Below are 48828 nucleotides of genomic sequence, written 5' to 3'. Positions count from 1 at the left end.
TTTCTGTCGCAAGGAGACATGATCAACCAAGGGCTTCACCCATGATCACCCGGGGTATTGAAAACCCAGCCCAGAGGTTAAAACTCAAGCTAGGGAGTGTTTCGAAGTGGTGAGGGCGGGCTGTTCGGTCCGTCCTCACCCGTGTCGCAGCCACTGATTGATCGCAGCGATATGGACCGTCGCCAGATAGCGGACAGCGAGTTTGTCGTAGCGAGTGGCCACCGCCCGATGCTGTTTGAGCTGGTTGATTCCACGTTCGACAGTGTTACGGTCGCGGTAGACGACCGGATCGAACACCGGCGGCCTGCCACCGCCCGAGCCGCGGTTGCGGCGATGGCCGGCCTGGTCGGCTGGAACCGGGATCGTCACCCGGATCCCGTGCCGACGCAGCCATTCCCGATTTCCTCGACTGGAATACGCCTTGTCGGCCAGCACCCGAACCGGTCGTGATCGTGGCCGGCCACCACCAGTCTTGGGTACCTCGATGCCGTCGAGGACCGCCGTGAACTGGGGACTGTCACCGGCCTGGCCCGGGGTGACCAGCAGCGACAGCACCCGGCAGCCCTGTTCGCAAGCCAGATGCAACTTCGTCGACCATCCGCCCCGCGACCGGCCCAGCCCGTGATCGTCGGGTTCGCGGACCACCCCTCCGGGCGGCTCGGCCTGCCCGTCACCGTCGCGGCGAGCCCCGGCGGCATGCTGATGGGCCCGCAGAATCGTCGAGTCCACGCTCACCTGCCACACGATCCGGTTCGCCGCGTCGGCGAACGCCTGCAGCAACTTCAGGATCAACACCCACACTCCGGCGCGCTGCCAGCGCCGGAACAGCCCATACACCGCCAGCCACGACCCATACACCGCCGGGACGTCACGCCACGGTGATCCGACTCGGGTCCGCCACCGGATCCCATCGATGAGCTGCCGTTTCGTCCACTGAGGCGGTCGTCCCGCCTTCTTGTTGCGGGGCAGCAACGGTTCCAACCGGGCCCACTGGGCATCGGTCAGGTCCGCGCGCCCCGCCACCACCGTTACGCTGGCCACGAGGTCTCCGGTATTCAAGGTTCTTCTTCGACAGCTGAACCAACTACCGGAGACCTCACCTACATGCCAACGCGGACAACAGATCCCGCTGAACACGTTGATGGGGTGGCACCGCATAGCGGTGCTACCCCATCAACTACTTCGAAACACTCCCTAGGCGCGAAAGACGCACAGCGGAACATCGATCTCCGCGGGGGTGAGCGAACCGTGGTGACCGACCAGCCGGGACTGCAGCGGTTCCGCGCCGGTCCGGATGACGCCGCGCCGCCCGTGGGCGACCACGACCAGATCGCCGATGCGCTGAGCGATCGCGGGGTCCACGGTGGGCCCGAACCAGCCTCGGCTCACGGTGTCCTGTTTGCCGAGTACCTCGAAGTCCGCGCCGAGAGTGGCCTGCCAGGCTGCCGCGACATCGGATTCGGCGCCCGGCTCGGTGTAGACGTGCCGGGCGCGGGCTTCACCGCCGAGTGCCCGGACACCCTCTTGCAACACGGGAGTGGTGTCGAAATCGATACGGTCGTCCAGTGGCACCATGCCGTGATCGGCGGTCACCAGCAGCGCCGCTCCGGCGGGCAACTCCTCGGCGAGCGCGGCGGCGAGCCGGTCGGCATGGGCGAGTTCCAACTGCCAGGATCGCGAGGCGGGTCCGCGCACGTGCCCGGTGAGGTCGAGATCGCCGTGGTAGGTGTAGACCAGCGAGCGTGGACCGGCGCGCAGCGCCTCGCTCACATTGGCGACGAGATCGCCGAACGACAGCTGGGGGCGGAACTCGCAGCCGCGCAGAACCGCCTCGGTCAGTCCCGATCCCGCCTGATCGCGCGGCGACACCTGGGCCACGGCGATGCCGTCGGCGGCGGCGCGCTGGAAAACCGTTGTGCGTGGCTGGAACTCCGTCGGGGCGAGTTCCTTCCGCAGATCGGACTTCGGTACGCCGTGCAGCCGCCAGGACAGCGGAGTGAACAGCGAGTCGTAGCCGGGGACGTGGAACAGATAGCCGACGATGCCGTGCTCGCCGGGAGGAACGCCCACCCCGAGCGAGGCCAGGCTGGTGGCCGTCGTCGTCGGGAAACCGGCCGTGAGCGAGGTCGGCGCGAGACCGGACAGGAAGGGCGCCGCAGCGGGATTCGCGACCAGATCGTGGTAGCCGAGCCCGTCCACCAGCAGGACGCAGACTTGGTCGGCGTCGAGCCCCAGCCCGAGGCGGTCCGCCTCGCCGGGCACGCCGAGACCGGCGAGGACGGAGGGGAACAGGTCGGCCAGGGAACCCGTACCGTAACGCGGCGCGACGAACACGAAGGTCAGGATGTCAACGCGGACGGCAGGCTGGCAAGGGCATTCACGCCTGCCCGGTCTCGAAACGGCTCACCTTGCCTTCGCGCAGGACGAATCGCCAGGTGGTTCGCATCGAGCCCCAGCGTGTATTGGTGTAGTCGGCGACCAGTTCGGTGCCGTCGTCGCCGACCGACTCGACTTGCATCCGGGCATTGCTGTCGAAGATCTCCGCTTCGGTCCACTGGGCGAGGTTGCGCTCCACACCGTCGTCGGACATGGTGGCGTCGTCGGTGAGCACCGCGTAGAACCGGTCTTGATCATTGGCGTTGAGCGCGTCGACGAACTCCTGCACCGTCGGATCCAGCTGCGCGGTCATCCGTGTCGTCCTCTCGGATCGGTGTGGGGAGCATCGGAGGAGCAAACGTCTGGCGTTCACTCTAGGGCAGCGGCGGCGCGCCGGGTTCGATCAATGTCGCGAAGGTCCGCATCACGTCGTCCACCAACGCCGAGCCGGTGGTCCCGAACTGTCCGGCGCGCTTCTCCAGCTGTCCGTCCAGCCACAGCGAGGCCAAGCCGTGGCCGAGTCCCCAGAACATGACGGCGAGTGTGTCGGCTTTGTCGGCGGGCAGCGCGCCCGCGCGGACACACTCCGTGATCGCGTCGGCCAGCACTCCGAAAGCCGCGTCGCCGGCTGCCATGGTGTCGGGATGCTTGTCGGGCTGGGAGAGTTCGGGCCGGAACATCAGGCGGAAGTAGGCCGGTTGCTCGCGGGAGAACCGCACGTAGGTGTTCGCCAGCGCGGTCAGGGCGGCCATGGGCGTTTCCGCCTCGGCGCGGGCGGCCGCCAGTTGCGCTGCGAGCATCTGGAAACCCTGGGTGGACAGTGTTGCCAGCAGCGCGGCTCGGTCGGGGAAGTGGTGGTACGGCGCCGCGGTGCTCACGCCTGCCTCGCGGGCCACCCGGCGCAGGCTGACCGCGGCGAGCCCTTCGGTTTCGATCAAACGCAGGCAGGCGGCCAGCAGCGCGTCGCGCAGGGCGCCGTGGTGGTAACTGGTCCGCGTCACCGTCCGAGCGTATGCGACGTGTCCTGGACAACCTAACTATGCGGTGCTTAGATTATCTGAGCGGCGCTCAGATGAGTGCGGCGCAGCCACTTCACGAGACGGATGAAGAAATGAGCACACGGGTATCGGTCACCGGCGCAACGGGTTTCGTCGCCGGTCACGTCATCGCCGAATTGCTGGAGCACGGCTACGCCGTGCGCGCGACGGTTCGCGACCTCGCCGACACCGGCAAACGGGCACACCTGGTCGAACTGGCCCGGCGAACCGGGGGCGAACTGGAGTTCGCGCAAGCCGACCTGAACGGCGACGACGGCTGGGCAGCCGCCGTCGCGGGTAGCGCCGCGGTACTGCACGTCGCCTCCCCGTTCCCCACCACCCCGCCCGACGACGAGCGAGAACTCATCGACACGGCGGTCGAAGGAACGCTGCGCGTGCTGCGCGCCTGCGCCGCCGCGGGCACTGTTCGCCGGGTGGTGCTCACCTCCTCGATCGCGGCGATCGTCGCCGGGCACACCGAGGACGTTCTGCGCACCGAGGCCGACTGGACGGTGGTCGAGCGCAGCCCGGCCTACCAGAAGAGCAAGACGCTGGCCGAGCGAGCGGCCTGGGATTTCGTCGCACGGCTTCCGGCGGGCGAGCGATTCGAACTGGTCGTCGTCAACCCGGGCATGGTGCTGGGGCCGGTGCTGTCCACCACGACGAGCACCTCGCACGAGCCCGTACGGAGACTGCTCGCCGGGGACGTGCCCGGCACGCCCCGCGTCGGCTGGGCGCCGGTGGATGTGCGCGATCTCGCCGTGGCGCATCGGCTCGCGCTGGAAACGCCGGAGGCCGCCGGCAACCGCTATATCTGCGCGGGCGAGCACCTGTGGATGGGAGAGATGGCGCGCATCCTCAGCGAGGAATTCGGGCCGCGCGGATTCCGGGTGCCGACCAGACAGCTGCCGAATTGGCTGGTGCGCGGCGTCGCGATCTTCGACAAGGGCGTCCGGCTGACCCTGCCGACCCTGGGGCGCACCGAGGCGCTCAGCGCCGAGAAAGCCCGGCGCGAACTGGGCTGGACCATGCGCCCGGTCCGGGAAACCGTGCTGGACACCGCCGAAAGCTTGCTGCAGCACGGGATCGTCGAACCACCGCGAGGCAAGTCCACCTCCCGGGCGGTCGCGCCGCGCGCCGTACGCGTCTGAGGGGGCGGGCATACTGATCGCGACATTGATCATCACCACGGTCGCCATGACGCGGCGCTGGTTCGCCCGACGATCCTCGCGCGCGAACGCCGCAGGGCGCAACGCTCCCGGCCCGGTCCGGCGGGCGCTGCGCAGGCCGGTACCGGTGGCCGCCGCTGTCGTCGCGCTGCTCGGCATCGTGGTTGCCGCGGGTGCGCTCGCCCAGTGCTGAACCGGCCCCGAAGTGCGGCGGTCCGGCCCGGTTCGCTAGACAGGACACGTGACTGCGCAGCGCCCCTTCCGGTTCGGTGTCAACATGGTGGTCCCCGAGTCCCGGTCGAATTGGATCGAAAAGTGCCGTCGAGCAGAGGAACTCGGCTTCGACGTGGTGGGTGTCGCCGACCATCTCGGCCTGCCCGCACCGTTCCCCGCGATGATCCTGGCCGCCGAGGCGACCGAGCGGGTGCGGTTGAACACCTTCGTGCTCAACACCGCCTTCTACAACCCCGTCCTGCTGGCCCGCGACGTGGCCGGTGCCGACCAGTTCACCGACGGGCGGGTCGAACTCGGGCTCGGAGCGGGCTACGTGCAGGCGGAATTCGAGGCGGCGGGCATCCCGTTCGAAAGCGGGAGTAAGCGCGTCGAGCACCTGGAACAGACAGTGATCACATTGCGCGGCCTGTTCGCCGATCCGGAGTATCAGCCGCAACCCGCGCAGCCGTCGGGACCGCCCGTGCTCATCGGCGGATGGGGTGATCGCTTGCTCGGCGTGGCCGCGCGGCACGCCGACATCATCGCCTTCACAGGCGCGGCGGCCGCGCGCAACGGCGGGCCACTGCAGATGGCCGGGCTCGACGAGATCGAGGAGCGCGTCGCCTACGTGCGGGATCTGCTCGGTCCACGGCTGGACAAGGTCGAGTTCAACATCCTCGTGCAGCGGGTGGTGCCGCCCGAGGAGCGCGCGAGCGTGTTGGAGGTCTTCGGTCCGGCGCTGCCGCCGGACGTCGCCGACTCCCCGGAGGAACATCCGATCCTGCTCATGGGCACTCCCGAGGAGATGGCCGACCGCCTGCGCGATCGGCGCGATCGCTACGGCATCACCTACATCACCGTTCTCGAGGACAGCATGGAGAAATTCGCCCCGGTCATCGCGTTGCTGCGCTGAACCGCCGGACGCGAGTCACGGCAGCGGATCGATGATGACGCGCGGATCGATCTGCCTGAGCCGTCTCGGACGGCTGGTCAAGCAGGGCCAGGTACGGGCGACCGCCTCGCGGGTGACATGGCCCGCGGCGACGAGAGTGTCGTCGGCGGAGGCCGCGCCGCCGAGTGGTGCGAGCGGCGGGCTCACGGTGCGGTCGAACGACGGGACGACGGTGTGCGGCAGGCCGACCAGCACGGCCAGGATGTCGAGCCGATCGGCCGGAATGTGCGTGCGCGCCGCCGCGAGAACGGTGCTCGGAACGACGATGGTGTTTCCCGCGTCGACCGTCGCCCAGACGACCGCTTGGGCGTAGTTGGCGCGGTTGGCGAACGCGACGACGGCGGCGGCGTCGAAGACGATTCCGCCGAGTGCGCGGGTGGTCACGCCGCGCCTGCGTGCCGTACGTCCACCTCCTCGCCGGGTAGTAGCGGTGGCGTCGGCACGGCGTGGTCGGGCAGCGTGCGGATGGCCTTTCGCGGTCTGTGCTCCCGAAGCGGCGGCATGGCCACGACTCTAGCCGGGTGCGTCCTCGCGATGAACGATCATGCGGGTTTGTGCCACAGCAGTGTGTAACGCCACATGAGCCGCCGCCGCACGCGCGCTCCGGGTAGGAGTTCCGCTGCGGCGGAGCGGATCTCGGCGTATCCGTCTACTGGGTCGCGCGTTCGCGCACTCGGCCAGGAGACGCGGTGGGCGAGGTCCATCGCCCGGATGAGCGGCACCAGCGGGAAGTAGTGGAAGTCCGTGCGCGGCGTCATCTTCCACAACCCGACCACGGCGAGCACGCCGCCGGGCGCGACCAGGTCGCGCAGTGCCATGAGCCCCGCCCGCAGCGAAACATGATGCAGCGTGGCCACGGTGGTGACGACATCGAAAGACCCCGCGTAGTCGAGGAAGTCGGCCTGTTCGAGCGACACGCCCGTCGTCGCGGGGGCTGCGGCGATGACGTCCGGGTCGACGTCGATCCCGGTGACCGCCAGCCCGCGTCCGGCCAGTTTGCCCGCCAGCAGCCCGTCCCCGCAGCCGATGTCGAGGGCGGTGCGCGCGGAGAGTGGCACCTGCTTCAACAGCCAGGGGTGGTAGCGGGTGTTGTGATTCCAGTAGGGATCGTCGCGCACGCTGTCATCGTAAGGCGGTGGCTAGCCGTTGGGCTCCGTCACCGTGAACCGCTGGACACCGGTCACCCGCAGCAACTCCAGGGCCGACGCTTCCCGGCTTCCGGGCGCCGCCGAATAGACGACGACGGCTTGGTCGGTGTCCGGGACGAGCAGGGTGTCGCAGTCCAGCCGCAACGAGCCCAGGTCCGGGTGATCGATCGTCTTCGTCGCGCTGCGCCACTGCCCTGACCGCCGTGCGTTCCACAGTTGCTCGAATCGTGGACTGCGGGAGCGCAGTTCGGAGACCAGGCGTAGGAGGCCGGGATCATCGGGGTAGCGCGCGCGGGCGCTGCGCAGGCTGGCGACCGAGAACGCCGCGGCATTGTCGGCCTCGGCGGGTGTCATCATCACCCGTCCGGGTTCGGTGCCCAGGAAACGCTGCCAGATGATGTTGCGCTGGGTGGGCGGCCACACGGAGAAATCGCCGAGCAGCGCGGTCGCCATCGGATTCCAAGCCAGCAGATCAGCTTTCGCCGACAGCACCAGCGCGGGCAGATCCGCCATCCGGTCCAGCAGACGCAAGACGCTGGGCCGCACCACCATGTCGATGCGGCCCTCCTGCGGAGGCGCCGCGCCCGCGAACTGGAACAGCAGCGTGCGGTCCTCGTCGTTGAGCCGCAACGCGCGGGCCAGCGCGGCCAGCACCGAGCTGGACGGACGGGGACCGCGCCCCTGTTCCAGCCGCACCACGTAGTCCACGCTGACGCCGGCGAGCTGGGCGACCTCCTCGCGCCGCAGTCCCGGCACCTGCCTGCGCGAGCCCGCGGGCAGCCCGACGTCCACCGGACGCACTCGCTCGCGCGCCTGCCGGAGCAACGCGGCCAGCTCGGTTCGATCCACATCCCGATCATGCCGCAGCCGGTCGGCGCCGGGGTGGGATCGCTGCTCCCAGGAGTTGGCAGCCCTGGTGCCGAGGCGCCGGACACGTGACGCTGGCACCGTGAACGACACGACTACGGCCCTGGTGACCGGGGCGAACAAGGGTTTGGGACGCGAAACCGTCCGCAGATTGGCGGGTTTGGGCTGGCGGGTATTCCTGGCCGCGCGGGACGAGAAGCTGGGGGAGGCGGCTGCGGCGGAGCTGACCGCGACGGGGGCGCCGGTCGAGTTCATCCCGCTCGACGTCACCTCTGCGGCATCGATCGCGGCTGCGGTCGAGCAGCTCCGGCAGCGCACCGCGCGGCTGGACGTGCTGATCAACAACGCGGGTATCGGAGGGACCCGGAAGCTGCCGGATCAAGTCGAGGCCGCGGACATGCGCGCGGTGTTCGAAACCAATGTCTTCGGTCCGGTGCAGGTGACGAACGCGTTCCTGCCGCTGCTGCGTGCCGCCGAGCAACCGCGGATCGTGATGGTGTCCAGCGGTATCGGTTCACTGGCGCGGACCTCCGACCCGGCCCGCATCGAATCCACGTTGCTCGGCCTGCCGTATCCGACGTCGAAGACGGCGCTGAACATGATCACCTCGCAGTACGCCCGCGCGCTTCCCGGCATCCAGGTCAACGCGGCCGACCCCGGCTACACCGCGACGGATCTGAACGGTCACTCCGGCTTCCAGACCGTCACCGAAGGGACCGACGCGATCGTGCGGCTGGCGACGCTCCCGCCGGACGGACCGACCGGCGGTTTCTTCGACCGTACCGGGCCGGTCCCGTGGTGAGCCGACGACGGGACGGGCTACCGACGCGAAGTCCAGAAGGTGCGGGCCGATGGGTGCCTCGGTCAGGGCTCGCGCAGGTCAGCGGGCGCCTCCGTTGACATACAGCGTCTGGCCGCTGACGTAGCTCGCCTCGTCGCTGGCGAGGAACGCGATGACCGCCGCGACTTCTTCGGGCTGTCCCACCCGTCCCAACGGCGTACGGTCCGCGGCGGCCTTCTGGTGGTCTTCGGCCGTCACACCGACCCGGTCGGCGGTGGCGGCGGTCATGGCGGTGGCGATGTAGCCGGGCGCCACCGCGTTCACCGTGATGTTGTAGGGCCCCAGTTCGAGCGCGAGCGTCGCGGTGAGCCCCTGGATGCCTGCCTTGGCGGCGGCGTAGTTGGCCTGGCCGCGATTGCCGAGCGCCGACCGGCTCGACAGCGACACGATCCTGCCGTACCGCTGGGCCACCATGAACGTCTGCGCGATCTGGGCGCAGTGGTACGCGCCGGTCAGATTGACCGCGAGTACCGCGTTCCAGTCTTCCTCGGCCAAGCGGAAGAACAGGTCGTCGCGCGTGATGCCCGCGTTGTTCACCAGGATCTGCGGGCTGCCCAGATCGGTTGCGACACGGTCGAATACGGTTTGCACCGACGTGCGGTCGGTGACATCGCAAACGTAACCGCGCGCCACGCCGCCCGCCGCGGTGATCCGTGCGGCGGTCTCCTCGGGATCGTTGCGGTCGAGTACGGCAACGGCGGCGCCCTCGGCGGCGAGGCGCAGCGCGGTCGCGGCGCCGATGCCTCGAGCCGCGCCGGTGACGACGGCGATCCGGTCGGTGAAGCGGTGCATCGGAGGTACTCCTGTCAGAACGCGGGGACGCCGGTCAGCGCGCGGCCGATGAGCAGTTTCTGGATCTGGCTCGTGCCCTCGTAGAGGGTCATCACCTTGGCGTCGCGCAGATACTTGCCGACGGGGAACTCATCGATGTAGCCGTAGCCGCCGAACACCTGCACCGCGCGATCGGCCGCGCGGACCGCGGCCTCGGAAGCGAACAGCTTCGCCTGCGACGACGCCAGCGCGAATTCCTCGCCGCGGTCGACGAGATCGGCGACCCGCCACACCAGCAGCCGCGCCGCCTCGACGTCCAGCGCGATGTCGGCGAGCAGTTCCTGCACGAGCTGATGGGCCGCTATCGGCTTGCCGAACTGTTCCCGTTGAGTGGCGTAGCCGACGGCGGCGTCCAAGCACGCCTTGGCCAGCCCGACGCAACCCGCCGCAACCGACATGCGGCCCTTGGCCAGCGCCGCCATCGCCACGGTGAAGCCTTTGCCCTCGGCGTGCAGGCGGGCGCTGTCGGGCACGCGCACGCCGTCCAGCGCGAGTTCGGCGGTGGCCTGTCCACGCAGCCCGAGCTTGCCGTGGATCTCCCGGGCACTGAAGCCGGGGGAGTCGGTCGGCACCAGGAACGCGCTGATCCCCCGATGTCCTTCGCCGCCGGTACGGGCGAACACGAGCGCCACATCGGCCCAGGTGCCGTTGGTGATGAACATTTTCGTGCCCGACAGCACCCAGTCCGAGCCGTCACGCACCGCGCGGGTACGCAATTGCGCGGCGTCGGATCCGGTACCTGGCTCGGTGAGCGCGAAACAGCCCAGCGCCTCGCCGGCGACCAGCCGCGTGAGCCAGGTCTGCTTCTGCTCTTCGGTGCCGAAGTGGTGAATCGACTTGGCGACCAGGCCGAGCGAGACCGAGACGATGCCGCGCACGGACGAGTCGCCGCGCCCCAGTTCCTCCAGGACCAGGCAATACGTGAGGTGGTCACCCCCGCTGCCGCCGTACTGCTCGGGGATGGTGAGCCCGAGAAAACCCAGTTCGCCGAGCCGGGCGACGATCGACCGGTCCACCTGTTCGTCGCGATCCCACCGTGCGGCGTGCGGTGTGATCTCCCGGTCGACGAAATCGGCCGCGAGCTGCCGCGCCGCCTTCTGCTCGCCGGACAGTTCGAGGTTCATGGTCGGTAGGCTAGGAGAGTTAAACTAGCGACGCAAGTTTTCTGCGTCACATGTCTCCGAGCCCTGAACCGAGCGCTGCTCCGTGATGCGCGCACGGTCGGCTTCGGCGGATGTGGGCGGGGTGCCGGTCGCGGTCAGGCGGTGGCCGCCCGCGCTCGCTCGCGAGCCGGGCGGGGAACCCGGTGAGGTCGGGATCTGTCATGGTTTCGCCCTGCAAGAACGCTGTGCCAGCCGACAGCGCACCGAAAGTAGGAGAAGCTGATCAACTTGAACAGCCCGGTGCTTCCTGACAGTTCGGGCACAGCGACGGGGAATCTTGATGGGCAGGTCGGTCGACGGTGTGATCATCGGCCACGGTCAGGCGGTGACCGCTCCGAATTCCGTCGCGAGCCAGGCGGGGAACTCGGTGAGGTCGGTCAGCACCACGTCCGCGCCCGCCGCGCGCAGTTCCTCGGCCGTGCACGGCCCGGTGCTGACGCCGACCGCGAAGACGTCCGCGGCGCGCGCGCCGTTCATGTCGCCGACGTGGTCGCCGACGAACAGGTTCGCGCCCTGCTCGCGCAGCGTCGCCGCCTTGCCCGCCGACCAGAGGTCGCCGGCGAGATGATCGACGCGCCAACCGAGTTCGGCGATGTGCAACTGTGCCAGCGGAGCGTGCTTGCCGGTGACCACGACGACTCGTCCGTCGCGGGCCTCGACGGCCGCGAGCGCGGCCTGCGCACCCGGCATCGGGGGAATGCTCGAGACGATCGTCGGATAGAGCGCACGGTAGCGAGTCACCAGGGCCGGAACGAGATCCTCCGGCGCGCCCGCTTCGACGAGCAGGGTGGCCAGCGGCGGGCCGAGCCGATCGGCGAAGGTCGTCCCGCACAGCGGCAGATCGAACTCGACGCCGAGCAGGTCGATGGCCCTGGCGACGCCAGGCCGCGAGTCGATCAGCGTCATGTCCAGGTCGAAGCCCACGGTCCAGGTCACCTGATCGACCCTAATCGCCCGCGCGGCGGCGTGCCGGTCCGGCTGTTGTGATTCACAACTCGGCGGGGCGAGTGGTGGGATCGTCCGACCTGGGTCGGATGACGGCGGCAGCCGCCATGATCCACGTGGAACCGCCGATGCACTCGATGCCACGTAACAAGCTGTGCTGCTTGGCATTACGGCAGCGAATGCAAATCCGCGTCAGGTGTAGTGCGGCGGCGCCGCGCGCTTGCGTAGCCGCTGATCGGGCTGATCTCCATCCGATCTATTCCGCTCAGTGCCCCGTTCCGCTCCGTGGTGCAGCGGAACAGATCGCCGGACTGTTCTTCGTGGCGGGGTGAGTCAGGAGCCGGTCGGCGGAGTGGCGTCGAGGCGCGGTTCGGCGAGGGTGGAGCGCTTGCGTCCGTATCCGAGGTAGACCGCGATGCCGACCAGTACCCACACGCCGAACCGCACCCAGGTCAGCGCGTTGAGCGTGGTCGCGAGCAGCACGCAGCCGATCAGCGCGAGCACGGGAACCACGGGCACCAGCGGTGTGCGGAACGGACGCTCGCGCTCGGGCTCCGCCCGGCGCAGCACCAGCACGCCAACGCACACCACCGCGAACGCCGACAGCGCGCCGATGTTCACCAGTTCGACCACGATGTCGATCGGCAGCAGGCCCGCGATCATCGCGCTCAGCGCTCCCAACAGCAAAGTCAGCCGCACCGGAGTGGCGCGTTTGCCGGTCGCCGCGAGGGAGTACGGCAGCAGCCGGTCGCGGCACATCGCGAACATCAACCGCACCTGCGCGTACACGATCAGCAGCAAGCCCTTGGTCAGCGCGATGATGGAGGCGATCACGATGACGTCGCCGATCCAGCCGATGCGCACCGCGCCGAACGCGGTGGCGATGGGCGCGCTGTTGTTCAGCGTCGCGAACGGCACCATGCCGGTGAGCACGGCGCTGACCAGGGCGTAGAGCACGGTGGCGATGAGCACCGTGCCGATGATGGCGAACGGTACGTCGCGGCGCGGGTTGCGCGCCTCCTCCGCCGACGCGGCGACCACGTCGAAACCGAGGAAGGCGAAGAACGCGATCGCGGCGCCGCCGATGATCCCGCCGACCCCGAACGGCGCGAACGGCGTCCAGTTGTCCACGCTCACGTGCGGGGCGCCGACGGCGATTACCAGCACCAGCACGCCGATGGTCACCGCGACCAGCGCCTTGGTGATGCGCGCGGTGAACGTCACCTCACCCACCAGCACCGCGACGACGGCGGCGACGATCAGTACGGCGGGCAAATTCACCACGCCGCCTTCTCCGGGCCCCGCGACGAGTGCGTGCGGGACGGTGATGCCGAACAGTGAGTCGAGCGCGGACACCGTGGTCGCGGACCAGCCGATCGCCACCGCGGCGCCCGCGATGACGAATTCCAACAGGAGGTTCCAACCGACCAGGAACGCCGGAGCCTCGCCAAGGGTCGCGTAGGTATAGGTGTAGGCGCTGCCGGAGACCGGCACCATGGCCGCGAGTTCGCTGTAGCACAGCGCCACCAGCACGCACACCGTTCCGGCCAAGGCGAACGACAGCATGATGGCGGGCCCGGCCTTCTCCGCGGCCGCCACGCCGGTGATGACGAAGATCCCGGCGCCGACGATGGTGCCGACTCCCATGGCGGTGAGATCGAGCCGACCGAGCCTGCGCGCCAGCGTGGGCGCGCCCGCCTCGGTCGCGGTGTCGGGCAGGCGGCGGCGCCATCGCCGGGCAGATGCGGTGGTCATGACTCCCTCGAGAAACGGTCGATCGATCGCGGCCGGTGTGCCGGACAGATAGACCATTCTCGCCGCGTAGCAGCGCGTGGGAATAACTGGGGTGTTGCCCTCAGCTGCCGGATGACGTCGCGAAGGGCGTCGCGGCGGCGATGTGCTCGGTGCGGTTGGGATGCCGCCACAGGCCTTTGCGCTCCAGGATCGGCAGCACGCCTTCGCCGAACCAGTACGCCTCTTCCAAGTGCGGATAGCCGGAGAGGATGAAGTGGGTGATGCCCAGGCGTGCGTATTCGGCCAGCCGTTCGGCGACTTCGGCATGCGAGCCGACCAGTGCGGTGCCCGCGCCGCCGCGGACCAGGCCGACGCCCGCCCAGAGGTTGGGCGCGATCTCCAGCCGTTCGGTGCTGCCGCCGTGCAGTTCCAGCATGCGCCGCTGGCCTTCGGATTCACTGCGCGCCAGGTTCGCCTGCACCCGCTCGATGTCGGCGGGGTCGATGCCGGCCAGCAGCCGGTCGGCCTCGGCCCAGGCCTGCTCGGAGGTGTCACGGCTGATCACGTGGATGCGCAGGCCGTAGTCGAGGACGCGTCCGTGGTCCACCGCCAGACGGCGGATCCATTCCAGCTTCCTGCTCACCGCGAGCAGCGGCTCGCCCCAGGTCAGGTAGGTGTCGCTGTAGCGGGCCGCGATCGGGCCCGCGGGTTCGGAGGAACCGCCGAAGAACACCGGCGGCACCGGGTCCGGTCGATTGCTCAGCAGTGCCTGCTCGACTCGGATGTGTTCGCCTTCGAACGTCACCGGCTCGGTGGAGGTCCACAGTTCCCGTACTACGTGCAGGAATTCGCCGGTGCGCGCGTAGCGCTGGGACTTGTCCAAGAAGTCGCCGTAGGCCTGTTGCTCGTGCGGCTCGCCACCGGTCACCACGTTGAGCAGCAGCCTGCCCCTGGAATGCCGCTGGAAGGTGGCCGCCATCTGTGCCGCGAGCGTCGGGCTGACCAGCCCGGGGCGGAATGCCACCAGGAACTTCAGCGTCTCGGTGGTCTCCACCATCATCGCGGTGGTCAGCCAGGCGTCCTCGCACCACGCGCCGGTGGGGGTGAGCACGGCCTCGAACCCGTTGTCCTCGGCGGCGGCGCCGATCTGGTTCAGATACCGCAGGCCGGCCGGGCGGTCACCGGACATGAAGGTGCCGTGCCCGCCCGCGACCAGTCCGCGGGAATCGCCGTAAGTGGGGAGGAACCAGTGGAACGACAGACTCATGCTGAGCCAACTCCCTTCCGGAGACCGCGGCCGAGCCACCGCGGTGACCAGCGCGCACGCGAAGCGACCCGAACCGGTGTCGCGGTCATGACGGCCCCGCGGCACCTCGGGTGGGACAGATCAGGCGGTGCGCCTTGTGGGCGCGCCGCAGTGATCCATGCTGGGCGCTCCGCCGGCTCAGGTCACGATTTGAAACCAAGCCGGTTTTTATTCCGGTCTCGGTACGTGTCACTATTCGTGACTAGACGTAACCACGAATAACACGTAATCTGGCCTCAGCACGCACCCTCAGGTGTGCGAGGCGGACCGGACGAAACGAGTACCTCAATGACGCGGCATGTCGACGTATTGATCATCGGCGCTGGCCTGTCCGGAATCGGCATGGCCTGCCATCTCACCAAAGAGCAGACAGGACGCAGTTACGCGATCCTGGAACGCAGGCACGCCGTCGGCGGCACCTGGGATCTGTTCCGTTACCCCGGCATCCGCTCCGATTCCGACATGTACACCTTCGGCTACGGCTTCCGCCCGTGGAACGGCACCAAGGTCCTCGCCGACGGCCCGCACATCCGCCATTACATCGAGGAGACGGCGGCCGAGTACGGCGTCACCGAGCACATCCGGTTCGGTCGCAAGGTCACCACGGCCCGCTGGTCGAGCGAGACAGCCACCTGGACGGTCGAGGCGCTCGACGAGCAGACCGGCGAGACCGAGGTCTACACCAGCGACTTCCTGGTCGGCTGCACCGGCTACTACGACTACGACAACGGCTACCGTCCGCAGTTCCCCGGTGAGGAGAACTTCGGCGGGCGCATCGTGCATCCCCAGCACTGGCCGGAAGACCTCGACTACGCAGGTAAGAGGGTGGTGGTGATCGGCTCCGGCGCCACCGCGATCACTCTGATCCCGGCCATGAGCGACGCGGCGGCGCACGTCACCATGCTGCAGCGCTCGCCCACGTATATCACCGCGCTGCCCGCCGACGACCCGGTCGCGGTGGGGATGAAGGCCGCCAAGGTACCCGAGAAGCTCGCCTACCGGATCGGCCGGGCCCGCAATATCGCCGTGCAGCGCGCGAGCTTCCAACTCTCCCGCACCAACCCGGAGGCGGCGAAGAAGCTGCTGCTGGCCGCCGTGCGGATGCAGGTCGGCCCCGGTATCGACATGCGGCATTTCACGCCGAGCTACAACCCGTGGGACCAGCGGCTGTGTGTGGTGCCCAACGGCGACCTGTTCAAGGTGCTGCGCAGCGGCAAGGCTTCCATCGTCACCGACCGCATCGCGACCTTCACCGAGACCGGCATCCGCTTGGCCTCCGGTGCGGAACTGCCCGCCGATCTGGTCATCAGCGCCACCGGCCTGAGCGTGCAGATGCTCGGCGGCATGACTCTGGAGATCGACGGCGAGCCGGTGGTCACCCGCGACCGGGTGGTCTACAAGGGGGCCATGCTCGACAGCGTGCCGAACGCGATGATGGTGCTCGGCTACACCAACGCGTCCTGGACGTTGAAAGCGGACTTGGCGGCCGAGTACTTCTGCCGGGTGCTCAACCACATGAAGAAGAACGGTTTCACCCGGGTCGAGGCCGTCGCCACCGAGCGCGACCGAGGCGCCGACTCGGTGATGGGCGGGGCGCTGACCTCCGGCTACATCCGGCGCGGCGACGCGGTGATGCCGCGGCAGGGCACCAATGGCCCGTGGCAGGTGATCAACAACTACTTCCGCGATCGCAAGCTGCTGCGCAAGGGCGCGCTCGAAGACGGGGTGCTGACCTTCAGCCGGACCGAGAAGTCGACCGCCACACGGCCGCTGGAAGGTACGCGCAGCGCCTGACCGCCTGCGTGCGCCGCACCGCGGCGGGCCACGACGAGGTGCCCGTCGCGGACGAATCCGCCGTGGCCTTTTCGAATCTCGCCGAAGACAACCATGGACGCGAAACAGCGAATGCTCAACGATCGCTGCACTGCGACGCGACGGTGCGTCGGCCGGTGTGATGAGGGAGAGCATGAGCGTGATCACGCGCAGCAAGTTTCTGGTAGGCGCGGTAGTCGCCACAACTTTGGCACTGCTTTCGACCGCATGCGGTGGCGGGGAGGTGCGTACCTCCGGCGGTGTGCCGGTCCTGCGGTATCAAGGCTGGGCCTCGCAAGTCGTCCTTCCCGAGCTCGCGGAGGATCTCGGCTTCTTCGAAGGCAAAGTGAAACTCGAATGGCAGGGCAACACCATCAGCGGTCCGCAGGACATCCAATCGGCGGCGACCGGTCAGGTCGACTTCGGGGGTGCGTTCGGCGGCGCGGTCGCGAAACTGGCGCAGGGCGGTGCGCCGATCACCGCGGTGGTGAACTACTACGGATCCGATGAGAAGACGTTCACCGGATTCTATGTTCCCGAGAACAGTCCGATCAGAACTCCGAAGGATCTGCTGGACAAAAAGATCGGGGTGAACACCCTGGGTGGTCAGTCCGAGGCGGACATCCACACGGCGCTGAAGAAGGCCGGTTTCAACGAGCAGCAGATCAAATCGGTTCAGCTGGTGGTGTTGCCCCCGCCGAATACCGAGGACGCCGTGCGGCGCGGCCAGGTCGACGTGGCCGCTCTGAGCGGACAATTCCAGCAGCGCGCGGTCGCCAATGGAGGTCTTCGTCCGGTCTTCACCGACTACGAGGAGTTCGGCCCCTTCAACGGCGGCCAGTACGTGTTCCGCAACGACTTCATCGCCAAGAAACCCGACAGTGTCCGGGCATTCGTCGACGGGGTCGCCAAGGCGATCGAATGGCAGAAGACGACTCCTCGTGACCAGGTGGTCGCGAAGTTCACCGAAATCATCGAGAAGCGAAAGCGTTCGGGGGAGGACGCCTCGTCGGTGAAGTACTGGCTTTCGGTCGGAGTGCCTGCCGTCAACGGCGCGATCGTCGACGCCGACTTCGTGCGCTGGGAGGATTGGTTGCGGGATACCGGCGCCATCACCGGCTCGTTCGAGCCGTCGAAGTTCTACACCAACAAGTACAACTCGCAGGCTCCGAAGTAACGCATGCGACGGATCGGGCTTCGTTGCGCGCGAGCCCGATCCGTCGTCCTCATTCGGTCGGCGGGGAACGGTAACTACGGCTGAACTGCGCGATAGCTCGGTTTGGGCCAAGGGATATACATCGGAATGCATCGAGCCATCACCCCGGCGCCGAGCGCCGACACACCTCCGATGGCGAGGACCGCCACGGCCAGTGGACCTATCGCCGCCAGTCCGCTGATCACCAAGGGCCCCACGAAGAATCCGCCGTCATGGGTGAGCCGCCAGGCGGCGAGGAACTCGGGACGGCCTGCGGCGGGCGCGATATCGGCGCCGATGGTCATGATGACACCGTTCCCGATGCCGTTGCCGATTCCCATGACGATCGCCGCGATGCCGAGTGTGAGCGCCGAATCGGTCAGCGGCACCGACAAATACGCGACGGCCAGGATGACCAACGACGGCACGGCGATGAATCTCCTGCCGTACCGGTCCATCAAATGGCCTGCGGGATAGGCGCACAGTACATCGAGAGCCGCCCCGATGCCGAAGATCAGGCTCGCGGTAGCAGCGTCGACGCCGAGATGATCGGCCCAGAGCGGCAGTACGGCTTCCCGTGACGAACGCGCCGCACCCATCAACAGCGACCCGGCTCCCAGCGTCAGCAACAGCGCGCGATGTGCTCGCGTGATCTCGACCGGGGACAGCGGCGGTTTCGGTATCGCTCCGGCGGCCGAGGTCTGTGGGTCCGGCAGCCGGGCCATCAGCCATCCGGCGATCGCGATGGCGATCAACTGGACGACGAATCCACCGCGCGTGCCGAGGCCGGTGACCGCCGGGTCCCGCTCTCGCGTGCGCGTCAGGAATCCGTGCGAACCGGTGTCCGTACGGCTATTTCGCCGCTCAATGCGTAGTCGCCGGATAGTTGCAGTCGGTCTCCGCTCCAGAATCGGCCCGGGTCGTACCAGTCGGGACTACGGCGCTCGGGCAGCAGGCCCATCGCTTGGTATGTGGCGGCGACGATTTCGGCACAGTACGCGTTCTCCAGCTCGCGAGCGGTCGATCCACTCGTCTTCCTGCGGGGCAGACGCGCACGACCGCGGAGCCAGCGCCCCGCCAAGCCCGCGGTGGAGGGGAACGGAGTGCCGTCGAGCCGGGCGATGGCGCGCAGCGCGCCGTCCTCCATGGCGCGGGTGGCGGGAGGGTTCAACTGGCGCAACCATGCCTGCTGACCGTAGCGGTGTGCCCAGACCAGCACGGCGTCGCGCAGATTGTGCAATTGGGCGCCACGGTGCGCGGTTCCCGACCACATGTCGGTGAGTGATCGTCCGAGCTCCGCGTGCCAGATCAGCGCGGGCAGGTCATCGATCACGACGGACATCCCGACATGGTTCACCGGACTGTTCGTCGTCATGCGAATCACCCGGTCGGCTGTGGAATTGCCACGGAAAAGCCAGATGTCACCCGTCCTGGTGACCTCGACCGCTCGGTCGAGATCGATGCCCGTCCCCGTCATGGTCGTAGCCTATGCGGTATGAGGTGGTGGAAGGCAGTGGGATTGGCGGGTGTGGCCGGTGTGGTCGCCACCGGTGTCGTGGTGGTGCGCGCCGAGCGCCGCCGCCGTGCCTACACCCCGGACCAGGTGCGCGAACAACTGCACGCGCGATTGGCCCAGGCGGCGTCGGCCGCGGCGAACGTCGAAACCGTCCGTGCGCAGCCACAGCCCGCGCTGGGGCTCAGCGAGCGTGTCCGGCGGTTGTTCCGTCGCTGGTCGAGACGGGAGTAGTAGGCGCGAGCCAGCGCAGACGGCGGTTCACAAAGCGATAGGCGCCATCGGGGCGAGGCCGAGTTCGGCGAGCGCGGCCGCGCCGCGTGCGGCATGCTCGCCACCGGCCAGCACCCTGGTGCGCGCCGACTGGTAACGGCAACCGGCGGCGTCGAACGCGGCCGCCGTGGCAAGCAGCCGTTCCAGGTCACCGGCATGCAGTGCCGCGGCGCGCTCCACGATGGCCCCGGCGAGGGGATTTCCGGCGACGACGGTCCTTGCCTCGGCGAGGCGATCGGCGGCATCGGGCGCCTCGGCGAGCACGGCGGCTTCGGCGCGCAGCGCCACATACCAATGCAGCCAGATCCACGTGACCCATCGCCACACCTCGCCAGGCTCGGATGCCGTCCGTTCCAGCGCCTCGTTCACCTGACCACGGTGGAGCAGGGCGAGTGCATCGAAGACCGCGCCGTAGCCGTGGGTGTGCGCTGGTGACGTGCCGAGTTGGCTTGTGACAGCGTCCCATTCGGCCCGAGCGTCATCGTCGCCGCGTAGGTCGTGGATCATCGCCACGCCCGCTACCGCCGGACCGAGGACCGACTTGACGGGATCGCCGACCCGATGCCACGACTCCAGGAACCGGATGCTGTTGGTGCGAACCCCCTCGACGTTGCCCGCCAGCGTGTCGGTCACCAGCAGCCAGCTCGTCGCGCGATGTCCGACCTCGGCGAGCAACGGATGATCCGCGAGCTGCTGCGCCCATCGGCGCGCGCCCAGCAGATCACCCGCGCCGAGTCCGGCCTCGGCGGCCTCGCCGAGCGCGTCGATCAGCTCATGGGTACCGGCCGGGGTATGCGGAGCGGACTTCAGCAACACCATTCGGCTGCGCGCGACGGCTGCTGCGGCGAAGGTGTCACCGGCCATGCTGTGCGCACCGGCGAGTGTGTCGAGCGCGGCGGACTCCGCGAGCGGATCACCTGTGCGCCTGGCGAGTTCGACGGCACGTTCGGCGCGCGCGATGGTCTCGGGCACGAGGTCGTCGGATGACTGTGGGCCGGTGAGGGCATCGGTGAGCGCTCGTCCGGCTTCGGCCAGCGCCACGGCGGCCTTGGCGGCCGGGTCAGCACCGGCGAGCTGCCGCGCCTCGGTGATGAGCGCGACGGCTTCCTCCGGTGCCAGGGGCCGGACGAACTTACTCGCGAACCGGTAGCCGTTGGCAGCGGCGGTCGCTAGGTCGCGGGCGGCGCCGGCGGAGTCGCCGGACCTGAGGGCCGCCTCCGCGGCCGCGCGGTGCAGGCGGTGCATATCGTCGCCCCGCATCTGACATCCGGCCGCGGCAGCGGCATGGCGCAGCATCGAGGCGGCGGCGGACGGGTCGTCGGCGAGCGCGGCCGCCTGCTCGTAGCGCATCTGGGACTCACCGATCAGATTGCGGGTGAAGCACAGTCGCCCCAGATGCTGGGCGAAGCGGAAGGCATCCGCGCGGTGCTCCGGCTGATCGCCCGCCCACGCCATCGCGGCGCGGAAGTCGTCGGCCACCGCATCGAATCGTGCCCGCCAGTCCGCTTTCACCACCGTCAGCTCGGCGGCCTCGGCCAGGCACCAGCGGAGGTGCCCCGCACGGGTGCCTGCCAGTTCACCGGCCTGCGTGAGCTGCTCCGTCCCGTACTGGCGGATGGTTTCCAGCGCCCGGTATCCGGTCCCACTCGGGAATGCCGTCACCGCGAGCAGGCTCTGCTCGGCGAGTCGGGCCAATCCGTCTGCGACAACGGCTTTCTCGGACGCCGCTACCTGCGCCGCCGCCTCGACGGTGAACGCACCCATGAAGACCGACACCCGACGCAGCAGCACTCGATCGTCCGGCTCCAGCAAGGCGTGGCTCCAGTCCAGCGCTGCCCGCACCGACCGGTGCCGGTCCTCGGCGCGCGGTCCCCCGGCGAGCATCCGGAGCTGGTCCGACAGTCCGGCTTCGAGACCATCCAGCCCGAGCGTCGTCCAGCGTGCGGCAGCCAACTCGATCGCCAGCGCCACACCATCGAGTCGCTCGCAGAAGGCGGCGACCTGGTCGCGAAGGGCGTGATTCGGCGGCCAGCCGCCGGCCGCCGCGCGGTCCATGAAGAGTTGGACCGCATCCGAGTCGCCATCGCCGGCCAAGGACATCGGCGCGACTGTGTACACCCGCTCGAACGGCACCATCAGCCGGGCCCGGCTGGTCGCCAGCACCGTCAATCGCGGACATGTCGCGAGCAGTCGTTCGATGAACGGCGCCACCCCGTCGCGCACGTGCTCGCAGTTGTCGAGCACCAGCAAGGCGTGCCGGTCGGCCAGCGCGGTGAGCACCGACTCGTCCATGCCGCGGCCGGGCTGCTCGCCGAGGCCGAGCGCGAGGGCGACCGTACCGGCGATCACGCCGGTGTCCGCGCTGGTGACCGGCACCAGGTCGACGAACCACACCCCGTCGGTGTACGCGGCGGCCATCTCCGCCGCGACGGCCAGCGCAAGCCGGGTCTTGCCCACTCCGCCGGGACCGACCGCGGTCACCTGCCGGTATTCGCCGATCATCTCGGTCAGTTCCGCGCGCTCCCGGCCGCGGCCGATGAAGGAAGTCAGCGGCCTCGGCAGGACCGGCGCCGGGTGCGGCCGGTCGTTGCCTACCGAAGCGGACGCGCGCTGGGCCAGTGCCCGCCGGTCGGGCACCTCCAGTTTGCGCAGGAGTGAGGAGACGTGGCTCTCCACGGTGCGCACGGAGATGAACAGCTTCGCCCCGATCTCGGCGTTACTGAGATGTTCCCCCACCAGCGCCAGCACCTCGGCTTCCCGAGCCGAGATCTCCACTGTCGCCACCATGGCACCGATTCTGCCGTATCCCTTCGCTCTCATACTTCTCGGTCTGTTTACCCGGGTACGGATTGCTGCCGTAGTCGATCGGTGGCCCGATCAGTGGACGGTTCCGTGGTCGCCACGGATGTGGGTCGCAGCCGCCGGGAGAGATGCTGTGAGCACGCCCGGTTCGCCCGACAGAACGGCACACCGGGACGACGTGACCGACGAGTTCAGGAGTGATCATGACCAGCTCTCCCACCCAGGGAATCAAGACCGTGCTGCATCCCGTGTCCGACCTGGCGGCAGCCAAGGCGCTGTTCACCGCTTTGCTCGGCACGGCGCCGCAGACCGACTCGCCTTACTACGTCGGCTTCGAGGCCGAGGGCCAGCACATCGGGCTGGTGCCGAATGGCGGACCGCAGGGAATGACCGCACCGGTGGCCTACTGGCACGTGCCGGACATCGAGGCGAAGCTGGCGGAAGTGACCGCCGCGGGCGCCACTGTGGCGGAGTCCGCCCACGATGTCGGCGGCGGCCGCCTGGTGGCCACCGTCACCGACGTCGACGGCCACGTCCTCGGGCTGATCCAGGACCGATGAGCGCCCGAACCACCATCGAAATCACCCCTGTCCGAGACGAAGGAGACACACTCATGACCGCGCAGAAGTCCGCCACCCGCACCAACGCCAAGGCCAAGACGGCGGTGGGATTCACCGACGAGGAACGCGCCGCGATGAAGGAGCACGCCCAAGAGTTGAAGACCGCCGCGCGCCGCGGCTCGCGCGCGACGAAGGCGGACGGGGAGAAGGACGTGCTCGAGAAGATCGCCGGAATGGCCGAATCCGATCGCGTCATGGCCGAGCGGGTGCACGCCGTCGTCCGAGCCAGCGCTCCGGATCTGTCGCCGAAGCTGTGGTACGGCATGCCCGCCTACGCCAAGGACGGCAAGGTCGTTTGCTTCTTCCAGAGCGCGGAGAAGTTCAAATCGCGGTACGCGACCCTCGGCTTCAGCGACATCGCCACCCTCGACGACGGCGCCATGTGGCCGACGTACTTCGCGCTGACGAAGGTGACCGCCGCCGAGGAGGCGAAGATCGGCGAACTGGTGCGGAAGGCGGTCGGCTGAGCGCCGAAGCGTCAGGTCACGATGCGGAGTGGATGCTCCAGCAGATCCTTCAACTGTTGCAGGAACTGTGCGGCCACGGCTCCGTCGATGGCGCGGTGGTCGGCGGACATGGTGACCCGCAGAATCTTGCGGGTCACCACTCGACCGTCGTCCGGACGCAGTTCGTCCGTGGCCGCGCCGACGGCCAGGATGGCGGCCTCCGGTGGGTTGATGACGGCGGTGAAGTGCTCGATGCCGAACATACCGAGGTTGGAGATGGTGAAAGTGCCGCCGCTCATCTCGTCGGTCCGCAACTTTCGCTCGCGGGCGCGTTCGGCTTTGTCCCTGCTCTCGGCGGCGATCTCGGACACGCTCTTGCGATCGGCGTCGCGCAGCACGGGAACGAGAAGGCCCGCGGGCGTCGCGACCGCCATACCGAGGTTGATGCCACGGTGCCGCAACAATTTGTCGCCCGCGAAGGAGACATTGACCGACGGGTTGTTCCGCAGCGTCACGGCGACGGCCTTGAGCAGCAGATCGTTGACGCTGACCTTCACACCTGTCTGCGCCAGCGTGGCGTTGACCTGTGCGCGGAAGTCGAAGAGGTCGGTCACATCGATCGCGTTGGTCAGATAGATGTGCGGAGCTTGTTGGTTGCTCTCGGTGAGCCGCGTGGCCGAGACACGCTGGATGGTGGTCAGCGGAATTTCCTCGTAGTCGCCTGCGACCGGAGCGGGAAGCTCGCTCGGGGGAGCGGGGACGGCTTTCCGCGGCGGATCGAGTTCGGCTGCACGATGGGCGGATTCGACATCCTGCCGGATGATGCGCCCACCGGGGCCGGTGCCGACGAGGGTGGTGATGTCGACGCCGAGTTCGTCGGCGATCTTGCGCGCCAGCGGCGACGTCTTCTTTCGCTCCACCGTTGCGCGGGAGTCGACGGTGGGTTCGGTCACCGTGACCGCCGCAACCGGGCGAGTGTCCGGCTCCGCACCGTGTCCGGCAGGAGAATTCTCCTCGGCCGGGGCGGGCGTGCCACCGTTCGGGCCGCTTGCGGTAGTTCCGCTGCCGTCGCCGATGACGCCGATGGGTGTTCCGATCGGCACTCGCGCGCCCTCATCGGCGAGGATCTGCTCGAGCACGCCGCTGTCGTACGCCTCGAGCTCCATGAGAGCTTTGTCGGTTTCGATCTCGGCGAGGATCTCGCCTTGTTCGACCGGATCGCCCACCTGCTTGAGCCAGGAGACGACGACGCCTTCCTCCATGGTGTCGGAGAGGCGGGGCATGGTGATTTCGGGCATGAATGTCCTCTGGTCTTTCAGCGTCGCTTGCCCACTGCCGCAAGGGTTTCCACCGCGGCGGTGTACAGCGAATCGGCCGACGGCAGGGCGAGCCGTTCGAGCGGCTTGGCATAGGGCAGCGGCACCTCGGCCATCGCCACCCGGCGAACCGGGGCGTCGAGGTAGTCGAAGGCGCCGTCGGAGATGGAGGCCGCGACCTCTGCGCCGATGCCGTAGGTGAGCCAGTCGTCCTCGCCGATCACGGCGCAGCCGGTCTTGCGGACGGACTCGATCAGGGTGGCGCGGTCCAGCGGACGAAGGCTGCGCAGGTCGATGACTTCGGCCGAGTAACCGTCGGCGGCGAGTCGCTCGGCGACCTCGGAGCAGATAGTGGCCATTCGCGAGTAGCCGATCAGCGTGATGTCGGAGCCGGTTCTCGTGACCGCGGCCTTGCCGATCTGAGCGCTCGGAAGATCTTCCGGCACTTCGCCTTTGGTGTTGTACAGCGACAGGTTCTCCAGGAACAACACCGGATCGTCGTCTTCGATGGCGGCTTTCAGCAGCGCACGCGCGTCGGCCGGAGTGCTCGGCGCGACCACCTTCAGGCCCGGCACGAACGCGTAGTACAACTCCACATTCTGCGAATGCGTCGCGCCCAGTTGCTGCCCGCCGCCACCCGGGGTGCGGATGACCATGGGCACGCTGGTCTGGCCGCCGAACATGCCGTAGATCTTCGCGGCGTGGTTGACGATCTGATCCAGCGCCAGCAGCGAGAAATTGATCGTCATGATTTCGACGACCGGGCGCAGTCCGAGCATGGCGGCGCCGATGGCGGCGCCGACGAAACCCTCCTCGGCGATGGGAGTGTCGCGCACCCGCTTCTCACCGAATTCGGCCAGCAGTCCCGCGGTGATCTTGTAGGAGCCTTCGAAGATGCCGATCTCCTCCCCGATGAGGAAGACATCGTCGTCGCGCCGCATCTCCTCGCGGAGTGTCTCGCGCAGCGCTTCACGATAGGTCATGACAGCCACGGTGATGTCCTTAATGGGTGAAGAGCGGATCGGCGGGCAGGCGACGCGAATCGCCCGCCACAGGGGTCGCGTAGTTGTAGTCGAACAGGCTCGACGGCTCCGGATGGGGGCTGGCGTCGGCGAATTCGACCGCGGCGGCGACCGCGGCCGTCACCTCCGCTTCGAGAGTGGCGACAGATCGATCGTCCAGCACACCGGCGGCGAGCAGCGCGTCGCGCCAGCGCACGATGGGATCGTTGCCGCGGGCGATCGAGACCGCCTCTTCGGTCCGGTATTTCGCCGGGTCGACCACGGAGTGCCCTTTGAGACGGTGACTGACCGCCTCGAGCAGCGCGGGCTTCTTCTCGCGCCGAGCGGTTTCGATCAACTCACCGGCCACATCGCGGACGGCGAGCACATCGGTGCCGTCGACACGCTCCCCGCGCATGCGGTAGGCGGCGGCGCGCTTCCACAGATCCGGCTCGGCGGAGGAGCGCTCGACCGTGGTGCCCATGCCGGTCTGGTTGTTGATCACCAGGAACACCACCGGCAGGTTCCACAGGGCCGCGATGTTCAGCGACTCGTGGAACGCGCCGATGTTCGTCGTGCCCTCACCCATCTGGCACACCACCACGTCGTCCTCGCCGCGGTAGTCGATGGCCAGCGCCGCGCCGACGGCCAACGGAACCTGGCCGCCGACGATGGCGTAACCGCCCAGCATGCGAGTCGCGGTGTCGTACATGTGCATTGAGCCGCCCCAGCCCTTCGAGGTGCCGGTGGAGCGGCCGTACAGTTCCGCCATGACGCGGCCGGGCTCGATGCCTTTGGCCAGCGCGTAACCGTGCTCGCGATAGTTGGTGAACAGATAGTCGGTCGGGCGCATGGCCGCGCCGAGCCCGATCACGGTGGCTTCCTCGCCCAGGTTGAGATGGCAGTAGCCGCCGATCTTCGCCTGCTGATAGCTCTGGGCGGTGCGCTCCTCGAACCGGCGCACGAACAGCATGTCGCGGTACAGGCCGCGCAGGCTGTCGGGATCCTCCGCGGCGATGCGCGCGTCGGCCGGAACGGTCTCGTCCTGCGTCCGTGCGGTTTCGGCGGCGTCGCTCTTGCGCTCGTCCGCGCCCGGCGTGGAGGTGCGTGCGGCCGTCGACCGAGCCGTCTTGCGACTCGGTTTGCGGGATGCGGTGCTGGTGGTCACGGCAGGCTCCTCAACGCTTCCGGGGCGGGATGTGCACGGGCAGTCCGAGTCCGGCCATGGCCGCCTCCATGCCGATCTCGCCGAGAGTGGGGTGGGCGTGGATGGTGTCGGCGAGTTCGTCGAGGGTCGCCTCGAGCGCAATGGCCAAGGCGCCTTCGGTGATCAGGTCGCTGGCCGACGGGCCGATGATGTGCACCCCGAGCACTTCTCGATGACGCTGTCCGGCAATGATTTTGACGAAGCCATCGGTTTCGCCGAAGGTCTTGGCCCGGCCGAGTGCCGCGAAGGGGAATCGGGCGGTGACGACGTCGTGCCCGGCGGCGCGGGCCTTCGCCTCGGTGAGCCCGACGCTCGCGATCTCCGGGTGGGTGAAGGTGGCGGCCGGGATCGCGGTGTAGTCGATGTGCGCCGGGTGGCCGGCGATCACGTCCGCGGCGGTGAGGCCCTGATGCGAGGCGACGTGTGCGAGCAGGGCACGCCCGGTGACGTCACCGATGGCGTAGACGTGTTCGACGCCGGTGCTCAGCCGTTCGTCGACGGGGATGAAGCCCCGCGGGTCGGTGTCGATTCCCGCGCGGTCCAGGTCGAGATCGGCGGTGTTGGGACGACGTCCGACGCCGACAAGTACCACGTCCGCGTCGAGTTCACCGGCATGCTCGCCCGCGACGGTGACGCGCAGCGCATCGGTTCGCGCGATGGTTTCGACGGTCGAGCCGGTGAGCACGGTGATGCCACGCTTGGTAAACGACCGTCCCAGGGCGGCGCCGATGTCGGCGTCCTCCAGCGGCACCAGGGTGTCCTGTAGTTCGACGATGGTCACCCGGCTGCCGAAACTCGCGAACAGGCTGGCCCATTCCGCGCCGACCGCGCTGCCACCGATGACGACGAGGCGTTCGGGCACCTCGGTCAGCCCGAACGCGCCGTCGGAGGTGATGACGCCCGGCAGGTCCGCGCCCGGAATCGGCAGCCGAGCGGGCACCGATCCGGTCGCGATGATCACGTCGCTCGCGCTGATCGTCCGGGTGGCGGTGGCTGTCGGAGCGGCGGCGTAGCGGGGGCCGCCGGGGAAGATCGGCGATTGTCCCGCCTCGAATACCTCGACGCTGGTCGGGCCGGTGAAGCGGGCGTGTCCCTCGATCACCGCCACGCCGTTCGCGGCGAGCAGGCTCGCCACACCGTCGGTGAGTTGCTTGACGATGCCGTCCTTGCGCTGCCGCACCGCGGCGAAGTCATAGCGCACGTTGTCCGCGTATACGCCGAAATCGGCTGCGGCCGTGATGGTTTGGAAGATCTCGGCGGACCGCAGCATCGCCTTGGTCGGAATGCAGCCCCAATTGAGGCAGACGCCGCCCGGTCGCTCCTTCTCCACCAAGCCGACCCGCAGGCCGCGCTGGGCCGCGCGGATGGCGGCGACGTACCCGCCCGGGCCGCCGCCGACCACCAGTAGATCGAAATCCGGCACTCGTGGTGCTCCTCGTCCTCGATGATCCGATCCGCCTCCGGTTGTGGGGCGAATCATCGCTATCGAGTGTTGCCGTAGCGGAGTGCACAGACAATTGCCACGAAGCCCAGTAGTGCAATCGTCGGATTGGGCGCAGCGCCCAATCCGATGAGGTCGGATCAGGCTCTCTCCGGTGACCGGACGAGGTCGAGGGCGGCCAAGGCCAACGACAGTTCCACATAGCTGCGCTGGCCTTCGAGCGGGCGGCCGAGCAAGGTCGAGACGCGATGGAGGCGGTTGATCACGGTATTGCGGTGGCAGTGCAGCCGTGTCGCCGCATGGGCCGCCGAGCAGTCGTGCGCCAACCATGCCGCGAGCGTGTCGAGCAAGGTCGTGCGCTCGGCGGTGGGCAGTGCGAGTACCGGACCGAGGGTGTGGGCGACCAGCATGTCGGTCACGTCGGTCGAGCGCAGCAACAGGGCATGTTGGAAGCGTTCGTGCAGCGGCACGAGTCCCGTCGCGTCCTCGGGCAGGGTTTGCAAGGTGAGCAGTGCCCAGCCGTGTGCGGTGCCGACTTGGGCCAGGCCGCCGACGGTCGGCGAGGCGCCGGCGCGTCCGCGAACATGCGGTTCGATCCGTCGTAACACCGAGGCGACGGCGTGGCGCTCGACCGCTATGAGCCCGACCGTCGAGTCGACGCGATCGTGCCACACCGAACGAATGCCGACCGCGGCCAAGGCCGTTTCGGTGCCGGTGTGCATCGCCTCGCCCGCACCGCAGGTGACGACGACGAGATAGTCGCTACCGGCCGGAAGGTTCAACTCACGTGCGGCGCGTGCGGCGAAGGTGGTGTCGTTGCCTCGGCCGGCGAGCAGGTCCTCGATCAGGGCGTGCCGACGGCGTTCGTCGCTGCGCAACTGCTCCAATTCGGTATTCCGGTAGGACGTGACCAGCGACGTGGACAGCCCGTCGATCACGGCCCACAACGCGGTGCCCGCCGCGCGGATCTCGCCGGGAGTGAGATCGTCCGCTTGGTCGAGCAGGGCCTCCCAGACGATCCGGCCGCCGAGGCGGAACGTGCGCAACATGGCTTCCAGCGGTACGCCCTGTTCGGCACGGCGGCGGCCGATGGACGCGGCGACATCGTCGTCGAACGCGGTCGTCGGAGCACCCAACCGGTCGAGGATGCGGGTCACGTACCGGCGGCAGCCGTCGACGAGATCCGCGCGGGGCACCCGCGAATAATCGGTCCATTCGGGGTTTTCGGTGAAGATCTCCGAGATCAGCCGATCGGTCAGCGCGGGGATCTCCGCGCGGCAGGCGGCCACCAATTCCTGCGTGCAAGTGTCCGGATGCACCTTCTTCGATATCGACATGTCGCTCGGGTTCCTTGTCGTCTGCCATGCGCCACGACTGCGCGAGCGGTGGCCTATCAGACCGTATAGCCCGTCGGAGGGCGCATCGACAGCGACGCTCCATCCCGACGGGTAGGTGTCCTCGCCGCACTGCGGCGCAGTCCGGCTGGTGAGCGTTCGGTGGCGTTTAGGCAATTACGGAGACGACAACGCCCTGCCTGTCACGAGAAGCTTCCGTGCGCAGGCGAACGAGAGCAATCGAAATAGCGGATCTGATCGACTATCTTTACCGTGAATGCGGCAATAAGCTATCGCTTGTGTCGAATCTACGGATCAGTGAAGCCGCCGCGTTGCTGGGTGTCAGCGATGACACGGTGCGTCGATGGATCGATCAGGGCCGTCTGACCGCGATTCAGCTGGACAACGGCCGCAAGGGTGTCAGCGGCCGCGAACTCGCCGAGTTCCTGCGCGCCACCGCCGAGGCACCCGCACCCGGTGCGACGGTCGCGGCGTCGGCCCGCAACCGGATGCGCGGGATCGTGACCCGGGTGGTCAAGGACACGGTGATGGCGCAGGTGGAGATGCAGGCCGGACCGTTCCGGCTGGTGTCGTTGCTGAGCCGGGAATCGGTGGACGAGCTCGGTCTGGAAGTCGGCAGCGTCGCTGTCGCATCGGTGAAGTCCACGCACGTCGTCGTGGAGATACCGGAAAGTTGACGAGGATGAGGATGGTCCGCAAGTTGGGTGTCGCCACCGCGACGGTGGTGACTGTGGTGACCGCGGCCGGCTGTGGTTCGGACGACACGACCGAACACACCGGCGCCGAGCATGTCTCGGGCACGGTGACCGTGTTCGCCGCCGCCTCGCTGACCGAGACGTTCACCGAACTCGGCAAACAGTTCGAGGCCGCGCACCCGGGCGTGAAGGTGATCTACAGCTTCGGCGCGAGTTCGGCGCTCGCCGAACAGATCAATCAAGGAGCACCGGCCGACGTGTTCGCCTCGGCGGCGCCGAAGAACATGCAGCAGGTCCGCGACAAGGGCGAAGTCACCGCCGCGCCGGTCACCTTCGTGCGCAACAGGCTCGAGATCGCGGTGCCCGCGGGCAACCCGGGGCACATCACCGGGTTGGCCGATTTCGGCAGGACCGAGCTCGAGCTCGCGCTGTGCGCGGAGCAGGTGCCTTGCGGCGCGGCGGCCGAGACGGTGTTCGAGACGGCGAACATCACCCCGCAACCCGATACCCGGGAGCAGGACGTGAAGGCGGTGCTGACCAAGGTGACGCTCGGCGAGGTCGACGCGGCGCTGGTATACCGCACCGACGTGAAGGCGGCGGGCGACAAGGTCGAGGGCATCGACTTCCCGGAGTCCGGTAAAGCGATCAACGACTACCCGGTAGCGCCGCTGGCGCACGCGCCGAACGCGGCCGCCGCGGCGGCGTTCGTCGACTTCGTGACATCGGACAAGGCCGAGACGGTCTTCGCCGCGGCGGGATTCGACACGCCGTGATCGCGCCCTCACGGCGGCGGGCGGTGCTCGGGCGGCGACCGGTCGCGCTGATGCTGCCCGCAGGCTGCGGGCTGGCGTTCCTCGTCGTACCGCTCATCGGGTTGCTGGCGCGAGCACCGTGGGCGACCATGCCGGATCGGTTGTTCAGCGTCGAAGTCGGCCAGGCACTGCGGCTTTCGCTGGTGTGCGCGACCGCGGCCACGGCGATCTGCTTGGTCCTCGGCATCCCGCTGGCCTGGGTGCTCGCGCGCGCCGAACTGCCGGGGCGCGGGCTGGTCCGGGCCTTGGTCACCGTGCCGCTCGTGCTGCCGCCGGTGGTCGGCGGTGTCGCACTGCTGCTGGTGCTGGGACGGCGCGGGCTGATCGGGCGGTATCTCTACGAATGGTTCGGTGTCTCATTGCCGTTCACTACCGCCGGGGTGATCGTGGCCGAGGCATTCGTGGCCATGCCTTTCCTGGTGATCTCCGTCGAAGGAGCCCTGCGGGCGGCCGATCCTCGTTTCGAGGAGGCGGCCGCCACGCTCGGCGCCTCCCGCTGGTACGCCTTCCGCCGGGTGACTCTGCCGTCGGTGCTGCCCGGAGTGGTCGCGGGCGCGGTGCTGTGCTGGGCCCGTGCGCTCGGTGAGTTCGGCGCCACCATCACCTTCGCCGGTAACTTCCCCGGCCGCACCACCACTATGCCGCTGGCGGTCTATCTCGCGCTGGAGACCGATCCGGACGCCGCGATCGTGCTCAGCCTCGTTCTGCTGGCCGTCTCGGTCACCGTGTTGGTCGCGTTGCGCGAACGGTGGATCCAGGGAGCGATATGAGTTTGGAGGCCGACCTGCGGATCGACCGAGGGCATTTCGCGCTCGAACTGCCTCTCGCCGCCGCACCGGGCGAGGTGACCGCTCTGCTGGGACCGAACGGGGCGGGCAAGACCACTGCCCTGCGAGCCCTGTCAGGGCTGATCGCGCTGACCGGCGGGCACATCCGGCTGGACGGAACCACCTGGGACGCGCCACCGTCGGCGTTCGTGCCCGCCGAACGCCGACAGGTAGGCGTCGTGTTCCAGGACTACCTGTTGTTCGGGCATTTGTCGGCACTGGAGAATGTCGCATTCGGGCTGCGCGCCCGGGGATGTCAGCGAGCCGTCGCGCGGGAGCGGGCCACCGAATGGCTCATGCGGGTCGGACTGGCCGATTACGCACTTCGCAAACCCCGGGCACTGTCCGGAGGACAGGCGCAACGGGTCGCCTTGGCCCGCGCGCTGGCCACCGAACCGCAGCTGTTGCTGCTCGATGAGCCACTCGCGGCACTCGACGCCGGTACCAGGGTCCAAGTGCGCTCGGACCTCGCCCACCATCTGCGCGACTACCCCGGCCACACCGTTCTGGTGACCCACGACCCCCTCGACGCGATGGTCCTCGCCGACCGGCTGATCATCCTCGAAGACGGCAAGATCGTCCAGCAAGGACCGCCCGTGCAGGTCGCGGCGAGACCACGCTCGGACTACGTGGCGACTTTGATGGGCCTCAACCTCTACCGCGGAACCGCTCGCGGCACGACTGTCGACCTGGACGGTGGCGGCAGCCTCACCATCGCCGAACCCGCGCAGGGGCGAGTCCATGTGGCCTTCAGCCCGAACGCGGTGGGCCTGCATCCGGAACAACCCGTCGGCAGCCCCCGCAACAGCTGGCCGGTCACGATCACCGGCATCGAGCAACACGCGCACATCACCCGGATTCGTCTCGACGGCGCGCCGCCCGTGCTCGCCGACATCACACCGGCCACCGTCGCCGAGCTGCGATTGCGTCCGGGCCGGCGGCTGTGGGCTGCGGTGAAGGCCACCGAAACTCGTTCGTACCCGGCATGAGGCGTGCTATCACGCGGTACCCAGGTGCGGCTCGGGGAAAGGGCAGCGGGGCGATACGGCGTAGTCGCCTGTTTCAGATTTGCTATGTGTAAGCTGTTCACTTTTTCGGTCGGCATGGAGCACACTGTGAGGGTCGCATCTCTCGAATGAGGGATGCGGCGATCGGTTGCGCTGGGCTGAGTTGTCCGTTCGGTCGATGCCACACGAGGATTGCCATGAACGCGTATCCGCCGATCGCGGAGCACGGCATTGTCGGTGATCTACAGACCGTGGCGCTCGTGTCCTCGGTGGGCACCATCAACTGGTGGTGTACTCCGCGATTCGATTCGCCGAGCGTCTTCGCCGCACTGCTCGACAGCGAGCGTGGTGGTAGCTGTCAGTTGTCCGCCGATCTGGCCGAGGCGGAGGTGACGATTCGTCAGCTGTACCTGTCGGACACGGCCGTGCTGGTCACCCGGTTCATGGCCGAGAGCGGGGTCGGCGAAGTCATCGATTTCATGGAGCCGATCCGCGATCGCGCCCCTACCGACCGGCATCGGCTGGTGCGGATAGCGCGGGTGGTGCGGGGCACTCTGCCGTTCGCGCTCAGCTGCCGACCACGGTTCGACTATGCGCGCGCCGCCCACACCCTCACAGTGCACGATCACCGGTCGGTGACCTTTCGCGGGCCGGGCACCGATCTGCGCCTGCAGGCAACCGACCCGGTGGCGTTGCGCGCCGAAGGGAATGATGTGTCCGCGCGGTTCACCCTTTCGGCAGGGGAGACGGCGGTGCTCGTGTTGACGAGCACGGAAAGCGGGGGCGCCGCACCGGCGCCCCCGGAGCGGCAGGCTGTGCTCGCGGAGTTGGACGCGTGCCGCGCGTTCTGGCAGACGTGGTTACGATCGTCCACGTATCGGGGTCGCTGGCGAGACATGGTCAATCGTTCGGCGATCACGCTGAAGCTGCTCACATATGCGCCCACCGGGGCGCCGATCGCCGCGGCAACCATGGGGCTGCCCGAGCAGGTGGGCGGCGAACGCAACTGGGATTACCGCTATACCTGGATCCGGGATGCGTCCCTGTCGGTGCGGGCGTTGAACGATTTGGGTTTCGCCGAAGAGGCGTATGCCTTCCGGCGCTGGTTGCGCGAGCGGCTGGAAGCCGGTGACACCACTTCTGGTGAGCCGTTGCAGATCATGTATCGCATCGATGGCGATCCTCGACTGGAAGAGGAGATTCTCTCTCATCTGGAGGGTTACCGCGGATCGGCGCCGGTGCGGGTCGGTAACGCGGCGGCCGATCAGATCCAGCTCGACATCTACGGTGAGGCAGCCGACGCGCTGGCGCAGATGTCCGATATCGGCGGAATCTCGGGCTGGCGGGCGATCGCGAACCTGATCGACTGGCTCACCGAGAACTGGGACCGGCGCGACGAGGGGATTTGGGAAACTCGTGGTGGTCAACAGGAATTCACCTACAGCCGTCTCATGACCTGGGTCGCGTTCGATCGCGGTGTACGGCTGGCGATCGAACACTCTCGGCCCGCGGACGTCGCGCGCTGGACGGGAACGGGACGCCGTGTTCAACCAGATCGTCGAGCGCGGCTGGAGCTCGAAGCGGCAGGCGTTCGTGCAGCACTACGCCACCGAGGTGCTGGATGCGTCGCTGCTGCTCATGCCGCGGATGGGCTTCCTGTCCCCGCAGGACCCGGCGTGGCTGAGCACGCTCGACGCGATGGACAAGGAATTGGTCAGCGACAGCCTGGTCTACCGTTACGACCCCGAAGCCTCCCCGGACGGCTTGCGCGGCGTCGAGGGCACGTTCAATCTGTGCAGTTTCCTGTATGTGGAGGCGCTGGCCCGTGCTGGGCGATTGACCCAAGCCCGCTACGCGTTCGACAAGATGCTCACCTACGCCAATCACGTCGGTCTCTTCGCGGAGGAGATCGGCCCGTCCGGCGAGCAGTTGGGCAACTTCCCGCAGGCGTTCACGCATCTGGCCTTGGTCGCCGCGGCGATGGCGTTGGACGAACAGCTCGACCGAGCCGAAGCTCGGCCGGACGGCTCCTGACCCGGGGCGCGCGGATGGCGGAGCCGACCGGGTCCAGACCGCGCGGGGTGCTGCTTCCTCTCGCGCTGGCGCAGTTCATCTGTAGCTTCGCCGGTTCGAACATGAACGTGATGATCACCGACATCAGTGCCGACCTGAACACCACCGTGCACGGGGTGCAGGTGACGATCACGATCTTCCTGCTGGTGATGGCCGCGCTGATGATCCCCGGCGGAAAGATCACCGACCGATACGGCCGCAAGCGATGTTTCGTCGTGGGCTTGGCCGTCTACGGGGCGGGCGCTGTGCTCAGCGCACTCGCACCGACGCTGGGTGTGCTGGTTCTGGGCAATTCCATCCTCGAAGGCGTCGGCACCGCGCTGCTGATCCCACCGGTCTATATCCTCGGCACCCTACTGTTCACCGAAACGGCTTCCCGCGCACGGGCCTTCGGCGCCATCATGGCCATGGGCGGCATCGGCGCCGCGGCCGGACCGCTGATCGGCGGGCTCATCACCTCCGGGCTCAGCTGGCGCGCCGCCTTCGGCTTCCAGGTTCTCGTCATCGTGGCGATCATCCTGCTCAGCCGCCGCATTTCCGACCCGCTGCCCGCGGATCCCACGCGGCCTTTCGATCTCGGGGGCGCGATTCTGTCGGCGGTCGGTCTGATCTTGCTCGTCATGGGCATTCTGGCCGCCGACGACGATCTCTGGTTGATGCTGGCGCTGCTGGCACTCGGTGGGATGTTCCTCGCCTGGTTCTTCGTCTCCTGCCGCAACAAGGAGCGCGCCGGGCATGAGCCGCTGCTGTCGACCGGCCTGTTCCGCAACCGCACGTCCAACCTCGGCCTGGTCACCCAGAACATCCAGTGGTTGCTGTTGATGGGCACCTCGTTCGTCGTCTCGGCGTATCTACAGGTTGTGCGCGGATACAACGCCATTGAGACCGGCGTCATCTTCACCGCCGCCACCGTCGGCCTGCTGGTCTCGTCACTGTCGGCCGGACGACTGGCGCGGCGCCGCGCCGCGCGCACCCTCATCATGGGTGGTTTCCTGGTGACCATCGTCGGCGTGGTGGTGCTGCTGGCATTGGCGGGCAGCGCGCTGAGCCCGTGGGCGTTCGGCCCCGGACTGTTGTTGATCGGGCTCGGCCTCGGCGTGATGCTCACTCCCTCGGTCAACGTGGTGCAATCCAGCTTCGGCGAGGAACTGCAAGGCGAGATCTCGGGGTTGTCGCGCAGCGTGTCCAACCTCGGCTCCTCGCTCGGTACCGCGGTGGCCGGGACCATCCTGGTCGCCGATCCCGGCGGTCACGCCTACGCAGTCGCGATGAGCGTTCTCGCCGTGATCGGCCTCGGCGGACTGCTCGCCGCGGCGCTGCTGCCCCGCCGCACGGTGTCGGCGCCGCCCCTGGCGTCGCGCGAGACCTAGCCCGCCCACGTCGCCGCGCGCCGGTGTTCAGCATAATCCCCAGCGATCCTCTGGCTACTATTTAGTAGGCCTTGCCGCGGGCTCGGCACGACTCGGAAAGACGGATGGCCCGGCGACGAACTCGGTGAGAGGTCGATGGAAGTCAGCAGACATGCACTCCTACACGGACCGCTGTTCTCCCGGAGCGCTCCGCTGAACCGCCGCAACGCGGCCAGCCGGATCAGCGCCTACGTCTACGGGAACGTGCTGATACTCGCGGCGCTGATACCGGTGACGACCTCCGCCGAACATGTCGGCATCTTGATCGTCCTCGGGACGGCACTCTCGACATTCATCGCACACTCTTTCGCCGAGGGGGTCGGGCAGAGCGTCCAGCAGAACCGTCCGATCTCCGCTCGGGAGCGCTGGACGGACCTGCGGGACTCCGTGCCGATCCTCAGCTCGGCGGTGCTGCCCTGCGTGATCCTCGGCATCGCCGGTCTCGGATGGCTCGAACCGCGCACGGCGCAGCTGCTCGCGGAGGTGGTCATGCTGATCCGGATCGGCGGAATCGTGTTCGTCATCGAGCGGCTCAACGGTGCGCGTCCCCGGCGTTCGACCTTGCTCGAGGCCCTGCTGCTGGCGGGTGCGGCCACCACCGTCGTGGTGGTCAAGGTGATCATGACCCACTGATCGCGCGGATGCTGTGGCCGAACCCCGCCTGCTCTGCTTCAATCGATATATGTGCAGGTGGATGGCTTATTCAGGGGAGCCGATCCGGGCCGAGGACCTTTTGTTCCGGCCGACGCATTCGTTGATCGACCAGAGCTTGCACTCCCAACTGGGTGCGACGACCACGAACGGTGACGGCTTCGGGATCGGCTGGTACGGCGATGGCCCGCGACCTTCGGTGTTCAAGAACACCGAACCGGCATGGAACGACCGCAACCTGCGGGAGATCGCGGGCGCGGTGCGCACGTCGCTGTTCTTCGCGCACGTGCGCGCGTCGACCGGGACCTCGGTGCAGCGCAGCAACTGTCACCCGTTCCGGCACGGGCACTGGTTGTGGATGCACAACGGAGCGCTGCGCGGGTTCCGGCAGTGCAAGCGTGATCTGATGACGGCGGTCGATCCGCTCCTGTTCGCCGACATCGAGGGATCTACCGACTCCGAGTTGCTCTTCTTCCTTGCCCTGACCTTCGGGCTCGTCCACGACCCGTTCGAGGCGGTTGCCCGCGCGGTCGGCCTCGTCGAAGACGTCGGCCGGGCGCACGAGGTCGAAGCTCCGGTACAGATGACCGTCGCGACCTCCGACGGCGAATCCATGTGGTTCTTCCGGTATTCCACCGAGCGGCAGACGCGATCGCTGTTCTATTCCAACGATGTCGCGAAAGTGCGCGCCCTGCATCCGGAGGTGAAAGCTCTCCGCGCGCTGGGGGAGGAGGCCCGTTTCGTGGTCTCCGAGCCGCTGCGCGACCTGCCGGGAGCGTGGAACGAGGTCCAGGAATCGTCGGCCGGCGTCGTCCGTCTCGGTCACGATGAAACGCGCCCGTTCGAGCCGGTTGCACCGTGACCCACCGGACGGCCGCGGTGAACGATCGGATCGCCACCCGCGCCGAACGTGCCGAGCAGGGTGAATCCGCTCGGCGGATTACCCCTTTCGCCGCTCTCGCCGAACACGACGCCAACGGCAGGGACCCGGTCGACCTGCTCGATCGGCAGGCCCGATCCAGGATTCCGGAACTGGTTCCGGTGCGGTACGGCCGCATGGCGAACTCACCGTTCGCCTTTTATCGCGGCGCGGCCCTGGTCATGGCGGACGATCTGTCCCGAGCGCCCACGACGGGGCTTCGCACTCAACTGTGCGGCGATGCCCACCTGAGCAATTTCGGAATCTTCGCGACACCCGAACGCCGTTTGACCTTCGACATCAACGATTTCGACGAGACGTACCCCGGTCCGTTCGAATGGGATGTCAAACGGCTCGTCACCAGCCTGGCGGTCGCCGCCGGAGAGAACGGCTTCTCCGCGAAACAGCGGCGGAAAGTCACGCGAGCGTGTGCGGCGGAATACCGGACCACGATGCGGGACCAGGCCGAGCGGAGCACCACAGCCGTGTGGTACTCGCGCATCGATCCCACGGCCGAATTGCCCGAATTGCGCGACGAGCTGGACACCTCGACCCAGGAGCGGGTGCGCAAGGCGCTCGCGAAGTCGCGGACGCACGACAGCCACCACGCACTGGCGAAGCTGACCACCCGCGTCGACGGCAGGCCGCGGATCATCAGCGATCCGCCCCTGCTCGTCCCGCTCGAGGAACTCTTCGCCGACCTCGACGCCGAGCAACTGTATCGCGAACTGCGCCGACGTCTCAGCGATTACCGTGCGACTCTGCAGGACAATCGCCGCGCACTACTGGACCAATTCGAATTCGCGCAAGCTGCGCGCAAGGTGGTCGGTGTGGGCAGCGTAGGCACCCGCGCTTGGATCGTCCTGATGCTGGGAGTCGACGGGGATCCGTTGTTTCTGCAGGCGAAAGAGGCCCAACCGTCGATATTGGCACGGTATCTGGCGGGCCCGTCGTATCCGAACCAGGGGGAGCGGGTAGTGCGTGGCCAGCGGCTGATGCAGGCGGCGAGCGACATCCTGCTGGGCTGGCAACAGGGTCCCGACATCGACGGCGAGCAGCGCGACTTCTACTTCCGGCAGCTCCGCGACGGCAAGGGCTCGGCGGTGATCGAGACCATGGGTCCCAAGGGACTGAAACTCTACGGCCGACTGTGCGGGCGGGTGCTGGCTTACGCACACGCCCGCGCGGGCGACCGGATAGCGATCGCTTCGTACCTCGGCACGACCGACGAGTTCGACCATGTTATGGCTGAATACGCCGAAACCTACGCCGACCAGAACGCGCGCGACCATGCCGAACTCGAGCGCGCGATCCAGGAAGGCCGCATCACCGCACGAACCGGGATGTAAGACCGTCGTCGTTTGCGAATACCCGTGGCCGCCTTGCTCATTGCGCAGGACGGTTAGGCTGCGACCTTGTGCGCGAGCTGTCGTCGGTGTCGAGGTTGTGGGTCGTTTGGGTGGTTACTCGATTACTGATGGTGGTGTTCACCGGTGTGACGGCGTTGCCACACAGCGTCTGGGATGCCTCGGCGGCGGACTTGACCCTGTATCGCGCGTGGGCCGAACATATCGTGCACCAGAACGCTTTCCCGTTGGACGACGAACGCTGGCAGTACCCGCCCGGGGCGGGTGCGTTGCTAGTGGTGCCCTGGCTGATCGGCGGTGGGTTGGGCTACAACTGGTTGTTCTTCGCGCTCGTCGCGGCGGCGGACGCCGGCGTGCTGAGCTTGTTGATCAGGGCGGCGCGGGCTGACGGGCTGCGGACAGCGCAGGCCGGGCCGTGGATTTGGACGCTGGGAGTGGCCTTCCTGGGCCGGGTCTGTTACGGCCGATTCGATTTGATCGTAGCCGCGACCGCGATCGCGGCACTGTTGTGGTCAGCGCGCCGACCGGCGGCGGCAGGCGTGGCCGCCGCCGCGGGTGTGTTGCTGAACTGTGGCCGGTGGTGGTCGTGCTCGGGCTGCGCCGACGGACGCTGTGGCGCATGAGCGCGGCGGCGGCTTGCGCCGGTCTGGTTGCGATGGCGGGATTGACCGCGTTGGGTCCGGGCGCGTGGTCGTTTCTGGAGTTTCAGTCGAAGCGGGGATTGCAGATCGAATCCGTCGCTGCCACACCGTTATTAGTCATTCGGCTGATGAACGGCGGCTGGACTATCGTGCATCGTTATGGGGCGGAGGAGCTGTCCGGCCCTGCGGTGTCCGCCGTGGCCAGGGGATGCGTGGCCGTCATGATCATCGGGGGCGCGGTGTTGCTGATCACCTGGTGGCGCATGCGTCCTCCGGCGACGGATCTGGCATTGGCGGCGGTGCTCCTCGCCTTGGCGACCAGTCGGGTGCTCAGCCCGCAGTACTTGGTGTGGGCGGTCGGGGTCGCCGCGGTCTGCGCGCTCGACTCGCGCACCACGCAGCGGCCTGTGCTGGTGCTGGTACTCGCGACGGCACTGGCGAGTCAGCTGGAGTTCCCGTTCCTCTACGACCGGGTCGCCACCGGAAGCGGGCCGGGAGTAGTGGTCCTGGCGATGCGCAACGGCCTGCTGCTCTGCGCAACCGCGTGGTCGCTTGTGCGTCTGTGGCGCCACAACTCTCAACCGTCTCGTGAAAGCGCGGAAGTGCCGATAACGGTCGTCGGGGCCGCGTCGTCGGCCTGAACGACGCCGTGCACGTCCGGCGCGTGCGGCCACATTCCCGAACTTTCCACTGGCGGGAGGGACAGTCGAGCCGGGCGCTCGATGTTCCGGGAAAGATCACGTGTCGTCGGTCCCCGGACCGGAAGCTCACCGTGAGAAGGAGCCGAATTAGATGAGGATCACCCGAACACTTCGCCTCGGTATCGGGGCGATCGCCGTCGCCCTTGTCGCCACCGCCTGCGGTGGCGGCAGCGACGCCGCGACCACCGCCGATCACGTGCGGGACGGCAAGCTGACCATCGGCATCAAGTTCGACCAGCCAGGACTCGGATTCCGTGAAGCGGACGGCTCCTACCAAGGGTATGACGTCGAGATCGCCAAGTACGTCGCGAGCAAACTCGGCGTGCGGCCCGACGGCATCACCTTCAAAGAGACGCCGTCGGCCCGGCGGGAGACGATGATCATGAACGGCGAGGTGGACTTCATCGTCGCCACCTATTCGATCACCGACGCGCGCAAGGAGAAAGTCGACTTCGCCGGACCGTATTTCGTGGCCGGGCAGGCGCTGCTGGTGAAGAACGAGACCACCGATATCACCGGTGTCGAGTCGCTGAACGGCAACAAGAAACTTTGCTCGGTCAAAGGCTCCACACCGGCGCAATACGTCAAGGATCACTACGCCAAAGATGTTCAGCTGGTGGAACTCGACACCTACTCGCAGTGCATCGAAGCTCTGCGCCGCGGTTCGGTCGATGTGGTAACCACCGACGACATCATCCTTGCCGGCTTCGCGGGGCAGGCGTCAGGAGAACTGAAGCTGGTCGGCAACACGTTCACCACCGAGAAGTACGGCATCGGCCTGAAGAAGGGCGACCAGGAAACCCGGAACAAGATCAACGACGCGATCGAGCAAATGGTCGCCGACGGTTCTTGGCAGAAGGCGTTCGAGGAAACGATCGGGCCGCTGCGTGATTCGACGTTGACGCCGCCCCCCGTCGACCGATACTGATCGGAACTCACCGATTCCGGCAGCCGCACACGAACAGCATCCCGCTGCATATCTCGAGCACGCGGACGGCCTATCCACTGTCGTGTCGAGCAAGCCTGGTTTCGGGCGGGGGTGCGGTAGCCGGTTGTCACGTCCGCGACTCCTACTGACACCCCCGTCGGCAATCCCCGCCACCCGGGCCAGGCGTGCGTACCATCACCGGCATGCAGCTATCTACCCGCAACCAACTCGACGGCGCCGTCGTCTCGATCACCCGCGGCGAAGCCATGGCCGTGGTCCGGGTCCGGCTCACCGGGGGTGACGAGATCACCTCCTCGATCACCCGCGACGCAGTCGAAGACCTGCGACTCACCGAAGGCACACGCGTCAAAGTCCTCATCAAGTCGACCGAGGTGGCGCTCGGCGTCGAATAGCCGGGCGCCATCGTCGCCAATTCCACTGGAACGACCCGATATTCGTTGGTCGCATGATCTGCGGACTGGATATTTTCGGCAGATTCCGCTTCGGCTCATCTACACGGCGGACGCCCGACCCGGCGACGCATGCTGAGGTCGAGAAGCGTGGACCGGCCACCCGACGCGTGGGTTGATGCTTCCAGCCACACCGAAGCGAACGCGCTGGCCGGATGGGGGATGGGTGCCGCCACGATGTCCAGACCGGGCGCAGACGGGGAAGAACTCCAATTCCTCTTCCCTTTAAACATATATCGCACTGGGGGGCTTGCGGCAAGGCCCGGGTCGTGCTGCAAAATCTTCGGCCGAAGCCAGAACCTGCGGAAATCGGCGATTCGCGAGGCACGTGCGCTCGCGGATTTCCGCCGGACCAGCTGGCCGAGATGCGATACCAACGGATGGGCGGTTCATGTTTGACGTGATCATTGTCGGCGGCGGACCGACCGGCTTGATGCTGGTCAGCGAGTTGCGGCTGCACGGCGTGCACACGCTTGTACTGGAGAAGGAGACGCAACCGTCCACGCTGTCCCGGGGGCAGGGCCTGCACGCGCGCAGTGTCGAGATGATGGACCAGCGCGGCCTGCTGGACCGGTTTCTCGCGGTCAGTAAAAAGTTCCAAGTCGGCGGTCTTTTCGGCGGCATCATCAAGCCGTGGCCGGACCGGTTGGACACGGCGCACCCGTACGGCCTCGCCACGCCACAGCCCGTCACCGAACGGCTGCTCAACGAGCACGCCCTCGAGGTCGGCGCAGAGATCCGGCGCGGCTGCGAAGTGGTGGGGCTGAGTCAGGACGAGCACGGGGTGACCGTCGCGTTGGCCGACGGCACGCAATTACGCTCGCGCTACCTCGTCGGCTGCGATGGCGGCCGCAGCACGGTGCGCAAACTGCTCGGCGTCGGCTTCCCCGGTGAACCCACCAAAGTCGAGACGCTGCTCGGTGAAATGGAGGTGACCGAGGACCCGGCGAAGGTGGCCGCGATCGTCGAGGAAGTCCACAAAACGCAGAAACGGTTCGGCGCCGCCCGCTCCGGTGACGACGGAAGGCTGTTCCGTATCGTCGTGCCTGCCGAGGGTGTGTCGGACGATCGTGCGGCCCCGACCCTGGAGGAGTTCAAGCGGCAACTGCGGGCATTCGCGGGCACCGACTTCGGGGTGCACTCCCCGCGCTCGCTGTCCCGCTTCGGCGACGCTACGCGGCAGGCCGAGCGTTACCGGGTCGGCCGGGTGCTGCTGGCCGGCGACGCTGCGCACATCCACCCGCCGACCGGCGGGCAAGGAATGAACCTCGGCATCCAGGACGCGTTCAACCTCGGCTGGAAACTGGCCGCCGAGGTGAACGGCTGGGCGCCGGAGGGACTGCTCGACAGCTACCACGCCGAACGACACCCGGTGGGCGCGCGTGTGCTGGAGAACACCCGCGCGCAGATCACGCTGATGGGCACCGATCCGGGCGCGACCGCGCTGCGCGAGCTGTTCTCGAAGTTGATGGACTTCGAGGAGGTCAACCGGTATATCACCGAGATCATCACCGCGGTCGGGGTCCGCTACGACTTCGGTGAGGGGAACGACCTGCTCGGCCGGCGGATGCGGGACGTCGGGCTGAAGCGGGGTCGTCTCTACGAACTGATGCGCGGCGGGCGTGGATTGCTGCTCGACCAGACCGGCCGGCTTTCGGTAACGGGGTGGGCGGATCGGGTGGACCACGTGGTCGATGTCAGCGAGGAACTGGAGGTACCCGCCGTGCTGCTGCGGCCGGACGGCCACGTGGCGTGGGTCGGTGAAGACCAGCAGGATCTACTCGAGCACCTGCCCCGGTGGTTCGGCACCGCAGCGGGCTGATTCGCCGACTGGCCGCCGGAGCCGCGAGTGCACCGGCGACAGCGGGGTAGGGGGGTCAATGGGTGTCTCGGTCTGGCGGTGTACGCATGGTCTGCCGGCGCCGCCAGGCCGAGGGCCCGGTCCCGCGGGCGCGTTTGAACGCGACGCTGAAAGCGAAGGCGTCGTGGTATCCGACTTGACGAGCGATGGTCGCGATGGTGGCGTCGGTATCGCGAAGTGCGTCCGTGGCCAGGGTCATTCGCCAATCGGTGAGATAGGTCAGCGGCGGGCGTCCGAGCAGGGCGGTGAAGCGCGCGGAGAAGGAGGCTCTGGACATGTTGGCCTTCTCGGCCAACGCGGCAACGGTCCAGCGGTGGGCCGGATCGTTGTGGAGCGCGTGGAGAGCACGGCCGATCCGCGGGTCGATCATCGCGTGATACCAGCCGGGTGGTGTCGCGCCGGGCGCGGCCCACCAGGCGCGCAGCGCCAGCACGAGCACCAGATCGAGCAACCGATGCAGGACGGCGTCTTGTCCCGGCTCGTCTCGGGCGGCTTCGGTGGTGAGCAGATGCAACGCGGCGCTGGTCCGTGATCCGGCAGGTACGACCGCCACGGGTGGCAGCAGATCGAGTACTCGCTCGCCCACGTCGCCATGAAGTACGAAGGAGCCGCGCAGCACTGTCGTGGCTCCTGGCAAACCGTCACCGTAGGTGCGTGGGCCCATATTCCGGAGCGCCCCCGGTTCCCGGCTGTGGTCGAGGACGACTTTGCGCCCCTCCTCGATCAAAATGTGCGGCGGGGTGATCGGACTATCGGCAACCGTATATCCGCCGGTCCCTTTCACGACGGCGATACCACCCTCGGGCACCGGCACCTGTGTCGTGTCGGCACCGTCGAGGCGCAAGTGCGCCGGACCGCCGAGCACCGCGACGACAGCGAGCGCTGGATGTCCGGATGCGGCGAAGGTCAGCGACCACGGCGGCCGCTGGATGAGCTGGCGCACCTCGGTATTGCCCACTCGCGCCCGATGCAACAGATCGCTCAGCACGTCCACAGCGACCAAGGTTAGACGATCACAAAGAAACCATGGATGTTCTCCCATGGATCGTCTGGCTGCTGCTCGATTGGATGATTGCCATGACCAACATTCTGATTCTCGGCGGCACCGGTAAGACCGGCCGACGGATCGCACGCCACCTCCGAGCCACGGGCCATCCGGTCCGGGCGGTCGCACGCACCGGGGGCGATATCTCGTTCGACCTGGGCGACCCGACGACTTGGTCGGCCGTGCTCGACGGCGCCACCGCCGCCTATCTCGTGGAACCGGCCCTGCAATTCACCGAGGAGGGCCGAGCGCGAATCCCGAAATTCATCGAGGCGGCGGTCGGGGCCGGTGTCCGGCGACTCGTACTACTGTCCGCACCCGCCGCCGACCAGGCCGATCATCCCCTGTACGCCGCCGAGCGCGCGACCCGTGACAGCGGGCTGGAATGGACCATTCTGCGACCCAACTGGTTCGCCCAGAATTTCAGTGAAAGTTTCTGGCTGTCCGGCATTCTCAATGGCGCGCTCCATATCCCCACCGGCGACGGTCGTACCCCGTTCGTCGACGCCGACGACATCGCCGAAGTAGCGGCGCAAGCACTGATCGATGACCGGCACAGCGGTAACACCTACGAGCTGACCGGCCCGAGGGCGATCAGCTTCGGCGAAGCCGTGGACATGATCGGAGCGACCATCGGCCGCACGATCCGCCACGTCGACATCGACCCCGTTAATTTCGTCGAACAGCAGATTGGCTTCGGTGTCTCGCCCGAGGCTGCGCGGCTACTCACCGACATTCTCACCCGGCTTCCTCACGGCGGCCCCGGCACGACACCCACCGACGACGTGCACCGCGCCCTTCACCGTCCGGCCCGGACATTCGAGAACTACGTCGCCGAAGCCGCCGCCTCAGGCTGTTGGCGCCGGACCACTACCTCGTAGCGCAACAGTGGGGAGGGCGGATTCAGCTATCAGTTTTCGAGAGCGGAGCGCGGGTAACACGACCTCGTTGAATGCGGGAATGGAGAAGGAATAGACCATGGGAAAGCAATCGTTCAGCAAAGGCGACGAAGTCGAATGGAACAGCCACGGCAGTACCGCCGAGGGCAAGGTGGAAGAAGTGATCACGTCCGACACCGAAGCGGCGGGCCGAACGGTACGGGCCTCCGAACAGGAGCCACAGTATCGGGTGCGCAGTGCGAAGAGCGGCCGTGACGCGGTGCACAAGCCCGGCGCGCTACGTCCGCACGACGATTGAGATCGAAATCGGAGCCGCGCCATGACGCCGGAAGACAAGGCACGCGTCATCGAGGAGTCGAAGTCGGTGGGCGGAAGGCGAAAGACGATCGCGGACATTTTCGAGAGGAAGAAACCGGACAATTTACGGCCGTTGCCGCCGGACATGCGGGCCGATGTATTGTATTATTTGCAGCCCACGATGCCTGTTCGACATCTTCCCTACATTAGAATTCCAACGAGTATCGCCATTTGGTGTTCTCCTCGATTCTCGTACGCGTACTCGGTGGCAGCTCCTTGCGGCAGCGGGAGGAGTCTGTGTCGGTCCGGGTCGGCGTCCGGACAACGGCGCGACAGCCGACGTCCGGAAGTCGGTGGTTGTCTTGCTCTAGAGGGTTATGCGCTGTCGTCGTTCAGGAGAAATATTTCCGCCAGTGTGCGCATAGTGGTTCATTGTCGTGATCGTTGCAGGTAGTGTGACTTTTGATTTCATGACCGCGCTGGTGCACGTTGGATGTGGACCGCGCAGGGATGCACGGAAATGGTGTGGCATTTGGGAGGTTTCGCATGACACTGTCTGAGCCCTACCTTGTGGGACAAGCCGACACTGCCGCGGTCTCGGCGGGCGAGTCGGCCGACTTCTGGGTCGAACGTGTTTGTCGTAACCAGGGCACCGTGCGCTTCCGTTTCGCCGAAGCGTCGACATTTCACGGCAGCATGGCGATTCAGGGCTACGCGGACTACCTGCTGATCGACGTCAGTTCCGACGGCATCATCTACTCGCGAACACAGACAGATATCCGCCGCGACGATGATGCGAGCCTGCGGTTGTCTGTTCCCACCGCAGGTGTGCTCAACCTTCGGCAGAACGACAGCGCCGTGCAAATCTTCCCGGGACAGGCCGCACTCGTCACGAAAACACGCCCGGTGGATTTCGGTCAACCGCAGAACACGCAAGCGTGGGTCATGAACATCCCGGCTGGCGCGTTACCCCTCGACGTCGGCGCGGGCCCAGCGGTCATCGACCTGAGAACTGGCCTGGGATCGGTGGTCGCGGGCATGATCGGCGAACTCGGCAAGCAACGCGCGGCGGTGGATGGGCTCGGCTTCGCGACGGCATGCGACGTAATCGTCGATCTGGTCGGGCTTTGTCTGCGTCCCCGAGAGGATTCGCCGACCACCTTGGGAGTAGTCGAGGCCGCAGTCCGTGACTACGTCCGCAGGCACGCCGCGGAACCCGAACTCACGCCGACCGTGATCGCGCGCAACTTGGGCTGGTCACTGCGACAGGTCCAACTGGCGCTGCAAGGCACGGGTGTGACGCCGAGCGAGCTGATCCGTATCGAGCGGCTCGACCGTGCACGCCATCTTCTCCGCCGGGCACCTGTCGACCGCACCATAGCTCAGATCGCCTATGCCAGCGGTTTCCGCTCACTCAGTGCCTTCGGAGCCGCCTTCAAAGCACGGTATGGACTCACTCCTCAGGAAGCGCGCACCCAATAAGCGAACCACGGACTGTACGCAAGCGCGTCGACCGCCACCAGGCGAGCACCGGCTTGAACCCCATTTGTGTGGCAAGGACCGGACCCGCCAGCAGATCCGCGCCCGCAATGGCGGCGAAGTGGTGCACGTAGAGCGCCCGCAGGTCCATCTGCATATCATCCCTGCCGTTCCCCAGGACTCCGCTACATTAGGACGCCTACCAGGCTTGGTCAGCATGCTATCTGGCCCTGTTGTGCCTTGATGACGTCACCTTCTCCGACGGATGGCTTCAGGGCTCGAGTTCTTGTACTTCGACGTCGCCCCGGAGGTCGAGGATCGAGAGAAGGACTATTCGGCACACCGACATGCCCGATAGGTGTCCGCGCAGCGTCAGTACCATGCGCGCTTCGGCTCGTCGGCATTCCTTGACCAGATCGACGAACACCGGGGGCAGTGCCGCGCTCTGTGGTGCCGGCTCGTGGAATATGGTGGCCAGCTCGTATCCGAGAGACCTGGCGGCGGCCCTCAGTGTGTTTTCGCTCGAATTCGGGGCGCGGAGCAAATCATCGCGCAGGTATCCGTAGGCAAGAGGTAAGAGAGCAGTCATCGGATGTGTCCGGTTTTCCGGTCGACCGGCGACGAGAGGGAATCTCTGACAGCCGGACGGCTCTATAAGCGTTGTGCGGGCAGGTGCGCACCTGTTTGCTGTCGACTCGGCGTGCGGGTTTTTCGAAAATCACGTCGACTCGAGGTAGGTGGCGTATGAACAACTATCGGTCGGTTCGATTGCGGTCCCCTCGAGCGTCGTTGCTCAATTGGCTGCACCCCGTTGTACGCCGTGGCGTCGCAATCAGCCTCATCTACGAGTTATCGTCGACCTTGGTACCATAAGACGTCTGGGGTCGTCCTTTCGTGTTCGGTATCAGTAGACTGTTTCAACGTTATGAGCGCACCTGTGCTCGTTCGACCTGAGACGCGCATGCGACGCACGGAAACGCGCAAGCTGTTGGATCGCTGATGACGGCGCTTCCTGAGGTCCCGACATCTATACCCGGCAGCGGTTCGTGGTCGGGACAGCAGCCCCCATGTCGGCGGAACGTGAAAACTGGATCTGGCACAAATTGCGTGATTCGGTCAGGTTGTTCAGTCGCTCAACAGGATTCGTTTGCGGAGTAGGTCGGGTTTCGCTCGCCCGAACATCT

The 48828-nt window shown here is 67.4% G+C and carries 47 protein-coding genes and 2 pseudogenes; 26 read left to right on the top strand and 23 right to left on the bottom strand.

Going from position 1 to position 48828, the window contains the following annotated elements:
- Positions 1 to 135 precede the first annotated feature (135 nt).
- From ACWEO7_RS28130 to ACWEO7_RS28115, 4 genes are all read right to left on the bottom strand, one after another.
- On the bottom strand, positions 136 to 1023 hold the full coding sequence (locus ACWEO7_RS28130; protein WP_452427583.1) for an IS5 family transposase: 888 nt from the start codon (positions 1021 to 1023) through the stop codon (positions 136 to 138).
- A gap of 171 nt (positions 1024 to 1194) precedes the next feature.
- Complete coding sequence (locus ACWEO7_RS28125) at positions 1195 to 2334, bottom strand: alkaline phosphatase family protein (RefSeq protein WP_452427573.1); 1140 nt, start codon at positions 2332 to 2334, stop codon at positions 1195 to 1197.
- A gap of 43 nt (positions 2335 to 2377) precedes the next feature.
- The gene (locus tag ACWEO7_RS28120) at positions 2378 to 2689 is read right to left on the bottom strand and encodes a nuclear transport factor 2 family protein (protein WP_355073947.1); all 312 of its coding nucleotides are present in this window, start codon (positions 2687 to 2689) and stop codon (positions 2378 to 2380) included.
- A gap of 61 nt (positions 2690 to 2750) precedes the next feature.
- A complete protein-coding gene (locus ACWEO7_RS28115) occupies positions 2751 to 3377 on the bottom strand; it encodes a TetR/AcrR family transcriptional regulator (protein WP_452427571.1) in 627 nt (208 codons plus the stop codon).
- A 110-nt stretch (positions 3378 to 3487) separates the two neighbouring features.
- Between ACWEO7_RS28115 and ACWEO7_RS28110 the strand changes: the two genes are divergently transcribed.
- Genes ACWEO7_RS28110 through ACWEO7_RS28100 form a run of 3 tightly spaced genes read left to right on the top strand, consistent with a single transcriptional unit; the run spans position 3488 to position 5708 of the window.
- Positions 3488 to 4564 carry an SDR family oxidoreductase gene (locus ACWEO7_RS28110; protein WP_452427569.1) on the top strand — a complete coding sequence of 359 codons (1077 nt, stop codon included), beginning with the start codon at positions 3488 to 3490 and terminating at the stop codon, positions 4562 to 4564.
- Between the two features lie 25 nt (positions 4565 to 4589).
- Complete coding sequence (locus ACWEO7_RS28105; protein WP_452427567.1) at positions 4590 to 4775, top strand: hypothetical protein; 186 nt, start codon at positions 4590 to 4592, stop codon at positions 4773 to 4775.
- Positions 4776 to 4823: 48 nt separating this feature from the next.
- The gene (locus ACWEO7_RS28100; RefSeq protein ID WP_452427566.1) at positions 4824 to 5708 is read left to right on the top strand and encodes an LLM class F420-dependent oxidoreductase; all 885 of its coding nucleotides are present in this window, start codon (positions 4824 to 4826) and stop codon (positions 5706 to 5708) included.
- Between the two features lie 15 nt (positions 5709 to 5723).
- Here ACWEO7_RS28100 and ACWEO7_RS28095 read toward each other — a convergent pair whose 3' ends face one another.
- The 4 genes from ACWEO7_RS28095 to ACWEO7_RS28080 are packed head-to-tail and all read right to left on the bottom strand — an operon-like array spanning position 5724 to position 7744.
- On the bottom strand, positions 5724 to 6131 hold the full coding sequence (locus tag ACWEO7_RS28095; RefSeq protein ID WP_452427564.1) for a hypothetical protein: 408 nt from the start codon (positions 6129 to 6131) through the stop codon (positions 5724 to 5726).
- Positions 6128 to 6250, bottom strand: a complete 123-nt coding sequence (locus ACWEO7_RS28090) for a hypothetical protein (protein WP_355073936.1) — start codon at positions 6248 to 6250, stop codon at positions 6128 to 6130. The genes ACWEO7_RS28095 and ACWEO7_RS28090 overlap by 4 nt, the downstream gene beginning before the upstream one ends.
- A 39-nt stretch (positions 6251 to 6289) precedes the next feature.
- Positions 6290 to 6865 (bottom strand): class I SAM-dependent methyltransferase, encoded by a 576-nt coding sequence (locus tag ACWEO7_RS28085; protein WP_452427561.1) that lies wholly within the window; start codon positions 6863 to 6865, stop codon positions 6290 to 6292.
- Between the two features lie 21 nt (positions 6866 to 6886).
- Positions 6887 to 7744 (bottom strand): helix-turn-helix transcriptional regulator, encoded by an 858-nt coding sequence (locus tag ACWEO7_RS28080; protein WP_452427559.1) that lies wholly within the window; start codon positions 7742 to 7744, stop codon positions 6887 to 6889.
- Positions 7745 to 7844: 100 nt separating this feature from the next.
- On the opposite strand from ACWEO7_RS28080, the gene ACWEO7_RS28075 reads away from it, so the two are divergent.
- Complete coding sequence (locus tag ACWEO7_RS28075; protein WP_452427557.1) at positions 7845 to 8564, top strand: SDR family oxidoreductase; 720 nt, start codon at positions 7845 to 7847, stop codon at positions 8562 to 8564.
- 78 nt (positions 8565 to 8642) lie between these two features.
- Here the strand turns inward: ACWEO7_RS28075 and fabG are convergent, their stop codons facing one another.
- From fabG to ACWEO7_RS28050, 5 genes are all read right to left on the bottom strand, one after another.
- Entirely contained in the window at positions 8643 to 9395 is a 753-nt protein-coding gene (fabG, locus tag ACWEO7_RS28070; RefSeq protein ID WP_452427555.1) for a 3-oxoacyl-ACP reductase FabG, read from the bottom strand.
- A gap of 14 nt (positions 9396 to 9409) precedes the next feature.
- The gene (locus ACWEO7_RS28065; protein ID WP_452427554.1) at positions 9410 to 10558 is read right to left on the bottom strand and encodes an acyl-CoA dehydrogenase family protein; all 1149 of its coding nucleotides are present in this window, start codon (positions 10556 to 10558) and stop codon (positions 9410 to 9412) included.
- A gap of 357 nt (positions 10559 to 10915) precedes the next feature.
- Complete coding sequence (locus ACWEO7_RS28060) at positions 10916 to 11533, bottom strand: HAD family hydrolase (protein ID WP_450017040.1); 618 nt, start codon at positions 11531 to 11533, stop codon at positions 10916 to 10918.
- 342 nt (positions 11534 to 11875) lie between these two features.
- Positions 11876 to 13297, bottom strand: coding sequence for an amino acid permease (locus ACWEO7_RS28055; protein WP_452427552.1), 1422 nt, complete (start codon positions 13295 to 13297; stop codon positions 11876 to 11878).
- A 100-nt stretch (positions 13298 to 13397) separates the two neighbouring features.
- Entirely contained in the window at positions 13398 to 14543 is a 1146-nt protein-coding gene (locus ACWEO7_RS28050; RefSeq protein WP_452427550.1) for an LLM class flavin-dependent oxidoreductase, read from the bottom strand.
- 327 nt (positions 14544 to 14870) lie between these two features.
- Between ACWEO7_RS28050 and ACWEO7_RS28045 the strand changes: the two genes are divergently transcribed.
- On the top strand, positions 14871 to 16376 hold the full coding sequence (locus ACWEO7_RS28045) for a flavin-containing monooxygenase (RefSeq protein ID WP_452427548.1): 1506 nt from the start codon (positions 14871 to 14873) through the stop codon (positions 16374 to 16376).
- A gap of 172 nt (positions 16377 to 16548) precedes the next feature.
- On the top strand, positions 16549 to 17571 hold the full coding sequence (locus tag ACWEO7_RS28040; protein WP_452427546.1) for an ABC transporter substrate-binding protein: 1023 nt from the start codon (positions 16549 to 16551) through the stop codon (positions 17569 to 17571).
- Between the two features lie 74 nt (positions 17572 to 17645).
- Here ACWEO7_RS28040 and ACWEO7_RS28035 read toward each other — a convergent pair.
- Together ACWEO7_RS28035 and ACWEO7_RS28030 are read right to left on the bottom strand one after the other, a co-directional pair.
- Positions 17646 to 18374: pseudogene (locus tag ACWEO7_RS28035) on the bottom strand (MFS transporter); the annotation flags it as partial.
- A gap of 35 nt (positions 18375 to 18409) precedes the next feature.
- Positions 18410 to 19066, bottom strand: coding sequence for a hypothetical protein (locus tag ACWEO7_RS28030; protein WP_452427544.1), 657 nt, complete (start codon positions 19064 to 19066; stop codon positions 18410 to 18412).
- Positions 19067 to 19084: 18 nt separating this feature from the next.
- Between ACWEO7_RS28030 and ACWEO7_RS28025 the strand changes: the two genes are divergently transcribed.
- The gene (locus tag ACWEO7_RS28025; RefSeq protein WP_452427542.1) at positions 19085 to 19336 is read left to right on the top strand and encodes a hypothetical protein; all 252 of its coding nucleotides are present in this window, start codon (positions 19085 to 19087) and stop codon (positions 19334 to 19336) included.
- Between the two features lie 27 nt (positions 19337 to 19363).
- Here ACWEO7_RS28025 and ACWEO7_RS28020 read toward each other — a convergent pair whose 3' ends face one another.
- Positions 19364 to 22162 carry an ATP-binding protein gene (locus ACWEO7_RS28020; protein WP_452427540.1) on the bottom strand — a complete coding sequence of 933 codons (2799 nt, stop codon included), beginning with the start codon at positions 22160 to 22162 and terminating at the stop codon, positions 19364 to 19366.
- A gap of 218 nt (positions 22163 to 22380) precedes the next feature.
- Here ACWEO7_RS28020 and ACWEO7_RS28015 point away from each other — a divergent pair, with 218 nt between their 5' ends.
- Together ACWEO7_RS28015 and ACWEO7_RS28010 are read left to right on the top strand one after the other, a co-directional pair.
- A complete protein-coding gene (locus tag ACWEO7_RS28015) occupies positions 22381 to 22737 on the top strand; it encodes a VOC family protein (protein ID WP_356964301.1) in 357 nt (118 codons plus the stop codon).
- 53 nt (positions 22738 to 22790) lie between these two features.
- Positions 22791 to 23264, top strand: a complete 474-nt coding sequence (locus tag ACWEO7_RS28010; RefSeq protein WP_452427538.1) for an iron chaperone — start codon at positions 22791 to 22793, stop codon at positions 23262 to 23264.
- Between the two features lie 11 nt (positions 23265 to 23275).
- Here ACWEO7_RS28010 and ACWEO7_RS28005 read toward each other — a convergent pair whose 3' ends face one another.
- The 5 genes from ACWEO7_RS28005 to ACWEO7_RS27985 form a co-directional block, all read right to left on the bottom strand.
- A complete protein-coding gene (locus tag ACWEO7_RS28005; protein ID WP_452427536.1) occupies positions 23276 to 24541 on the bottom strand; it encodes a dihydrolipoamide acetyltransferase family protein in 1266 nt (421 codons plus the stop codon).
- Between the two features lie 17 nt (positions 24542 to 24558).
- A complete protein-coding gene (locus ACWEO7_RS28000) occupies positions 24559 to 25542 on the bottom strand; it encodes an alpha-ketoacid dehydrogenase subunit beta (protein ID WP_452427534.1) in 984 nt (327 codons plus the stop codon).
- 19 nt (positions 25543 to 25561) lie between these two features.
- Entirely contained in the window at positions 25562 to 26728 is a 1167-nt protein-coding gene (gene pdhA / locus ACWEO7_RS27995) for a pyruvate dehydrogenase (acetyl-transferring) E1 component subunit alpha (protein WP_452427532.1), read from the bottom strand.
- Positions 26729 to 26738: 10 nt separating this feature from the next.
- Positions 26739 to 28190 (bottom strand): dihydrolipoyl dehydrogenase, encoded by a 1452-nt coding sequence (lpdA, locus tag ACWEO7_RS27990; protein ID WP_452427530.1) that lies wholly within the window; start codon positions 28188 to 28190, stop codon positions 26739 to 26741.
- Positions 28191 to 28348: 158 nt separating this feature from the next.
- A complete protein-coding gene (locus tag ACWEO7_RS27985) occupies positions 28349 to 29545 on the bottom strand; it encodes a PucR family transcriptional regulator (RefSeq protein ID WP_452427528.1) in 1197 nt (398 codons plus the stop codon).
- Positions 29546 to 29841: 296 nt separating this feature from the next.
- On the opposite strand from ACWEO7_RS27985, the gene ACWEO7_RS27980 reads away from it, so the two are divergent.
- The 14 genes and pseudogenes from ACWEO7_RS27980 (at position 29842) to rox (ending at position 43885) form a co-directional block, all read left to right on the top strand.
- Positions 29842 to 30240 (top strand): TOBE domain-containing protein, encoded by a 399-nt coding sequence (locus tag ACWEO7_RS27980; protein ID WP_355073899.1) that lies wholly within the window; start codon positions 29842 to 29844, stop codon positions 30238 to 30240.
- Positions 30241 to 30251: 11 nt separating this feature from the next.
- Positions 30252 to 31031, top strand: coding sequence for a molybdate ABC transporter substrate-binding protein (gene modA / locus ACWEO7_RS27975; protein WP_452427526.1), 780 nt, complete (start codon positions 30252 to 30254; stop codon positions 31029 to 31031).
- A gap of 50 nt (positions 31032 to 31081) precedes the next feature.
- Positions 31082 to 31840 (top strand): molybdate ABC transporter permease subunit, encoded by a 759-nt coding sequence (modB, locus tag ACWEO7_RS27970; protein ID WP_452427581.1) that lies wholly within the window; start codon positions 31082 to 31084, stop codon positions 31838 to 31840.
- On the top strand, positions 31837 to 32886 hold the full coding sequence (locus ACWEO7_RS27965) for an ABC transporter ATP-binding protein (RefSeq protein WP_452427524.1): 1050 nt from the start codon (positions 31837 to 31839) through the stop codon (positions 32884 to 32886). The genes modB and ACWEO7_RS27965 overlap by 4 nt, the downstream gene beginning before the upstream one ends.
- A 146-nt stretch (positions 32887 to 33032) precedes the next feature.
- A pseudogene (locus ACWEO7_RS27960) lies at positions 33033 to 34938 on the top strand (glycoside hydrolase family 15 protein).
- Between the two features lie 47 nt (positions 34939 to 34985).
- Positions 34986 to 36347, top strand: a complete 1362-nt coding sequence (locus ACWEO7_RS27955; RefSeq protein WP_452427522.1) for an MFS transporter — start codon at positions 34986 to 34988, stop codon at positions 36345 to 36347.
- Between the two features lie 135 nt (positions 36348 to 36482).
- Entirely contained in the window at positions 36483 to 37019 is a 537-nt protein-coding gene (locus tag ACWEO7_RS27950; RefSeq protein WP_452427520.1) for a hypothetical protein, read from the top strand.
- Positions 37020 to 37080: 61 nt separating this feature from the next.
- Positions 37081 to 37899: a class II glutamine amidotransferase gene (locus tag ACWEO7_RS27945; protein ID WP_452427518.1), complete on the top strand. Its 819-nt coding sequence runs from the start codon at positions 37081 to 37083 to the stop codon at positions 37897 to 37899.
- Positions 37896 to 39305: a DUF2252 domain-containing protein gene (locus tag ACWEO7_RS27940; protein WP_452427516.1), complete on the top strand. Its 1410-nt coding sequence runs from the start codon at positions 37896 to 37898 to the stop codon at positions 39303 to 39305. The genes ACWEO7_RS27945 and ACWEO7_RS27940 overlap by 4 nt, the downstream gene beginning before the upstream one ends.
- A gap of 110 nt (positions 39306 to 39415) precedes the next feature.
- Positions 39416 to 39946 (top strand): hypothetical protein, encoded by a 531-nt coding sequence (locus ACWEO7_RS27935; RefSeq protein WP_452427514.1) that lies wholly within the window; start codon positions 39416 to 39418, stop codon positions 39944 to 39946.
- A complete protein-coding gene (locus tag ACWEO7_RS27930; RefSeq protein WP_452427513.1) occupies positions 39943 to 40605 on the top strand; it encodes a hypothetical protein in 663 nt (220 codons plus the stop codon). Before ACWEO7_RS27935 ends, ACWEO7_RS27930 begins: the two co-directional genes overlap by 4 nt.
- Positions 40606 to 40756: 151 nt before the next feature.
- On the top strand, positions 40757 to 41593 hold the full coding sequence (locus ACWEO7_RS27925; RefSeq protein WP_452427511.1) for a glutamate ABC transporter substrate-binding protein: 837 nt from the start codon (positions 40757 to 40759) through the stop codon (positions 41591 to 41593).
- A 203-nt stretch (positions 41594 to 41796) separates the two neighbouring features.
- A complete protein-coding gene (locus ACWEO7_RS27920; RefSeq protein ID WP_355073881.1) occupies positions 41797 to 42006 on the top strand; it encodes a TOBE domain-containing protein in 210 nt (69 codons plus the stop codon).
- Between the two features lie 448 nt (positions 42007 to 42454).
- Positions 42455 to 43885 (top strand): rifampin monooxygenase, encoded by a 1431-nt coding sequence (gene rox / locus ACWEO7_RS27915; protein WP_452427509.1) that lies wholly within the window; start codon positions 42455 to 42457, stop codon positions 43883 to 43885.
- A 55-nt stretch (positions 43886 to 43940) separates the two neighbouring features.
- On the opposite strand, the gene ACWEO7_RS27910 is transcribed toward rox, so the two are convergent.
- Positions 43941 to 44918, bottom strand: coding sequence for an AraC family transcriptional regulator (locus ACWEO7_RS27910; protein WP_452427579.1), 978 nt, complete (start codon positions 44916 to 44918; stop codon positions 43941 to 43943).
- A 32-nt stretch (positions 44919 to 44950) separates the two neighbouring features.
- Here ACWEO7_RS27910 and ACWEO7_RS27905 point away from each other — a divergent pair, with 32 nt between their 5' ends.
- The 3 genes from ACWEO7_RS27905 (at position 44951) to ACWEO7_RS27895 (ending at position 47647) form a co-directional block, all read left to right on the top strand.
- A complete protein-coding gene (locus ACWEO7_RS27905; RefSeq protein ID WP_452427507.1) occupies positions 44951 to 45850 on the top strand; it encodes an NmrA family NAD(P)-binding protein in 900 nt (299 codons plus the stop codon).
- A 97-nt stretch (positions 45851 to 45947) separates the two neighbouring features.
- Entirely contained in the window at positions 45948 to 46166 is a 219-nt protein-coding gene (locus tag ACWEO7_RS27900) for a hypervirulence associated TUDOR domain-containing protein (protein WP_364426216.1), read from the top strand.
- 494 nt (positions 46167 to 46660) lie between these two features.
- Complete coding sequence (locus ACWEO7_RS27895) at positions 46661 to 47647, top strand: AraC family transcriptional regulator (RefSeq protein ID WP_452427577.1); 987 nt, start codon at positions 46661 to 46663, stop codon at positions 47645 to 47647.
- Here ACWEO7_RS27895 and ACWEO7_RS27890 read toward each other — a convergent pair.
- Entirely contained in the window at positions 47619 to 47822 is a 204-nt protein-coding gene (locus tag ACWEO7_RS27890) for a carbon starvation CstA family protein (RefSeq protein WP_452427575.1), read from the bottom strand. The two genes, ACWEO7_RS27895 and ACWEO7_RS27890, sit on opposite strands and share 29 nt — an antisense overlap.
- Between the last annotated feature and the right edge of the window lie 1006 nt (positions 47823 to 48828).

It is taken from the genome of Nocardia sp. NPDC004260, assembly GCF_053603155.1.
Note: the sequence above shows the minus strand (reverse complement) of the source record. Positions and strands in the feature narration are given on the sequence as shown.

Coding starts and splice junctions, on each gene's coding strand:
- ACWEO7_RS28120 (WP_355073947.1), bottom strand. CDS start 2,689: ATGACCGCGCAGCTGGATCCGACGGTGCAGGAGTTCGTCGACGCGCTC.
- ACWEO7_RS28110 (WP_452427569.1), top strand. CDS start 3,488: ATGAGCACACGGGTATCGGTCACCGGCGCAACGGGTTTCGTCGCCGGT.
- ACWEO7_RS28090 (WP_355073936.1), bottom strand. CDS start 6,250: ATGCCGCCGCTTCGGGAGCACAGACCGCGAAAGGCCATCCGCACGCTG.
- fabG (WP_452427555.1), bottom strand. CDS start 9,395: ATGCACCGCTTCACCGACCGGATCGCCGTCGTCACCGGCGCGGCTCGA.
- ACWEO7_RS28065 (WP_452427554.1), bottom strand. CDS start 10,558: ATGAACCTCGAACTGTCCGGCGAGCAGAAGGCGGCGCGGCAGCTCGCG.
- ACWEO7_RS28055 (WP_452427552.1), bottom strand. CDS start 13,297: ATGACCACCGCATCTGCCCGGCGATGGCGCCGCCGCCTGCCCGACACC.
- ACWEO7_RS28050 (WP_452427550.1), bottom strand. CDS start 14,543: ATGAGTCTGTCGTTCCACTGGTTCCTCCCCACTTACGGCGATTCCCGC.
- ACWEO7_RS28045 (WP_452427548.1), top strand. CDS start 14,871: ATGACGCGGCATGTCGACGTATTGATCATCGGCGCTGGCCTGTCCGGA.
- ACWEO7_RS28040 (WP_452427546.1), top strand. CDS start 16,549: ATGAGCGTGATCACGCGCAGCAAGTTTCTGGTAGGCGCGGTAGTCGCC.
- ACWEO7_RS28030 (WP_452427544.1), bottom strand. CDS start 19,066: ATGACGGGGACGGGCATCGATCTCGACCGAGCGGTCGAGGTCACCAGG.
- ACWEO7_RS28025 (WP_452427542.1), top strand. CDS start 19,085: ATGAGGTGGTGGAAGGCAGTGGGATTGGCGGGTGTGGCCGGTGTGGTC.
- ACWEO7_RS28020 (WP_452427540.1), bottom strand. CDS start 22,162: ATGGTGGCGACAGTGGAGATCTCGGCTCGGGAAGCCGAGGTGCTGGCG.
- ACWEO7_RS28015 (WP_356964301.1), top strand. CDS start 22,381: ATGACCAGCTCTCCCACCCAGGGAATCAAGACCGTGCTGCATCCCGTG.
- ACWEO7_RS28010 (WP_452427538.1), top strand. CDS start 22,791: ATGACCGCGCAGAAGTCCGCCACCCGCACCAACGCCAAGGCCAAGACG.
- ACWEO7_RS28005 (WP_452427536.1), bottom strand. CDS start 24,541: ATGCCCGAAATCACCATGCCCCGCCTCTCCGACACCATGGAGGAAGGC.
- ACWEO7_RS28000 (WP_452427534.1), bottom strand. CDS start 25,542: ATGACCTATCGTGAAGCGCTGCGCGAGACACTCCGCGAGGAGATGCGG.
- ACWEO7_RS27985 (WP_452427528.1), bottom strand. CDS start 29,545: ATGTCGATATCGAAGAAGGTGCATCCGGACACTTGCACGCAGGAATTG.
- modA (WP_452427526.1), top strand. CDS start 30,252: ATGGTCCGCAAGTTGGGTGTCGCCACCGCGACGGTGGTGACTGTGGTG.
- modB (WP_452427581.1), top strand. CDS start 31,082: ATGCTGCCCGCAGGCTGCGGGCTGGCGTTCCTCGTCGTACCGCTCATC.
- ACWEO7_RS27965 (WP_452427524.1), top strand. CDS start 31,837: ATGAGTTTGGAGGCCGACCTGCGGATCGACCGAGGGCATTTCGCGCTC.
- ACWEO7_RS27950 (WP_452427520.1), top strand. CDS start 36,483: ATGGAAGTCAGCAGACATGCACTCCTACACGGACCGCTGTTCTCCCGG.
- ACWEO7_RS27945 (WP_452427518.1), top strand. CDS start 37,081: ATGGCTTATTCAGGGGAGCCGATCCGGGCCGAGGACCTTTTGTTCCGG.
- ACWEO7_RS27930 (WP_452427513.1), top strand. CDS start 39,943: ATGAGCGCGGCGGCGGCTTGCGCCGGTCTGGTTGCGATGGCGGGATTG.
- ACWEO7_RS27925 (WP_452427511.1), top strand. CDS start 40,757: ATGAGGATCACCCGAACACTTCGCCTCGGTATCGGGGCGATCGCCGTC.
- ACWEO7_RS27920 (WP_355073881.1), top strand. CDS start 41,797: ATGCAGCTATCTACCCGCAACCAACTCGACGGCGCCGTCGTCTCGATC.
- rox (WP_452427509.1), top strand. CDS start 42,455: ATGTTTGACGTGATCATTGTCGGCGGCGGACCGACCGGCTTGATGCTG.
- ACWEO7_RS27905 (WP_452427507.1), top strand. CDS start 44,951: ATGGATGTTCTCCCATGGATCGTCTGGCTGCTGCTCGATTGGATGATT.
- ACWEO7_RS27900 (WP_364426216.1), top strand. CDS start 45,948: ATGGGAAAGCAATCGTTCAGCAAAGGCGACGAAGTCGAATGGAACAGC.